The sequence below is a fragment of the Embleya scabrispora genome, assembly GCF_002024165.1.
Classification (GTDB): domain Bacteria; phylum Actinomycetota; class Actinomycetes; order Streptomycetales; family Streptomycetaceae; genus Embleya; species Embleya scabrispora_A.
The window spans coordinates 288,357-344,935 of record NZ_MWQN01000003.1 but is presented as its reverse complement, the minus strand read 5'-3'; the positions used below and the strand labels follow the sequence as shown (position 1 = coordinate 344,935).

Annotated in this window: 51 protein-coding genes and 2 pseudogenes (2 of these 53 cut by a window edge); 24 read left to right on the top strand and 29 right to left on the bottom strand. The window is 70.5% G+C overall.

Going from position 1 to position 56,579, the window contains the following annotated elements; genetic code table 11:
• The 7 genes from B4N89_RS37315 to B4N89_RS37285 form a co-directional block, all read right to left on the bottom strand.
• Positions 1–218, bottom strand: partial view of an LLM class flavin-dependent oxidoreductase gene (locus B4N89_RS37315; protein WP_078981000.1) — the start only. It extends 829 nt beyond the left edge of the window; only the first 218 of its 1,047 coding nucleotides appear in the window; the start codon lies at positions 216–218; its stop codon lies beyond the left edge, outside the window.
• A 318-nt stretch (positions 219–536) separates the two neighbouring features.
• Positions 537–3,269, bottom strand: a complete 2,733-nt coding sequence (locus tag B4N89_RS37310; protein WP_235619173.1) for a M28 family peptidase — start codon at positions 3,267–3,269, stop codon at positions 537–539.
• 294 nt (positions 3,270–3,563) lie between these two features.
• A complete protein-coding gene (locus tag B4N89_RS37305; protein WP_078980998.1) occupies positions 3,564–4,724 on the bottom strand; it encodes an epoxide hydrolase family protein in 1,161 nt (386 codons plus the stop codon).
• 137 nt (positions 4,725–4,861) lie between these two features.
• Entirely contained in the window at positions 4,862–5,923 is a 1,062-nt protein-coding gene (locus B4N89_RS37300) for a hypothetical protein (RefSeq protein WP_078980997.1), read from the bottom strand.
• Positions 5,924–6,095: 172 nt separating this feature from the next.
• The gene (locus B4N89_RS37295) at positions 6,096–6,512 is read right to left on the bottom strand and encodes an arsenate reductase ArsC (protein ID WP_078980996.1); all 417 of its coding nucleotides are present in this window, start codon (positions 6,510–6,512) and stop codon (positions 6,096–6,098) included.
• A complete protein-coding gene (arsB, locus tag B4N89_RS37290; RefSeq protein WP_078980995.1) occupies positions 6,505–7,608 on the bottom strand; it encodes an ACR3 family arsenite efflux transporter in 1,104 nt (367 codons plus the stop codon). Before arsB ends, B4N89_RS37295 begins: the two co-directional genes overlap by 8 nt.
• Positions 7,605–8,003 carry an ArsR/SmtB family transcription factor gene (locus B4N89_RS37285; protein WP_078980994.1) on the bottom strand — a complete coding sequence of 133 codons (399 nt, stop codon included), beginning with the start codon at positions 8,001–8,003 and terminating at the stop codon, positions 7,605–7,607. The genes arsB and B4N89_RS37285 overlap by 4 nt, the downstream gene beginning before the upstream one ends.
• Positions 8,004–8,085: 82 nt before the next feature.
• Between B4N89_RS37285 and B4N89_RS37280 the strand changes: the two genes are divergently transcribed.
• The gene (locus B4N89_RS37280) at positions 8,086–8,553 is read left to right on the top strand and encodes an ArsI/CadI family heavy metal resistance metalloenzyme (RefSeq protein WP_078980993.1); all 468 of its coding nucleotides are present in this window, start codon (positions 8,086–8,088) and stop codon (positions 8,551–8,553) included.
• A 37-nt stretch (positions 8,554–8,590) separates the two neighbouring features.
• Here the strand turns inward: B4N89_RS37280 and B4N89_RS37275 are convergent, their stop codons facing one another.
• Both B4N89_RS37275 and B4N89_RS37270 read right to left on the bottom strand, forming a co-directional pair.
• A complete protein-coding gene (locus B4N89_RS37275; RefSeq protein ID WP_078980992.1) occupies positions 8,591–8,932 on the bottom strand; it encodes an STAS domain-containing protein in 342 nt (113 codons plus the stop codon).
• A gap of 187 nt (positions 8,933–9,119) precedes the next feature.
• On the bottom strand, positions 9,120–10,064 hold the full coding sequence (locus B4N89_RS37270; protein WP_235619172.1) for a universal stress protein: 945 nt from the start codon (positions 10,062–10,064) through the stop codon (positions 9,120–9,122).
• Positions 10,065–10,557: 493 nt separating this feature from the next.
• Between B4N89_RS37270 and B4N89_RS37265 the strand changes: the two are divergent.
• Positions 10,558–11,825, top strand: a pseudogene (locus B4N89_RS37265) (APC family permease).
• A gap of 31 nt (positions 11,826–11,856) precedes the next feature.
• Here B4N89_RS37265 and B4N89_RS37260 read toward each other — a convergent pair.
• The gene (locus tag B4N89_RS37260; protein ID WP_078981562.1) at positions 11,857–12,327 is read right to left on the bottom strand and encodes a pyridoxamine 5'-phosphate oxidase family protein; all 471 of its coding nucleotides are present in this window, start codon (positions 12,325–12,327) and stop codon (positions 11,857–11,859) included.
• Between the two features lie 139 nt (positions 12,328–12,466).
• Complete coding sequence (locus B4N89_RS37255) at positions 12,467–14,137, bottom strand: GAF domain-containing protein (RefSeq protein WP_078981561.1); 1,671 nt, start codon at positions 14,135–14,137, stop codon at positions 12,467–12,469.
• 539 nt (positions 14,138–14,676) lie between these two features.
• Here B4N89_RS37255 and B4N89_RS37250 point away from each other — a divergent pair.
• Complete coding sequence (locus tag B4N89_RS37250) at positions 14,677–15,786, top strand: acetate/propionate family kinase (RefSeq protein ID WP_078980990.1); 1,110 nt, start codon at positions 14,677–14,679, stop codon at positions 15,784–15,786.
• Between the two features lie 71 nt (positions 15,787–15,857).
• Here the strand turns inward: B4N89_RS37250 and B4N89_RS37245 are convergent, their stop codons facing one another.
• The 3 genes from B4N89_RS37245 to B4N89_RS37235 all read right to left on the bottom strand — a co-directional run bounded on the left by B4N89_RS37245 (position 15,858) and on the right by B4N89_RS37235 (position 20,301).
• Complete coding sequence (locus B4N89_RS37245; RefSeq protein WP_078980989.1) at positions 15,858–18,227, bottom strand: phosphoketolase family protein; 2,370 nt, start codon at positions 18,225–18,227, stop codon at positions 15,858–15,860.
• Positions 18,228–18,343: 116 nt separating this feature from the next.
• Positions 18,344–18,898 carry a DUF4303 domain-containing protein gene (locus B4N89_RS37240; protein ID WP_078980988.1) on the bottom strand — a complete coding sequence of 185 codons (555 nt, stop codon included), beginning with the start codon at positions 18,896–18,898 and terminating at the stop codon, positions 18,344–18,346.
• A 149-nt stretch (positions 18,899–19,047) separates the two neighbouring features.
• Positions 19,048–20,301 (bottom strand): serine hydrolase domain-containing protein, encoded by a 1,254-nt coding sequence (locus tag B4N89_RS37235; protein ID WP_078981560.1) that lies wholly within the window; start codon positions 20,299–20,301, stop codon positions 19,048–19,050.
• Positions 20,302–20,755: 454 nt separating this feature from the next.
• Between B4N89_RS37235 and B4N89_RS37230 the strand changes: the two genes are divergently transcribed.
• Positions 20,756–21,124 carry a hypothetical protein gene (locus B4N89_RS37230; RefSeq protein ID WP_143658220.1) on the top strand — a complete coding sequence of 123 codons (369 nt, stop codon included), beginning with the start codon at positions 20,756–20,758 and terminating at the stop codon, positions 21,122–21,124.
• A 244-nt stretch (positions 21,125–21,368) separates the two neighbouring features.
• Here the strand turns inward: B4N89_RS37230 and B4N89_RS37225 are convergent, their stop codons facing one another.
• Entirely contained in the window at positions 21,369–22,556 is a 1,188-nt protein-coding gene (locus B4N89_RS37225) for a GyrI-like domain-containing protein (protein WP_078980986.1), read from the bottom strand.
• Between the two features lie 142 nt (positions 22,557–22,698).
• The gene (locus B4N89_RS37220; protein WP_078980985.1) at positions 22,699–23,643 is read right to left on the bottom strand and encodes an NADP-dependent oxidoreductase; all 945 of its coding nucleotides are present in this window, start codon (positions 23,641–23,643) and stop codon (positions 22,699–22,701) included.
• Between the two features lie 81 nt (positions 23,644–23,724).
• Between B4N89_RS37220 and B4N89_RS37215 the strand changes: the two genes are divergently transcribed.
• The 3 genes from B4N89_RS37215 (at position 23,725) to B4N89_RS37205 (ending at position 25,314) form a co-directional block, all read left to right on the top strand.
• On the top strand, positions 23,725–24,294 hold the full coding sequence (locus B4N89_RS37215) for a TetR/AcrR family transcriptional regulator (protein ID WP_078980984.1): 570 nt from the start codon (positions 23,725–23,727) through the stop codon (positions 24,292–24,294).
• Between the two features lie 87 nt (positions 24,295–24,381).
• Positions 24,382–24,720, top strand: coding sequence for an NIPSNAP family protein (locus tag B4N89_RS37210; protein WP_078980983.1), 339 nt, complete (start codon positions 24,382–24,384; stop codon positions 24,718–24,720).
• A 153-nt stretch (positions 24,721–24,873) separates the two neighbouring features.
• Positions 24,874–25,314 carry a hypothetical protein gene (locus B4N89_RS37205; protein ID WP_078980982.1) on the top strand — a complete coding sequence of 147 codons (441 nt, stop codon included), beginning with the start codon at positions 24,874–24,876 and terminating at the stop codon, positions 25,312–25,314.
• Between the two features lie 244 nt (positions 25,315–25,558).
• On the opposite strand, the gene B4N89_RS37200 is transcribed toward B4N89_RS37205, so the two are convergent.
• Positions 25,559–26,491 carry a TIGR04222 domain-containing membrane protein gene (locus tag B4N89_RS37200; protein ID WP_078980981.1) on the bottom strand — a complete coding sequence of 311 codons (933 nt, stop codon included), beginning with the start codon at positions 26,489–26,491 and terminating at the stop codon, positions 25,559–25,561.
• Positions 26,492–26,725: 234 nt separating this feature from the next.
• Positions 26,726–27,166, bottom strand: coding sequence for a VOC family protein (locus tag B4N89_RS37195; protein ID WP_078981559.1), 441 nt, complete (start codon positions 27,164–27,166; stop codon positions 26,726–26,728).
• Between the two features lie 238 nt (positions 27,167–27,404).
• On the opposite strand from B4N89_RS37195, the gene B4N89_RS37190 reads away from it, so the two are divergent.
• From B4N89_RS37190 to B4N89_RS37180, 3 genes are all read left to right on the top strand, one after another.
• On the top strand, positions 27,405–28,019 hold the full coding sequence (locus B4N89_RS37190) for a cysteine hydrolase family protein (protein WP_078980980.1): 615 nt from the start codon (positions 27,405–27,407) through the stop codon (positions 28,017–28,019).
• A gap of 193 nt (positions 28,020–28,212) precedes the next feature.
• Entirely contained in the window at positions 28,213–28,581 is a 369-nt protein-coding gene (locus tag B4N89_RS37185) for a peptidase inhibitor family I36 protein (RefSeq protein ID WP_078980979.1), read from the top strand.
• A 145-nt stretch (positions 28,582–28,726) separates the two neighbouring features.
• Entirely contained in the window at positions 28,727–30,046 is a 1,320-nt protein-coding gene (locus B4N89_RS37180) for an alpha/beta hydrolase (protein WP_201261099.1), read from the top strand.
• Between the two features lie 389 nt (positions 30,047–30,435).
• Here B4N89_RS37180 and B4N89_RS37175 read toward each other — a convergent pair whose 3' ends face one another.
• Positions 30,436–31,389 (bottom strand): phosphotransferase family protein, encoded by a 954-nt coding sequence (locus tag B4N89_RS37175; RefSeq protein ID WP_078980978.1) that lies wholly within the window; start codon positions 31,387–31,389, stop codon positions 30,436–30,438.
• A 17-nt stretch (positions 31,390–31,406) separates the two neighbouring features.
• Positions 31,407–31,936: pseudogene (locus tag B4N89_RS53140) on the bottom strand (hypothetical protein).
• Between the two features lie 150 nt (positions 31,937–32,086).
• Between B4N89_RS53140 and B4N89_RS53500 the strand changes: the two are divergent.
• Positions 32,087–32,434, top strand: a complete 348-nt coding sequence (locus B4N89_RS53500; RefSeq protein ID WP_078980977.1) for a hypothetical protein — start codon at positions 32,087–32,089, stop codon at positions 32,432–32,434.
• A 429-nt stretch (positions 32,435–32,863) separates the two neighbouring features.
• Positions 32,864–33,652 carry a hypothetical protein gene (locus B4N89_RS37160; protein WP_143658219.1) on the top strand — a complete coding sequence of 263 codons (789 nt, stop codon included), beginning with the start codon at positions 32,864–32,866 and terminating at the stop codon, positions 33,650–33,652.
• Positions 33,653–33,785: 133 nt separating this feature from the next.
• Here the strand turns inward: B4N89_RS37160 and B4N89_RS37155 are convergent, their stop codons facing one another.
• The 5 genes from B4N89_RS37155 to B4N89_RS37135 all read right to left on the bottom strand — a co-directional run bounded on the left by B4N89_RS37155 (position 33,786) and on the right by B4N89_RS37135 (position 38,133).
• Entirely contained in the window at positions 33,786–33,980 is a 195-nt protein-coding gene (locus B4N89_RS37155; RefSeq protein WP_078980975.1) for a hypothetical protein, read from the bottom strand.
• Positions 33,981–34,155: 175 nt separating this feature from the next.
• The gene (locus B4N89_RS37150) at positions 34,156–34,956 is read right to left on the bottom strand and encodes a hypothetical protein (RefSeq protein WP_235619170.1); all 801 of its coding nucleotides are present in this window, start codon (positions 34,954–34,956) and stop codon (positions 34,156–34,158) included.
• A gap of 47 nt (positions 34,957–35,003) precedes the next feature.
• Entirely contained in the window at positions 35,004–35,783 is a 780-nt protein-coding gene (locus B4N89_RS37145) for a class I SAM-dependent methyltransferase (protein WP_078980974.1), read from the bottom strand.
• A complete protein-coding gene (locus B4N89_RS37140) occupies positions 35,780–36,796 on the bottom strand; it encodes an aminotransferase class I/II-fold pyridoxal phosphate-dependent enzyme (RefSeq protein ID WP_078980973.1) in 1,017 nt (338 codons plus the stop codon). Before B4N89_RS37140 ends, B4N89_RS37145 begins: the two co-directional genes overlap by 4 nt.
• Complete coding sequence (locus B4N89_RS37135) at positions 36,793–38,133, bottom strand: radical SAM protein (RefSeq protein ID WP_235619169.1); 1,341 nt, start codon at positions 38,131–38,133, stop codon at positions 36,793–36,795. Before B4N89_RS37135 ends, B4N89_RS37140 begins: the two co-directional genes overlap by 4 nt.
• Positions 38,134–38,344: 211 nt before the next feature.
• On the opposite strand from B4N89_RS37135, the gene B4N89_RS37130 reads away from it, so the two are divergent.
• A complete protein-coding gene (locus B4N89_RS37130; RefSeq protein ID WP_078980972.1) occupies positions 38,345–39,385 on the top strand; it encodes a YihY/virulence factor BrkB family protein in 1,041 nt (346 codons plus the stop codon).
• 122 nt (positions 39,386–39,507) lie between these two features.
• Here the strand turns inward: B4N89_RS37130 and B4N89_RS37125 are convergent, their stop codons facing one another.
• Entirely contained in the window at positions 39,508–40,074 is a 567-nt protein-coding gene (locus B4N89_RS37125; protein ID WP_078980971.1) for a dihydrofolate reductase family protein, read from the bottom strand.
• Positions 40,075–41,022: 948 nt separating this feature from the next.
• Here B4N89_RS37125 and B4N89_RS37115 point away from each other — a divergent pair.
• The 5 genes from B4N89_RS37115 to B4N89_RS37100 all read left to right on the top strand — a co-directional run bounded on the left by B4N89_RS37115 (position 41,023) and on the right by B4N89_RS37100 (position 46,383).
• Positions 41,023–42,303, top strand: coding sequence for a M14 family metallopeptidase (locus B4N89_RS37115; RefSeq protein WP_101897471.1), 1,281 nt, complete (start codon positions 41,023–41,025; stop codon positions 42,301–42,303).
• Positions 42,304–42,628: 325 nt separating this feature from the next.
• Complete coding sequence (locus tag B4N89_RS37110) at positions 42,629–43,447, top strand: NADP-dependent oxidoreductase (RefSeq protein ID WP_235619168.1); 819 nt, start codon at positions 42,629–42,631, stop codon at positions 43,445–43,447.
• A complete protein-coding gene (locus B4N89_RS52025; RefSeq protein WP_235619250.1) occupies positions 43,378–43,548 on the top strand; it encodes a zinc-binding dehydrogenase in 171 nt (56 codons plus the stop codon). The genes B4N89_RS37110 and B4N89_RS52025 overlap by 70 nt, the downstream gene beginning before the upstream one ends.
• A gap of 626 nt (positions 43,549–44,174) precedes the next feature.
• Positions 44,175–45,419 (top strand): diaminobutyrate--2-oxoglutarate transaminase, encoded by a 1,245-nt coding sequence (ectB, locus tag B4N89_RS37105; RefSeq protein WP_078981555.1) that lies wholly within the window; start codon positions 44,175–44,177, stop codon positions 45,417–45,419.
• A gap of 34 nt (positions 45,420–45,453) precedes the next feature.
• A complete protein-coding gene (locus B4N89_RS37100; RefSeq protein ID WP_078980969.1) occupies positions 45,454–46,383 on the top strand; it encodes an ATP-grasp domain-containing protein in 930 nt (309 codons plus the stop codon).
• Here B4N89_RS37100 and B4N89_RS37095 read toward each other — a convergent pair.
• Positions 46,340–47,728, bottom strand: a complete 1,389-nt coding sequence (locus B4N89_RS37095; RefSeq protein ID WP_078980968.1) for a glutamine synthetase family protein — start codon at positions 47,726–47,728, stop codon at positions 46,340–46,342. The two genes, B4N89_RS37100 and B4N89_RS37095, sit on opposite strands and share 44 nt — an antisense overlap.
• A gap of 314 nt (positions 47,729–48,042) precedes the next feature.
• Here B4N89_RS37095 and B4N89_RS37090 point away from each other — a divergent pair, with 314 nt between their 5' ends.
• From B4N89_RS37090 to B4N89_RS37070, 6 genes are all read left to right on the top strand, one after another.
• Positions 48,043–49,299 carry an ROK family transcriptional regulator gene (locus tag B4N89_RS37090; protein WP_143658218.1) on the top strand — a complete coding sequence of 419 codons (1,257 nt, stop codon included), beginning with the start codon at positions 48,043–48,045 and terminating at the stop codon, positions 49,297–49,299.
• Between the two features lie 224 nt (positions 49,300–49,523).
• Complete coding sequence (locus tag B4N89_RS37085) at positions 49,524–49,742, top strand: hypothetical protein (protein ID WP_078980966.1); 219 nt, start codon at positions 49,524–49,526, stop codon at positions 49,740–49,742.
• Entirely contained in the window at positions 49,739–51,685 is a 1,947-nt protein-coding gene (locus tag B4N89_RS37080) for an albusnodin/ikarugamycin family macrolactam cyclase (protein ID WP_078980965.1), read from the top strand. The genes B4N89_RS37085 and B4N89_RS37080 overlap by 4 nt, the downstream gene beginning before the upstream one ends.
• Positions 51,682–52,563 carry a lasso peptide biosynthesis B2 protein gene (locus B4N89_RS52020; protein ID WP_235619167.1) on the top strand — a complete coding sequence of 294 codons (882 nt, stop codon included), beginning with the start codon at positions 51,682–51,684 and terminating at the stop codon, positions 52,561–52,563. The genes B4N89_RS37080 and B4N89_RS52020 overlap by 4 nt, the downstream gene beginning before the upstream one ends.
• A gap of 228 nt (positions 52,564–52,791) precedes the next feature.
• Positions 52,792–52,956: a hypothetical protein gene (locus B4N89_RS50250; RefSeq protein WP_161500952.1), complete on the top strand. Its 165-nt coding sequence runs from the start codon at positions 52,792–52,794 to the stop codon at positions 52,954–52,956.
• Positions 52,957–53,527: 571 nt separating this feature from the next.
• Positions 53,528–54,778 (top strand): phosphatase PAP2 family protein, encoded by a 1,251-nt coding sequence (locus tag B4N89_RS37070; RefSeq protein ID WP_235619249.1) that lies wholly within the window; start codon positions 53,528–53,530, stop codon positions 54,776–54,778.
• A gap of 202 nt (positions 54,779–54,980) precedes the next feature.
• Here the strand turns inward: B4N89_RS37070 and B4N89_RS37065 are convergent, their stop codons facing one another.
• Both B4N89_RS37065 and B4N89_RS50890 read right to left on the bottom strand, forming a co-directional pair.
• Positions 54,981–55,754 (bottom strand): S16 family serine protease, encoded by a 774-nt coding sequence (locus tag B4N89_RS37065; RefSeq protein ID WP_078980964.1) that lies wholly within the window; start codon positions 55,752–55,754, stop codon positions 54,981–54,983.
• A gap of 140 nt (positions 55,755–55,894) precedes the next feature.
• Positions 55,895–56,579, bottom strand: the 3' portion of a protein-coding gene (locus tag B4N89_RS50890; RefSeq protein WP_078980963.1) for a hypothetical protein. Its footprint extends 56 nt past the window's final position; 685 of the gene's 741 nt are visible here — the last part of the coding sequence; its start codon lies beyond the right edge, outside the window; its stop codon occupies positions 55,895–55,897.

Sequence of the window (56,579 nt, the reverse complement as noted above, 5' to 3'; positions counted from 1 at the left end):
GCCGCCGCGGCGGGCGCGGACCGCAGTGCCGGTGAGGTGACGCCGATGCCGAGTCTGATCCGGTCGGTGGACTTGGCGCAGAGCGCGAGGCCGACGAACGGATCACCATGGACCAACGGTGTGTCGTATACCCAGAAACTACTGAAACCGAGTTCCTCCGCACGGGCCGCCAGGAACTCCAGGCCCGGGCGTGCGGCCATGATGATGCCGATCCGCATGCCGATCCCTCTCGCCGTCGGGTTCCACGGCCGAACGACTCGGGCAGCGGCCTTCCCGGTGGTGGCTGGGATCGTTCCCTGTCGGCCGGTGGCTACACGCCGACCGACATCGCGTCACAGGCCGACACGCAAGGATCGCGGCGGTGATCACGAGGCGACGGTGGCCACGGGACGGCCGGATCGCGGCTTTGCGAGTCCGGAGCGCCGGCGCGACGCTGGAGATGGCAGGGGCCGCCGTCCCGCGGCCGCGCCGCGTGGGGGGTGGCGGCTGCCGGTACCGGCCTGCTTCGGCCGGCCGGTACCGGTAGTCGTCAAGGGCTACGTGGTGGGCGTGGTGACGCCGACCGCGGTCTTCCAGATCGCGTACGCCACGCCGTCGGCGCTGCGGTTGAGCACCGTGGCGTCGATGTTGCTCGTGGTGTCACACGCGGAGTGGTAGCACGAGTCGTAGGACGCGCCGGCCCTGCCGCCCCATTTGGCCGCCTGCGCCGAGGACTTGGTGGCACTGGCGCCGGCCGCGTAGCCGGAGGTGGGGATGCCGGCCCGTTGGAAGGAGTAGTCGTCGGAGCGGCCTTGGCCTTCGACGTTCTCCTCCGGGCGCAGGTTCAGCGTGTCCCAGTACGCCTTGAGGGGCGCGGCGGTGGCCGAGTTGATGTTGTTGACGAAGTAGCCCGCGTTGCGGGAGGCGACCATGTCGAAGTTGTAGTAGCCCCTGATCGCCGAGCGCTGTGTCGAGGTGAGTTGGCTGACGTAGAACTGCGAGCCCTGGAGGCCCTGTTCCTCGCCGGCCCACCAGCCGAAGCGTACGTGCTTGGTGAGGGTGGGGTTGGCTCGGGCGAGCGCGAGGGCGTTCTCCAGGAGGGTGGCCGAGCCGGAGCCGTTGTCGTTGATGCCGGGACCGGCACTGACGCTGTCCAGGTGGGCGCCGAACATGACGACCTGGTTGGCGGGGCCGCCGGGCCAGTCGGCGATCAGGTTGTTGGAACGGTATCGGCAGGAGGTGCAGACCTGCTCGGACACGGTGAAGCCGGCGGCCTGGAGCTTGCCCTTCACGTAGGCCACGGACGCGGTGTAACCGGCGCTGCCCGCTCGGCGGTTGCCGCCGTTCTGGTTCGCGATCGTGTTGAGCTGCGCCAGGTGCGCCTGGACGTTGGCCACGTTGATGTCGGGCGGCACCAGGCTCCGGTTGCCGGGACCCGTGACGGTCAGGGTGTACCGGGCGGTGTGGGTGGCGGTGGGGCCGCTACCGGTGACGGTCACGGGATAGGTGCCCGCCGGCGCGGCCGGGCTCGCCGACAGGGTCAGTGTCGAGCCGCCCGCTTCGGCGGACCCCGGGGTGAAGGTCGAGGTCACACCGGGGGGCAGACCGGTCGTGGACAGGGTGACGTCCTGCGCCGCCGCGCCCGCGGTCACGGTCGTGCTCACCGCGGTCGTGATCGAGTCGCCCGGTGTCACGATGCCCGAGGGCGAGGTGAAGGCGACGGCGAAGTCGTCCAGGCCGGAACCTGCGGTGCAGGTGGGGTCGCCGGACTGGGCGGGCACGCTGATGGCGTTCCACGCGGCCTTGGTCTTGTTGAACAGACCGCACGTGGGGTCGAGGGTCTTCGCCGATTTCAGGGTCGCGGTGCGGTAGCGCTTGTAGGTCATGCCGCTGGTCTTGAGCAGCATGCCGCCGTAGAAGACCTTGCCGGCCTTCTGGATACCCACGCCGGTGAGGGTGGTGTTGTTGCAGGTCGGGCTGGTCGGCTTGCCGCCGCCGGGGTTGGTGCCCTCGGCGAGCAGGTAGAACCAGTGGTTCAGCGGTCCGGCCGCCGCGTGCTCCTCGGTGTTGGGAATCGAGGAGCTGTAGCAGTTCGGGTCGCCGTTGGTGGACGGCTTGTACATGTAGCGGATGGGCCCCTGGCCGACCAGGTTGACCGTTTCGCCGACGGTGTAGTCGGGGGTGTCGTAGGGCGAGGATTCGTTGGTGTACGCCTCGGTCAGCGCGCCCATGATGTCGCCCGTGGCCTCGCCCAGACCCGGTTCGCTGCCGGCGCCGCCGGGGGTGAACTGGTCGATGCCGTGGCCGAATTCGTGGCCGACGACGTCCATCGAGCCGATCCACTTGTTCGCCTGGTTGTGTCCGATGGAGACGGAGGAGCCGTCCCAGTAGGCGTTGACGTCGTTCAGGCCGACCTTGACCGGCCAACTGCCGCCGTTGCCGTTGTGCCCGTTGCGACCGAGCCAGTCGCGGAGCATGTTCCACTCTTTTTGGGCCGCGAACATGACGTCGGCGCAGCCGGTCTCCTTGCTCGACGCCTGACCGTTGCCCCACGAGTCGGTGGACTTGGAGAACACCGTCCCGGTGGAGTAGTCCGCGCAGGACAGGCCGGGCCGGTTCGGGTCGCGCAGCGAGTATTTGGTACCGGACTTGGTGGTGTCGATCGGGATGTTCGGCCCGTTCCACTGGCTGTTGCCGGTGCCGGCCTTGACGTCGTCGACCTTGTCGAGCACTGTGCCCGTGCTCGCGTCGACGAAGACGTGCAGGCGGCTGGGCGCGGTCGCGGTGCGGCCGACGAGTACGGTCTCCCAGGCGAGATCGCTGCGATCGTCCCTGATCCGGACGACCAGGCGGGGCGACTCGACCCGGTCCACCGACGCGAGTTCGGCCCTGGAGGTGGTCTCGGCCGCCTCGGCCGGCACGATCGGGTGGACCGGGGCGGATATCTGCACGTCGCTCGCGGACTGGGTCGCGCGGACGCGGCCCTTGCCGTCGGCGAGGACGACGGCGTCACCGCCGACGACCGGCAGGCCGCGGTAGGTGCGCTCGTAGGCGACGGAGTACAGATCGTCGACCCACGGCGTCACCGCCTGCCGCTCGTACTGCTCGTCGGGTCCCTTGGCCAGGACGTCCAGGCCGCTTGCGGCCGCCCGATCGGCGGCGGCGACGGCAAGCGCCTGAGACCCGGACGGCGCGGGCGGATCGGCCGCGGCCGATTGGGTCGCCGCGCCGACGGTGAGGCCGGCGAGTAAGGCGAGAACGGTCCCGGTGGTGGTCACTCTTCGATTCATCGAGGCTCCTGGGGTGGAAGGCAGACCTCGACCACGACACCGACCTGCTGTCGCGGGCACCTCGTGGGGGCCGCGAACGACCGGGCAGGACGGGGTTCGTGCCCGAGCAAGCGAAACACTCACACAGGCGTCCACGCCGGGCGAAGGGATCCGGCCGAACCGGCAAATTCCGGGAAACGAGCCCTCTTCGGGCGCCGCGGCCACCACCGGGCGCCGGCCGACGACCCGCGCCTTCCTCTGCCTCGAACGGCTCGAAGGGCTCGAAGGGCTCGAAACCCGATCCGTTCGACGACCCTAGTCCCGGACCGGTTTCCGCAGCGGCCGGAAGAAGTCGCGCAGGTCGCGGGCCAGTTGCTCGGGTTCCTCGTGGGCCATGAAATGCCCGCCGCGTTCCGGCGTGTGCCACTGGCGCAGGTCGGTGAAGATCCGTTCGGCGAGGCCGCGTGGCATGCCGCGGAACGCCGGCTCGTTGCTCAACGTCACGGCGCCGGGCACGGTGATCGGCGGCACCGGCCGGTTGTGCGGCCAGTCGTGGTACTCGCCGAACGACGTGCCGATCGACCCGGTCGCCCAGTACAGCGTCGCCACCGTCAGCAGCGTGTCGCGGTCCCAGCGCGTCGTCACGTCGCCGCCGCAGTCGCTCCAGTCGCGGTACTTGTCCACGATCCACGCCAGCAGCCCCGCCGGGGAGTCGACCAGCGCGGCCGCGACGGTGTCCGGGCGGGTGGACATGATCGCGCTGTAGCCGCCGTCCCCGGCATCGTACACGGCCAGCGCATCGAGGAACCGCTGCTCCTCGGGCGTCGGCGGCGCCGCGCCGAAGTCGGTCGGGACCACCGACGAGGTGACCAGTACGCCGGCCACAACGTCCGGGAACAGCGCGCCGAGCCACTGCGTGACGCCGCTACCGATGTCGCCGCCCTCCGCGCCGAAGCGGGGGTAGCCGAGCACGTCGGTCATCAGCGCGTGCCACGTCTCGGCAACGGCGCGCCGCGTGAACGGGCCGCCCGGCGGCTCGGAGAAGGCGAACCCGGGCAGTGACGGGATCACCACGTCGAACGCGTCCGCCGGGTCCGCGCCGTGTGCGCCCGGGTCGGTCAGCAACTCGGCGATTCGCAACATCTCGACGAAGCTGCTCGGCCATCCGTGGCTGAGTACCAGCGGCAAGGATGCCGGTCCCCCGGCCGGACCCTTACCGCGCATGTGCACGAAGTGCACCTTGCGGCCGCCGACTTCGGCGCGGAAGTGCGGGTAGGCGTTCAGCCGGGCCTCGGCCGCCCGCCAGTCGAAACCGTCCGCCCAGTACGCCACGAGCTCGCGCAGGGCGTCGGGATCGACCCCGGCCGCCCAGTAGGCCGGGTTCGTCGCGGTGGTGAACCGGGTGCGTACCAGCCGTTCGCGCAGGTCGTCGAGCACGTGGCCGGGGACCGAGATGTGGTATCGCTCTGTGCTCATGTGTCCTTCGGTGGCTCATCCGCCGACAGGGCGCGGCCGGCGCGGGTTTCGTGTCGGTAGCTGCAAACGCCGACCGGCCCTCGCTGATTCCGGACAGCCGTATGCGGGCGCCGGCGTCGTTGCCCGCACGATCTTCGTCAGTCGCCGAGGGTGTAGAAGTGGACCCGCGTGTCGGATCCGAAGGTTTTGAACCAGTCCGTGACCGGGTTCCGTTCGTCGAACGGGTCTTCCTCGTAGAGCCACTCCGGGTCGAGGTCGCCCAGGAGTGCCTCCCTGAACGCGGCGTATGCGCTTTTGATGTCGTGGTCGTACAGGCCGTGGATGTCGAGGACGGGAATGGCCTCCTGGAGGAGCAGGTGCAGGGCGAGTGCTTCGGCCGTGGTGGCGGGTGGGTGCCACGTGGTCGAGGTGAGGCGTTGGGTCACACCGGCGGCGGCGATGATGAATCGGCGGACGAACAGCTCGGTGTACTGCTCGGCGAAGGCGGGCGGAAGTTCGTCCAGAATGAAGAAGTCCGCGTCGGAGTCCTCGACGTGGTCGGCCACTTCGTCCTCGGCCAGGCTCACCAGGTCGCCGAAGAGTTCGTCGATGAGCGGATCGATGGCGTAGACGAGGGCGCCTGCCGCCAGTTCGACGGTGGCGTGGGGGAGCGGGTTCGAGGTGTCGTGACCGAATCGGCCCGCGGGAAAACGGGTCAGGCGCGGGGCCAGGCTCCGAAGACGCCCGCAATACGTCTCGACCTCTTCGGCGGTCGGCGTTCCCGGGTTCGGGTGCGGGTCCGGCACCGGGCGGCGGTGGAGTCGGGCGCGCTCCGCCGGGTCCGCGGGCGGCGCGTCGGGGCCGTCGGCGGCGGCGAGGCTTTTCCGCGCGAGTGCGTCGTGCAGTTTGACCTCGCAGGAGGCAACTGCCCACTCCTCCAAGCCTTCGGTGTTGCCCAGGATCTCCTCGACCACCTCACGGGCGGCCGTCTCGGCGAACTCCAGAGCGGGGGCATCCAGTTCCAAGAGCACGAGGGCACCCTCGGGATGCGAGCCGATACGGAAGTCGTCCAGGTCGATGCTCATGTCGTCGGGGCCGTCGACGCCGTCCAGATGCTCCAGGGGTTCGGCGAGCAGGCGGGCTATGCCTGCCCGCTGCAGGTTGTCCAGGGGTGGATGCCCGCTCGGGGGGACGACATCGACGTGTACGAAGTAGGTCACCCCACCAGCGTGCCCGAGCCGGTCGTGGAAGATCGGCGATCCTGGAACGCGGCCTGCTTTCGCGCCGCGAATGTCCACAATCGGCAGACGGTCGTCGGTGTGCGGTACACGGCGCCGCCGGCGTGTGCGCGCCGCATCGCCGTGACGTGCCCACCCGTTGCGGCGGCGCCGGTCAGGCCGCCTCGATGCCGAGTTCGGCGAGCAGGGCGCGGACGCGTCGTTCGATCTCGTCGCGGATCGGCCGTACGGCCTCGACACCCTGCCCGGCCGGGTCGTCGAGCTTCCAGTCGAGGTATCGCCTGCCGGGGAAGACCGGGCAGGTGTCGCCGCAGCCCATGGTGATCACCACGTCGGACGCGCGTACCGCCGCCACGGTCAGGATTTTCGGCCTCTCGGTGGACATGTCGATGCCGACCTCCGTCATCGCCGCGACGGCGGCCGGGTTCACGGCGTCGGCGGGCGCGGATCCGGCGGAGCGGACCTCGACCCGGCCGTCGGCGAGGTGGGTGAGCCAGGCGGCGGCCATCTGGGACCGTCCGGCGTTGTGGACGCACACGAACAGCACGGATGGCGTGGTGGGTTCAGACACGGGCGGGGCCTTCCGGGGCTGCGGTGGCGGCGGGCTGCGGGAAGTAGCGGCGGGCGGCGAGGGCGACGTACACGAGGCCGATGAGCACCGGCACTTCGATGAGGGGTCCGACGACTCCGGCGAGGGCCTGTCCCGAGGTGGCGCCGAAGGTGGCGATGGCGACCGCGATGGCCAGCTCGAAGTTGTTGCCCGCGGCGGTGAACGCAAGTGTCGTGGCCCGCGCATGGTTCAGGCCGACCGCGCGTCCGACGGCCATGGACCCGCCCCACATCAGCGCGAAGTAGGCGAGCAGGGGCAGCGCGATCCGGGCGACGTCGAGCGGCTTGGCGGTGACGGCGTCGCCTTGGAGGGCGAAGAGCACGACGATGGTGAACAGGAGCCCGTACAGGGCGAACGGGCCGATCCTGGGGATCACCCTCGTCTCGTACCAGGTCCTGCCCCCGACCTTCTCGCCGAGGCGGCGGGTGAGGAACCCGGCCAGGAGCGGGATGCCGAGGAAGATCAGCACGCTCCGGGCGATTTCCCATACGGACACGTCCAGGGCGGTGCGTTCCAGGCCGAGCCATCCGGGCAGCACGTCGAGGTAGAACCAGCCGAGCGCGGCGAAGGCGATCACCTGGAACACCGAGTTGAGGGCGACCAGGACGGCGGCGGCCTCACGGTCGCCGCAGGCGAGGTCGTTCCAGATGATCACCATGGCGATGCAGCGGGCCAGGCCGACGACGATCAGGCCGGTGCGGTACTCGGGCAGATCGGGCAGCATCAGCCACGCGAGGGCGAACATCAGTGCCGGGCCCACGATCCAGTTCAGGACCAGGGACGGCAGGAGCAGCCGCCGGTCGCGGGTGACGGTGTCGAGCCGGTCCCAGCGGACCTTCGCGAGCACCGGGTACATCATCACCAGCAGGCCGAGCGCGATCGGCAAGGAGACGCCGGTGACCGTCACCTTCGCGAGCGCGTCGCCCAGGCCGGGGACGAGCCGGCCCAGGCCGAGGCCGGCGGCCATCGCGATCAGGATCCACACCGCGAGGAAGCGGTCGAGGAACGACAGTCGTCCGGCGACCGGTCCCGCCGGAGTCCCGACCGGGGCGCTCACGCGCCGACCGGCGCGGGGGCGGGTTCGGGACGGGGCTCGCCGGCGGGGCGGGTGAGGATCGCGGCGAGGCGATCGGTCATGGCGGGCAGGAGCCGGTAGTACACCCAGGTCCCGCGCCGCTCGGAGGCGATCAGCCCGGCCTGCTTCAGCAGCTTGAGGTGGTGGGAGATGGTCGGCTGGGACAGGTCGAACGCCGGGGTGAGATCGCAGACGCAGATCTCCCCGCCCGCCCGGGAGGCGATCATCGACAGCAGTCGCAGTCGCACCGGGTCGCCCAACGCCTTGAACACCCGCGCCAGGTCGGCGGCCCGATCCTCGTCCAGTGGGGCGGTCAGCAGCGTGGGGCAACAACCTTCGGTGTCCTGACCGAGTACCACGAATTCCTGTTTCGACATTCCTCTATGTTGACGTTCTTCGATCCAACGCGCAAGCTTGTATCGATCGACATCGATACAAGCCGATGGGGAGACCACTGTCATGTCCCGTGTGCAACTCGCGCTCAACGTCGCCGACCTCGAGGCCTCGGTGACCTTCTACTCCAAGCTGCTCGGCGTGGAGCCCGCCAAGCGCCGACCCGGCTACGCGAACTTCTCCGTCGCCGACCCGCCCCTGAAGCTCGTCCTCATCGAGGGCGAGGCCGGCCAGGACACCCGCCTGGACCACCTCGGCGTCGAGGTCGGCTCCACCGACGACGTCAACGCCGCCACCACCCGCCTCAAGGACGCCGGACTCGCCACGTTCGAGGAAAACGACACCTCGTGCTGCTATGCCCTCCAGGACAAGGTGTGGGTCCACGGCCCGGGCAAGGAGCCGTGGGAGGTCTACGTCGTCAAGGCCGACGCCGACCGGCTGGGCAAGAGCGGGGCGCCCGGCGCCGACGCCTGCTGTACGGGTGAGGCTTCGGACGCTCCGGCACCCGCCGCGGCCTGTGCGTGCGGCGGCTGACGCCCGGCGCGGAACGCCGGCGAGGAGGGTGCCTTCTTCAGGAGGCGGCCAGGGTCAGGTCGGGGCGGTTGGAATCGACGGTGGGCGCCAGCCCCGCCTCGGTCGCGACATCGCGGGTGTGGGCGTCGGCCGCCTCGTAGGAGACGTGCATATGCAACAGCCCCGCGCCTCGACGTACGGCGGACAGGATCCATGGGCCGCTTTCGTCGAGAAAGGCGGTCTCCCGCAGGTCCAACACCACTTCGCGGCAGTCCCGGCCGGTCGGCACGTTGAGAACCCGCATCAGGTTGTCCAGGACGGCGGACGCGTTTCGGCGGTCGACGCGGGCCGGCAACGTGACGACGAGCCGATCGGTGCCGTGGCGGACGGTGAGCCCCATGAGACGTTCCTGACGTTGAGCCGTTGTTTCGTTACCGGATCGGCCGGTGTCACGGCATCAGTCGCCGTGAACGCCGGTCTCCGCTTCCGATAGCGAGCGCTACCTACCCGGAAACGACGGGTCCACGCGTGCGGGGGCGATGCGTCGAGTCGATGGGTGTGCGTCGGGTTCGGGGTGCGGTGTGGTTTCAGTGACGGTCTCCGGGGTGTGGAGTCCTGTCGGGCTCGGGGTGGTTTCGGGTGGGGATGAGGAGGATGGGGGAGTGGGCGTGGTGTAGGGCCGTGTGGATGGCCCGGCCCAGGTTGGGGCCGAAGCGGCCGGTGTCGCGGTGGGCGGCGAGGACCAGGAGGTCGGCGTCGGCGCTTGCGGTGACCAGTGCGTGGGCGGTGGTGTCGAGGACGGCGTCCTCGGTGACGGGGACGTCCGGGTGCTTCTCGCGGAAGGGCTTGACGGCGGTGGCCAGGGTGGTCTCCGCCATCGTGCGCCAGTCGTCGATGATCGACACGGCCGGGGCGTACGCCAGGCCGCCGGCGAGCGACGCGGGGTAGCGCCACGCGTGGACGGCGTGTACGGGCAGGTTCCGGGCCGCCGCCTGGGCGAAGGCGGCTTCGAGGGCGGGGCCGCAGTCGTCGGCGGAGACGCCGACCACGATCGGCTTCGCGGGACGGTCGGCGGCGGTGTCGTGGTCGGGGTGGACGACCAGGATCGGACAGCGGGCCGCCGCCGAGACGGGGAGGCTGACCGACCCCATCAACAGGCCGGCGAAGCCGCCCATCCCTCGGCTGCCGACGACGAGCAGGGCGGCGCGGTCGCTCGCGGCCTCCAACGTGTCGATGGCGTTGGCGAGTTCGACCGTGGCGAGCACCGGCAGGTCGTGGTGTCGGGCATGTGCGCGGTCGGCGCCTCGGTCGACGATGGCGCGGGCGTTCTCGCGCAGTTGTTGTCCGAAGCGGTCGTCGCCGCCGGCGACTTCGACCCATTCCAGGGCATGCAGCACCTCGAGGGTGGTGTGTCTGCGGGCGGCCTCGTCGGCGGCCAGGTCCACGGCTCGTTCGGCGCCGGGGGAGCCGTCGAAGCCGACGACGACGTGTCCGCGGAGCGGAGCCGGACGGGGGGTCGATGCCTGGGTCACGGTGGGATTCCTTCGCGGAGGTGGGATGCGGTAGGCAGGGGGCGGGACGTCGGGGCCGACCGTGCGCAGATGCCCGTTCGGTGCGGGCTCAGTCGTGGCCGGCGGGTGCTTCGAACATTGCCCGTCCCGCCCGGATCCGAGCAGGGCCATCGGACCCGAGTCCCCGGACCGGACGGCCCTGCCTCGCACGTGGGATCGGCGCGCGGTCGGCGGCGAGCGGCGCGAAGCGCGCCCGGCCCGAAGACAACCGGACCGGGCACGGGTCGGTGTACCGCACGCGGCCGGTGTTCACCGTGGACGCGGGGCGCTCCGCCATTGCCTGTCCCGGCTCGCGGACGACGGCCGCAGTGGCGGTACCGCGAGCCCCCGCGCGCCCGGCTCCCGAGGTTCCCCTCGTCGTCATCCGTACGACATCCCCTTCCGATATCGTGCAGCGCTGTCGAAGTGCCCGCCCCATCGGCTCCCTGCGGCCGTCGTCGTCGAGGAGTGCGCGATGAGTACGCCCGTGGTGCCCGCCGGCGGGGGTGAGCTGAAGCGGCATCTGGGCGTGTCCGACGCCGTGGTGATCGGATTGGGCTCGATGATCGGGGCCGGGATCTTCGCGTCCCTGGCCCCGGCCGCGTCGGCGGCCGGCTCCGGGCTGTTGCTCGGGCTGGCCGTGGCGGCGGTGGTGGCGTATTGCAATGCGACGTCCTCGGCGCGGTTGGCGGCCCGCTACCCGCGGTCGGGTGGCACGTACGTGTACGGGCGCGAGCGGCTCGGCGACTTCTGGGGATACCTGGCCGGGTGGGGTTTCGTGGTCGGCAAGACCGCCTCGTGCGCGGCGATGGCCCTGACGGTCGGCTCGTACGTGTGGCCCGCACGGGCGCACGCGGTCGCCGTCGCCGCGGTGGTGGTGCTGACGGCGGTGAACTACGCGGGCGTACACAAGTCCGCGCTGCTGACCCGGGCGGTGGTCGTGGTCGTCCTGACGGTGCTCGCCACGGTGGTCGTGGTGTGCCTGACGTCGGGATCCGTGGTCGCGGCGCGGCTGGACGTCGGCGCGGACGCCTCTGCCGGCGGGGTGTTGCGGGCCGCCGGGCTGTTGTTCTTCGCGTTCGCCGGATACGCGCGCATCGCCACGCTGGGCGAGGAGGTCCGGGATCCGAAGCGGACCATCCCCCGCGCCATCCCGCTCGCCCTCGGCATCACCCTCGTGGTGTACGCCGCGGTCGCCGTCGCCGTTCTTCTCGTGCTGGGCCCGGATCGGCTCTCCGACGCCGCCGCGCCGCTGGTCGACGCGGTCCGCGCGGCGGGTGTTCCGGGCCTGGCCCCCGTGGTTCGGGTCGCCGCCGCCGTCGCCGCCCTCGGCTCGCTGCTCGCGCTGATCCTGGGCGTCTCGCGCACCACCCTGGCGATGGCCCGCGACCGGCATCTGCCGCATGCCCTGGCCGCCGTCCATCCGCGCTTCCACGTTCCGCACCGGGCGGAGCTCGCCGTCGGCTGCGTGGTCGCGGTCCTGGCCGCCACGACGGACGTGCGCGGCGCCATCGGCTTCTCGTCCTTCGGCGTGTTGGCCTACTACGCGATCGCCAACGCCGCGGCCTGGACCCTCGCCCCGAGGAGGGCCGCCCGGCCCGGATCGTACCCGTCGTCGGCACGTCGGGCTGTCTGGTCCTGGCCTTCGCCCTGCCGCTCGCCTCGGTACTCGCCGGAGCCGCCGTGATCGCGGCCGGCGCCGCGGCCTACGGCGTCCGCAGAACGATCGGCCGCGACACCTGACGGATCGCGGCGTCGGGCGGACGGTGCGACCTCACGCGCCCGAAGAGGGCGCCGAGCCGGCCCCCGTCGCCTGTCCCGACGGCGCACCGGAGCCCGTGGTGTGCCGCACCAGCAGGCCGGTGACGAGCTCGGACGTGATCGAGAACCACGCCTGGTTCTGCCCGTGTCCGGCTTCGGACAGCGGGTGTTCCGGACGTACGACGGCCGCGGGGGCCCGGACGCGGGAGGCGTGGCCGGTGATGGTGCCCGTCCAGCCGGTGAGCGTCGTCGGGTCGATGTGATCGGCCTGGAACGCGACCACCGCGTCCCCCGCGGCCTTCGCGAGCGTGGAGTCGGCGGGCGCGCGGAAGACCACCGACTCCCCGTCGAAGGCGAACGTCACCAAGTGCACGGCCGGAAGAGCGCCCTCGCTGACGACGACACGTCCGACCCGGGCGCCGGCCATCAACTCCAGCGTCTCCCGGCGCGCGAGGGGACGAGTCGTCACGAGGTCTTCGCTCATCCCACCACTCTCGACCACGATCGGGCCCTCCACCAGGGCCGAACGGCCCTGTGCCCGCGCCGAGGGGACCGGGGCGCCCACGTGGCTCGGCTGGCCCGTTCCGCGGACGGTGTCCGGCCGAACGGCGTCGCGAACACGGTCACCTCAGCGGGACGCGCCACTCCACCAGCGCGCCGCCGTCGGGCGCCGGGCCGAACGCGCAGGTACCACCCAGGGATTCGGCGCGTTCCCGCATGTTCCCCAACCCGCTGTCGCGGGTGGGTGCCGCGGGCGGACCGACCCCGTCGTCGCGCACCCGAAGTCGCACATGCTTGTCGTCGGTCTCCACGTGGACCTCCACCCGGCGCGCGTGCGCATGGCGCGCGGCGTTGGCCAGAGCCTCGCGCAGGACGGCGATCAGGTGGACGGCGATGGTCTCGGGGACGGAGGTGTCGAGGAGGCCGTCGACGCGCAGGGTGGGGGCGTAGCCGAGGGCTTCGGTGGAGGCGTCGACTTCGCGCAGGCAGCGTGAGCGCAGTCCGGTGCCGGTGTTCCGGTCGCGGGCCTTGAGGGAGAAGATCGTGGATCGGATGACCTTGATGGTGTCATCGAGGGCGTCCACGGCGGATTCGACGCGCTCCAGGGCTTCGGGGTGGTCGATGAAGCGGGTCGCGCTTTGCAGGGTCATGCCGGTGGCGAACAGTCGCTGGATGGCGAGGTCGTGCAGGTCGCGGGCGATACGGTCGCGGTCCTGGAGCACGGTGAGCAGTTCGGCGTCGCGGCGCCGTTCGGCGATCTCCAGGGCCAGTGCGGCGTGGTCGGCGAAGCCGGTGACCATGCGTACCACCGCGTCCGAGAGCTGGGGCCGTTCCGCCCGGTTGGCGACCTGGAGCACACCGCGAATGCTCTCGCGGGTGCCGAGCGGCAGCAGGAACGCCGAGCCCAGATCGAGCCCGACGGCCTTGGCCACCACCGCGCCCGGGTCGTGACTGAGATCACCGGTGACGATCGTCTCGCCGGAGCCGAACACCTTGCCCATCAGGGTGCTTTCCCCCGACAGGACCAGCCCGTGGACGCCGTCCGCGAGTGGTCCCGACGCGGCCTCCACCACCAGGTCGTCGGTGCCCGCCACCGGCACCGCGAGCGTCACCAGGTCGGCGTCGGCCATCTCCCGGATGGTGGCGGTGAACGAGCGGAGCACGTCGGCGGGAGGTTGGCCGGAGAGCAGGCTGCGGGTGAGATCGGAACTGGCCGTGAGCCATCGTTCGCGGCGGCGGACGTCGTCGTACAGGCGTGCGTTGTCGATGGCGACGCCCGCGGCGGCGGCGAGGGTGCGCAGGACGGCCTCGTCGTCCTCGTCGAAGTCGGCGCCGCCGCGTTTCTCGGTGAGGTACAGGTTTCCGAAGACGGTGTCGCGGATGCGGATCGGCACTCCCGCGAAGGTGTTCATGGGCGGGTGGCCGGCGGGGAAGCCGAACGAGTCCGGGTGTTCGGTGAGGTCGTGCAGGCGCAGCGGGTGCGGGTCGCGGATGATCAGCCCGAGGATGCCGCGTCCGGTGGGGAAGGGGCCGATGCGCAGGATCGTCTCGGGGTCCATGCCCACGGGCAGGAACCGGGCCAGTCGTTCCTCGTCGCCGATCACCCCGAGCGCGCCGTATTCGGCGTCGACCAGGGACACCGCCGACTCCACGATGCGGCGGAGCACGGTCTCCAGGTCGAGATCGCTGCCCACCGACAGCACGGCCTCCAGCAGTCCGTTGACCCGGTCCCGGGTCGAACGCACCACCTCCACGTGCGCCTGGAGCTCGTCCAACAACTCGTCCAGACGCATCCGCGGCAGTGCCGGTCGCTGGTCCGACGCCACATCCCCTCCACAGGAATCGAAGACCGTCGACACGGCTCTCGCGTCCATCGTGTCAAACCACGCCGCACGCGTCTCCTCTTCGTCGAACGGAGCAGAGGATCCGTGACTTCGGTCGACGACCGACGCCGTACCGCCCGATACGGTGGCGGTGTGACAGGCACGGGCGTTCACGACGTCCGACGCCGTCGAAGCGGCCCGGCGCATCCCGGCGTCGCGCCCCGACGTCGCCCTTCTCGTCCGACCGCACGAGGGCACCCTGCAGGTCGCAGCGGCCGACGATACCCACCGGCCGCCCGGACCGCTCCACCACTGGTAGGCGCTCGACGTGGTGGCGGCCCATCCGGGCCCGGCGATTTTCCGTGTGGGTGGGTCCAATGGCCCTGCCGGTCTTCCTCCGGAGGCGGAACCGTCGGTGTAGCGGCATACATGGGCGACGAAACGGCGGGCACACACCGCCCCATGTCCGCGTATCGAATCCGGATCGATCACGAGGGAGTACCGACATCATGAGCACGGAACGAGTCCTTGTCGTCAACGCCGGGTCGTCGACGGTGAAGCTGTCGGTTCTCGATTCGCACGACGCCATCGTGTGCGCGTCGACCCTCGAGTGCCCCGACGAGATTCCGGACGGGGCGGTTTCCGGGTTCCTGCGCGATGCCGGGCCCGTCGACGCCGTGGGGCATCGGGTGGTGCACGGGGCGGCGGAGTTCACCGGTGCGACGCGGCTCGACCCGTCGGTGATCGCGCGGATCGCCGGCCTCGCGCCGTTGGCGCCGCTGCACCAGGGGCGGGCGCTCGCGGGGATCGACGCAGTTCGCCGGGCGCTGCCGGGCGTGCCGGCGGTTGCCTGCTTCGACACCGCGTTCCACCGCACGCTGCCGGCGGAGGCGAGCACGTACGCCCTGCCGGAGGGCTGGCGCACGAAGTGGGGACTGCGCCGGTACGGCTTCCACGGCCTGTCCCACGCGTACGCCGCCCGGCGGGCCTGCGAACTGGCGGGCGTGGAGGCGGCGTCGGCGCGGGTGGTGAGCTGCCACCTGGGCGCGGGAGCCTCCCTGGCGGCCGTACGCGCAGGCGAATCGGTCGACACGACCATGGGGTTCACCCCGGCCGAGGGCCTGGTCATGGCGACCCGGGCGGGCGATGTCGATCCGGGTCTGATCCTGTGGCTCCAGCGCCGCGGCGTCACCGTCGACGACCTCGAACAGGCGCTGGAGCACGGCGCAGGCATGGCGGCGCTGGCCGGCCACGGCGGGGACATGCGGGCCATCCGCGCCGCGGCCGAGGCGGGCGATCGGCGCGCCGCGATCGCCCGCCGGATCTACGCCTACCGACTCCGGACGAGGATCGCCGCCATGGCCGCCGCGATGGGCGGCCTGGACGTACTCGCCTTCACCGGCGGAGTCGGCGAACACGACGACGCCGTCCGGGCCGACGCCGTGCGCGAACTCGCCTTCCTGGGCGTGCGCCTGGACCCGCGCGCCAACGCCGAGGCGTGCGGCGACGCCGACGTGAGCGCCGGCGACGACCCGGTCCGCACGGTCGTCGTCACCGCCCGCGAGGACATCGAGATCGCCCACGAGACGCGTTCACTCGTCACCTCCGGCCGCATGTGACCCCGCCCCTCGGCCGTCGGCCTCGCCGAGGGTGATCGCCCGCCCGGCCCGGCCGGAGGTCCCGGTTCGGCTCAGGGTTGCGGCTCGCGGATGTCCGTCGACCAGGTCCAGTCGCGTACTTCCGGCATGTCCTCGCCGTGTTCGAGGATCCAGGCGCGGTGTCGGGTGCGGGCGTCGACCATGGTTTGGCGTACCGTCGCGGCGTGGGTGGCCAGGCCGGGGACGCGGTCGATGACGTCGATGACGCGTTGGTAGCGGTCCATGTCGTTGAGGACGACCATGTCGAACGGGGTCGTCGTGGTGCCGTACTCCTTGTAGCCGCGTACGTGCAGGTGGGCGTGATTGTGGCGGCGGTAGGCGAGGCGGTGGATCAGCCACGGGTAGCCGTGGTAGGCGAAGATCACCGGGACGTCGGTGCCGAAGAGGGCGTCGTATTCCCGATCGGGCATGCCGTGCGGGTGTTCGGTCTCGGGAACCAGTCGCATCAGGTCGACGACGTTGACCACGCGTACGCGCAGTTCGGGGAGCCGGCAGCGGATCAGGTCGGCGGCGGCGAGGGTCTCCAGGGTGGGTACGTCGCCGGCGCAGGCCAGGACGACCTGCGGGTCGCCGTCGTCGTTGGAGGCCCACTCCCAGATGCCGGCGCCGCGGGTGCAGTGCAGGACCGCCTCGTCCATGGTGAGCCAGTCGGGAGTGGGGGTCTTGCCGGCGACGATGACGTTGACCAGGCCGCGGCTGCGCAGGGTGTGGTCGCCCACCGACAGGAGGGTGTTGGTGTCCGGGGGGAGGTAGACGCGGACGACTTCGGGGCGCTTGTTGATGACGTTGTCGACGAAGCCGGGGTCCTGGTGGGAGAAGCCGTTCTGGTCCTGGCGCCAGACGTGGGAGGTGAGCAGGTAGTTGAGCGAGGCGATCGGTGGGCGCCAGTCGATCTCGCGGCAGGCGTGCAGCCACTTGGCGTGCTGGTTGAACATCGAGGACACGATGTGGGTGAACGCCTCGTAGCAGGAGAACACGCCGTGTCGGCCGGTGAGGAGGTAGCCCTCCAGCATGCCCTGGCAGGTGTGTTCGGACAGGATCTCCACCACGCGACCGTCGGGGGCCAGGTGGGCGTCGAGGTCGGTGACGGGTTCCTGCCAGGCCTTGGCGGTGGCGCGGTAGACGGCGCCGAGGCGGTTGGACTCGGTCTCGTCCGGGCCGAACAGGCGGAAGTCGCGGCGGTTCGCGGTGCGGGCGAAGACCTCGCGCAGGTATTCGCCGAGCGCGCGGGTGGGTTCGGAGGAGGACGCGCCGGGTTCGGTGACCTCGACCGCGAAGTCGTGCAGGTCCGGCAGCGGCAACTCCCGCACCAGGGCGCCGCCGTTGGCCTCGGGGACCGCGCCGAGTCGGGTGTCGCCGGCGGGGACGTTGGCGAGCACGATCGGGGTGGGGTGCCCGTCGGCGTCGAAGAGTTCGTCGGGGCGGTAGGAGCGCATCCACGCGTCGAGCAGGGCCAGGTGCTCCGGGTTTTCGCGCACGCCGGCGAGGGGGACCTGGTGGGAGCGCCAGGTGCCCTCGACGGGGGTGCCGTCGACGGTGCGCGGGCCGGTCCAGCCCTTGGGGGCGCGCAGCACGAGCATCGGCCACCGGGGGCGGCGCTGGGCGGTGGCCTTGTACGCGGCGATCTCGTCCAGCGCCTCGTCCAGCGCGGCGGCGAAGTCGGCGTGTACGCGGGCGGGTTCGTCGCCCTCGATGTGGATGGGGCGCCAGCCGTACCCGGTCAGCAGCGCGTCCAGCTCCTCGCGCGGCATGCGGGCGAGCAGGGTGGGGTTGGCGATCTTCCAGCCGTTGAGGTGCAGGATCGGCAGGACGGCGCCGTCGGTGCGGGGGCTGAGGAACTTGTTCCCGTGCCACGACGCGGCCAGTGGCCCGGTCTCGGCCTCTCCGTCGCCGATCACGCACGCGACGACCAGGTTCGGGTTGTCGAAGGCGGCGCCGAAGGCGTGCGAGAGGCTGTAGCCGAGTTCGCCGCCCTCGTGGATCGAGCCGGGCACGCCCGGGGCGATGTGGCTGGGTACGCCGCCGGGCTGGGAGAACTGCCGGAACAGGGTGGCCATGCCGGCCGCGTCCCGGGGGACGTTCGGGTGGCGCTCGCTGTAGGTGCCGTCCAGCCACGACGCGGCGAGCGCGGAGGGGCCGCCGTGTCCGGGACCGGTCACGTGCAGGGCGTGGGTGCCGCGTTCGCGGATCACCCGGTTCAGGTGGGCGTAGATCAGGTTCAGGCCGGGGGAGGTACCCCAGTGCCCGAGCAGTCGCGGCTTGATGTGCCCGGGCCGCAACGGCTCGGCGAGCAGCGGATTCTCCCGGAGGTAGATCTGCCCCACCGCGAGATAGTTCGCCGCCCGCCACCAGGCATCGACCATCGCCAGATCCGGTGCCGCGGGAGTCGTGGCCATCGTCATCGCTCGTCCTCTCGTCCGTCGCCGTGGTTCCGCTCATGCCCACGCTCGCGCTTCACCACATGTGGGGTGAAGGGCCGAACGGCCCTACGGGCAGGGGCCACACGGGCGACCTCGGGCTACCGGGGGTTTCGGAGTGGGGTTGTGGGCGAGTTCGCGGCCACGTATGTCGCGGCGGCTGTCGGAGGATTCAGGGCGGAGGCGCGGGCGGCGTTCTCGGCATCGTCACCGGGGACCTCGACGACGGCGACGATGGACAGGCGTTGCTCGCCGTGGCCGAAGAGCCCTTCCGCGTCGAGGCGGGCCATTGCCGCGACCATCGCGCGCAGCCGGAGTTCGAACTCGGCCTCCGCCTCGTCGTCGGGGAGTTCGAAGACTTGCGGTCGGGCGTCGAAGAGGCTTCTGATCGGGGCGAGGTGACGCTCCCCGTAGGTGCAGAAGGGCGAGTCCGCGTAGGACCACCGCAACATGTCGGCCTCGGTCGCGGATCCGCCCGCCGCGGTGGCCAGGGCCTGGCTCGACCAGGCCGACAGCGACGGGCCGAAGGCCTCGCCCGGCGTGACCAACGCGCAGTAGTAGAAGTCGTGTTCCGGGAATTCCCGGAACAGGTCCGAGACGGCGGCACCGGCGGCCCGGTACACGGCTTCGGTGAGATCCGCCTCGGTCGGTATCACGTCGACTCCCTCGCGCGCATGAGTGCGGAATCCCGGCGGGCGCCGTCCGCAGGTAGCCAACTCTCGCAGACGGATACGAGCGGACGCGGGAGTCGATGTCGTGAGTGGAACGTTTCGCGGTGTCGCCGTGCCGTCGGTGGGGGCGTGTGTCACCGTCTGCCGGTGACGGCCTGGATCTCCCGTTCGATGATCTCCTGGAAAGGCACGTCGTCGTGATTGCCGAGGATGACGCCGACCCAGCCGGTGTAGGGGTAGATGTTCCAACTGGCGACGCTGCCGGGATTGACTCCGGCGCGCCCGATCACCCACTGACCGTTGATGAGGCTGACCGGCAACGTGTACGCCCCGAATGACGCGTCGGCGGGCGTTGCCCGGCTGCCCCGCCCGTTCACCTGGGGGCCATGGGGGATCTTGGCACCGGTGAACAGCTCGGCGTAGGGCCGGTCCAGCACCGTGCCGTCGCCCAGTGCGTGCGCGAACCGGATCAGGTCCGGCGCGGTGGCGAAGCCCCCGTCCCCGGGCGGATCGATGAAGCCGCGGGCCGGGTTCTTGCCGAGCTGGTACGGGTCGGGGCTGCCCTTGTCGAGGTTGCGGACGGCGTCCACCCGGCTGCCGTCGCTCTGGCGCATGTACGAGTGTGCGATGTGCTCGTCGGTGAGCCACTGCGGCCTGGTGTAGAAGGCCGTGCCGGTCATGCCGCAGCGCCCGAAGAGGTGTTCCTCGACGTAGTCCCAGTACGTCGTGCCGGTCACGGCCTCCACGATCATCGCGGGGATGGCGACCTCTGCACCGGCGTGCTCGGTGGGAGTGCCGGGGGCCGACACCAGCTTCGCCTGCCGGGCCCACCGCTCGCAGTATTCGTGCATCTCCTCCCGGCTTTGGAAGACGCGCTCCAGGTCCTCATCGGGGGAGTTCAACCCGGACGTACCGGAGAGCAGATGGTGGATGGTCACCTGCCCGGCGATCTCCGGGGCGAAGCCCTTCAGGTAGGTGCCAACCGTGTCCCACAAGTTCACCTTGCCCCGCTGCGCCAGTTGCAGGATGGCCACCGCGCCGAACGGCTTGCCGGCCGAGCTGAGGTTGAACGCGGTGCCCTCGTGGTTGCGGATCCGCTTCTCCCGGTCGGCCATGCCGTAGCTGCGCGAGAGCACCGTCCGGCCCCGGTGCGACAACATCACGACGCCGGAGAACTTGTCGTCGGCGGCCAGGTTCGCCACGTACCGGTCGTAGGCTCCGCCGGGTCGGGTGTCCGGCGGGATGTCGGCACCGGCCGGGGCGGGGTCGGCGTGGCCGGGTGCGGCGCCCACGAGCGGCACACCGATCGCCGCCGCGCCGGCCGCCGCCACCCCGCCCCATCCGAGGAGCCGCCGTCGGTCGACGCCACGTACGGAATCCGGATCCATGATCACGGTCCTTCCCGATCGATCCACCTGCTTTGGATGTGCTGTGCGCCGTGCCGTCTCCACGAAACTCGGAGACCTGTCGTGGTGGCGTATGCGTTTTTCGATACATCCGCGATACGCCGCGGATTCACCCAATCCGGATCGGTGGGAACCGCCGCACGTCCTGTGACATCGGCGCGCGTCGGTAGGCGAGAACCGGCCGGCAACGGGGGAGCGGGATGGTGGTGGGGTCGGGTCCTCCGGGGAGCCTTACCGAGTGGGCCGGGTGCTTGGGATCCGGTTTCGGCGCCCGTGGTCCCGTTCTCGTCGGCCGGCACGACGGTGGTATGCCGACGCTCGCGTGTAGAACGACCGTGGTGGGGATGGATCCACCCCACGTTTGACGTGTCCGGCCGGCCCCGTGGATAGCGTCGTCCTGCCATTGCACAACCGGTGACAGACGGGAGACAGGACCATGAAACGACGCATGACCATGGGGCTCGTCGCGGCGGCAGCCTTCGCGGCATGCTCCGGGACGGCCGTTGCCTCGGCGGCGCCCGCCGCGCCGTCCGGGCAGGTGAGTGTGCTGGGGCGATGCCCGGAGACGAAGGACGTCCACGTCAACGGCGGCGAGGCGCACTGGACCGTTTGGTGTTCGGGCGGCCGGGTCTACGTCGACGGCTACGTGAAGGACACCAAGGCCGACGGAAAGTGCGCCGAGGTCTACGGCAGCGTCGGCTCGGTGGCGGTCAACAGCGCCAACGCCTGCCCCAAGAACAACAAGAAGACGTTCGCCTGGAACGCGCCCGGCAACAGCGTCGCCCTGTACCTGCGCCTGATCTGATCCGCAGCGCCGGGCGTTCGGCCGTGATCCGCAAACGGGTCACCGGTCGTCGCGGCCCTGAACCGCGGCGGGCCCGACATGCCGTCCGCTTCGGACATGCGTCGAACGCGTTCCGCCCCCGGTCTCGACGCCGGGGGTGGAACACGTTCGAGCGCATCCGCGCCGGCGACGTCCTTCGGTTCCGCGTGCCGCTCGGCTCGGCGAAGGTCGCCGTGGCTTTTCGAAGTACCGGCAACGGCATCCGTTACCGGTCGACGGGCTGGACCGGCTGGCGCAGGACGGTCTTCATCTTCTCGGGGGCGGTCTTGCGGGGGTCGCTGAGGTAGATCTCGTGGTGCAGGCCCCCGTGCCGTAGGGAGTTGGCCTCGAAGTAGGTGTGGTGGAGCTCGTGCAGGACCGGCGCCTCGTCGTCGTAGGGGCCGATGTGCAGTACTTGGGCGCTGGGCCCTTCGTGGAGCGTCAGGTGGCGTATCTCGGAGATCGCGGGCAGCTTCTTCTTGGCGAGCGCCGTGTCCTTGGCCTCCTCGATCATCTTCTTCGTGATCCAGGGGGGCATGGCGATGAGCATCGTCCAGTTCCAGCTGTCCTTGGCGCGGGTGGTGAAGACTTCCGGCCGGTCCGCCCACCACAGCCCCTCCAGCGGAGCGACGACGAAGTCGCCGGCGTCCGTCCGCTTGGCGGCGAACTTCAGGGTGTAGGCGACCGAGTACAGGGCCGCGACCGCGTCGGCGTATGCGGATGAGGTGTTCGGATCCCCGGTGCCGTCGATGGCGATGAACCGCTGCTCGGGGACGTCGACGATGGCCCAGGTGGTGTTCTTGGGTGCGTACAGATCCTTGTGCTCACGCTTCACGTCGTACGGAGTCACGGGTGCCGCACCTTTCCGGTCGTGGGGTGGTGTGTCGAGCGAGGCTCGGTAGTCGGACAGCCACTCGGCCTCGGCCGACAACTGGCCGAGGGCGTGGTCGAAGATGGCGCGGACGAAATCCGGGGCCTGCCGGTCCGCGCCGGCGGTTCGGCCGACCTGTTCGATGCGTTCGGCGAGTGCGCGGGAACGCCGATCGAGGGCGGCGAGCAAGCGCTCCCGGTCGATGGCCGGGGCGTTGGCCAGGCCCACCAGAATGCGTGGGAACACCGGATGCAGTTCCGCGATGGCCTCCTCGGCCGCGGCGGCGCATGCCCGGTGCCCTTCGGGGGTCGCGGTGTAGACCTTGCGCGTCTTGCCGCCCGCGGATCGGGTCGGATCGGTCGGGGTGATCAGGCCCCGTTCTCGAAGTCGGGTCAGCAGGTAGTAGATGGAGCTGAAGCCGATCTCCGTCCATTCGCGCATGCCGCGCTCGGAGATCACCTCCTCCAGTTCGTAGCCGTGCCTGGGTTGCTCCACCAGCAGGCCGAGCAACGTGAGCTCGGCGGCGGTCATGCCTCGGTCCATGTCTTTATTCTAGTACTGGAATAAAGGTCCCGGGGTCGCGCCGGTCGCCGGCTCCGCCACCCGCCTCCAACCGGCCCCGTTTGCCGCCCCGGAGGGTTGGATCCGAGCCCGGCGACGCGACGAACGGAGCGTCGTGCGTCGTTCAACGGAGACGAGGCTCCAGCGTGATCACGACCTTGCCGTGGACGTGGCGTCCGGCCTGCAGGGTCACCGCGTCGCGGATCCGCTCGATCGGGAACGTCGCGGCGATCGGCACGGTGATCCCGCCGTCGAGGATTGCGTCGGTGATCCGCTTCATCGCGTTCGGGTCCGCGTCGTAACCGCCGGTCGCGCGGACGCCGCCGGGGGGATTGGGCCCTGCGGCGATCGTGGAGATCCGCTCGGGCGGTACACCGAGCGCGAGCGCGGTCTCGGCCGTTTCGACGCCGAACAGATCGGTCGCCGCGGTCACGCCCTCCGGGGCCAGGGCCCGTACCCGCTCCGCCAGTCCGGAGCCGTAGGCCACGGGCTCGACACCGAACCGGCGCAGGAACTCGAATGTGCCCTCCGCGGCGGTCCCGATCACCCTGGCACCGGTGAGCTTCGCGAGCTGTACGGCGAACACACCCACGCCGCCCGCGGCGCCGCCGACCAGGACGGTGTCGCCGGAACGCGGTTCCATCACCGCCAACGCGGCGGCGGCGGTCATGCCGGCGACCGGGAGCGTGGCCGCCACCTCGCTGCTGATTCCCTCCGGCGTATGCCACAGCGGCTCGGTCGCCCCGGTGGGCGTCGTGACCACCACGAAATCGGCAACGGCCCGGCCCGGCGCGCCGCCGTGGACACGGTCGCCCACGGCGAAACCCGTGGCGCCGGCGTCGACCTCGTCGACGACCCCGGCGAAGTCGAACCCGAAGCCGGCCGGGGCGGTGATGCCGAACCGGGCCGCCACCTCGGGCTGCGCGGCGATACCCCAGTCCATGGGATTCAGACCGGCCGCCGTGACACGAACACGGATCTCGCCCGGTCCGGCATGCGGTTCCGCGACCTCTCGTACCTCCAGCACCTCGGGGCCTCCGAACGTCTCATAGCGAACGGCTCGGCTCATGCGTATCTCCAGGGAAACGTGACGGGACTTGGTCTCATCACCGTACACCGATGACGGGACCAAGTCCCGTACGATGTCCTCATGGCCCGATGGCAACCCAACGCATCCGAGCGACTCGTCGTCGCCGCCCTCGAACTGTTCGAGGAACGGGGCTACGAGAACACGACGGTGATCGAGATCGCGGAGCGTGCCGGGCTCACGAAGAGCACGTTCTTCCGGCACTTTCCGGACAAGCGCGAGGTGCTCTTCGGCGGGGGCGCGATGACCGGACTGCTCGTCGACGGGATCGACGCGGCGCCGACCGGGGCCGGTCCGCTCGAAGCGGTGGCGCATGCGCTGGACATGATCGGCGCGGAGGTCTTCACGTGCGATCGTCGCGAGTTCGGCGCCCGGAGGTCGGCAGTGATCGCCGCCAACCCGGAACTGCGGGAACGCGAAGCGTTGAAGGGACTCGGCCTCACCGCATCGATGATCGACGCACTCGAGCGTCGCGGCGTGCCCGACCCGACCTCGCGCGTGGCCGCCGAACTGGGCGCACTCGCCTGGAAGATCGCCTACGAGCGCTGGACGGACACGGCCAACGACGACACGTTCGGCGAACTCGCACGACGAACACTCGCCGAGGTGCGGGCGGCCGGCGCCATGTGCTGACGGCGGCCGCCCGGCCTGCGACGCATCGGGTCCGGAATGATCCGGCAAAGCCGTGCTGGAAACCGCACGGCGGGGAAGAGTACGCAGATGATCACTTGCGTCGTCCACTACACGATCGATCCCGGCAAGATCGAGGCGTTCGAACGATTCGGGCGTTGTTGGATGGAACTGGTGGGTCGTCACGGCGGGACCCATCACGGCTACTTCCTGCCCGCCGAGGGGGCGAGCGACCTGGCCTTGGCCCTGTTCAGCTTCCCCGGCCTGGCCGCCTACGAGCGTTATCGCGAACTGTTCGGCGTGGACGCCGACTTCGTGGCGGCGGACCGCATTCGCGACGAGAGCGGTTGTGTCGTGCGCTACGAGCGCACATTCATGCGGCCGCTGCTGCCGGAGGACGTCGCGCCCGAAACCGGGCCGAAGCAATGACCGACATCGGCGCCGATGGGCGCCGCGGCCGGCCGACGGCCGGGCCGGCGCGTGGCGCGCGGCACGCACGGGCGGACGACCCAGCCCGCTGCCGAGGCTCTACCGAGGTCCTGGTGTGCCGGGAGGGTCGCTGGGCAGGCTAGTTTTGCTCGAATGAGTCTTCTTGACGACGTGGCCGAACGCGACGGCCGGCGATGCTGGGTCTGCGACGAACCGGTCGACCTCGACAAATCGGTGAACGACCCCCAGGGGCCCAGCGTCGACAGTCGGACCGCCGACCGGAAGGCCAAGGTCGCCGAGCGGCTCGCGCACCGCGGGTGCAACAGCCGCAAGGGCGCGGTCAAGGTGGCCATCGCCTGGCCGGAGCGGCTGTACGTGGTCGAACCCGCGCCGTTGATCGCCGTTGCCGCGAGGCTGGAGCGCAAAGGTGGCCGTGAGATCGTGGGCCGCTGTCCGACCGCGCGGGACGCCCGGGAGGCGGCGGATTGGCTGGTGGACCGGTTCTCCCGACTGGTGCCGGGCCTGCCGGTGACCGCCGACGTCGAGGCGGGAGGCGGCCAGTTCCTGCTCGTCCTGACCACCGGCCGCCGCTGACCGTGCGCCGTCGAGGCCGCCCGGGTGCTGTCCGGGCGGTCGCCCGCGAAAGGGTGGGCCGCCGGCGACGTCCGGGCTCGGGCGTCGAGGGGACGGGCCCGGGCTGCCGGTTGCGATCCTCGGCCCGCTGCCCGGGTCAACCGGTGTCGGCCCGGCGCAACGGCGCTGACCCGGTGCGGTATCGCATCGGCCGCGCCGCCGACCGGCCCGGCCGTCCTCGCCCGACACGGGCGGCCCTGTCCACTCAATCGCATCCGCACCCGCAACCCCCGCAACCGTCGCAATCGCCGCAGCCATCGGTGGCACAGCCGCCGCCGGAATTCCATACGTCGTAGGCGAACTCGGCGTCGTGACCGCCCGCCCCTCGAGCCGACTTCAGCAGTGCCGTACGCGCCTCGGAGGGCTCCAGAGCGGCGAGACCGAGACAGGCGACCGCCATGGCCGACGCCGCCTGCGAGGCCGTTCCACCGCCGACCGGGCGGGTGGCCCGAAGTGCCTCCACCTCGGCGCGCATCGCCTTCACGACCCGGCGCCCCGTGGCACTCGCCCGAACCGGTGTGTCCCCCAGCGTGACCGCGATGGCGCACGCGCCCAAGGCGGACAACCCGAGCAGGAACGCGGACGCCCCTTCGAGATCGTCCCCGAACATCGAGGGCAGCCAGACCGAAACGATCCCGCCGATCGCGACGGCGAGCATCACATGGGCCGGGATTCGAGCCCGCCGCCGACGCCCGGGTGGGACGACGAGACCACGCTCGACCAGACTCCCCTCCATCGCGACGAGCGGTGCGTCGGGCCGGCGCAGTGCCTCGACGGCGCTGCTCCGCGTATTGCCGCGCCGTAGTGCGTCGAGCACGCAGTGCACGACGGGATCGTTGTCGTGCACGTCGTTCCCATCGACGTCCGGGCGGTGCAGGACCGTGACGTGCCCGTCGGACCCGACCTTGATCCGGCCCCGTTCGAGCAGCGCCGCGAGCGCCGTGTCCGCCACCCGGGCCGCGCCTCCCGCCAGGAACGCCATGTCGTGGTCGCCGATCGAGTGCGGGTCGGTGTCGCGGTCGGCCCGACCGCGGGCCAGACGACGCCACACGAGCGCCAGGACCCATACGAAGCCGGTGACGGCGAGGTGCAGGACCGGATATTGCAGATCCCACCGACTCAACGTCGCGAAAGACATGCCGACCCCCTGGTGAACGGCTGTCACGCACCCTGCGAACGGAACATAGCCACGTCCGTACGCCGTCCGACAGAGGCAGTTCCCTCTCCTCGCGGTGACGGCCCATGGACGCGGTTTCCGCAGGAGCCCCCGCGGCGGGGCGTGCGGCCCGGTGCGACGACATGTCGGCGGACAGGGTCCTGCGCGGCGCGATCGCGGCACGGCATCCAGGATCGAACGCACCGGGATTCGTGCTCAGCGCAGTTGCTCGGCCAGACCGACGATGATGCCCTCCGGGCCGCGGACGTAACAGAGCAGATAGCTGTCCTCGAACCGGGCCATCTCGCCGACGAGTTCGGCGCCGTGGGGGCGCAGGCGGGCAACGGTGTCCTCGAGGTCGTCGACGGCGAACATGACGCGGTGCGTACCCAGGATGTTGTGCGGCCGGTTGCGCGGCCCGGCGCTGATCGGCGCGGGGCTGCGGTACTTGGCCAGTTCGAGCCGGCTGTGCCCGTCCGGGGTCCGGACCATCGCGATGTCACAGCGGACGCCGTCGAGTCCGGTGCACCGGTCGGCGACCGGGCCCTCGATCTCGGCCCTGCCCTCCAGTTCCATACCGAGTTCCACGAAGAACGCGATGGCGGCGTCCATGTTCTCGACGACGATGCCGACATTGTCCATCCGCTGAATCGCCATGCCGATTCCTCCTTCTTCCTCGTGCGGCCGATGTCGGCTGCTGATGTTCCCGGGACGGAGCCGGTGACACGTTCTCGACATCCGCGGACCGCCGAACCGGCCGACATCGCGATCGGCGAGTCGTTCGAACACCACCCGGCCGGCCCACGGCCCGAGGTTGTCGTTGTGCCGGTGTCCCGCGTCCGCGTCCGGCAGACTGGCCGGTGCCGTTGACGGTCCAGGCCACCAAGGAGCCGCCATGTCCGAGACCCTCCGCCTCGATCCGGCGAAGACCGCGCTCGTCCTGATCGAGTACCAGAACGACTTCACCAGCGAGGGCGGGGCCCTCAACGGTGCCGTCGCCGCGGTGATGGCCAAGACCGGCATGCTCGCGAACACCGTGGCCCTGGTCGAGGCCGCCCGTGCCGCGGGCGTCACCGTCATGCACGCGCCGATCACCTTCGCCGCCGGCTACGGCGAACTCTCCCGACACCCGTACGGCATCCTCAAGGGCGTCGTGGACGGCTCGGCCTTCGTCAAGAACACGTGGGGGGCCGCGATCGCGGACGAACTCGCGCCGGCCGACGGCGACATCGTGATCGAGGGCAAACGCGGCCTCGACACCTTCGCGAGCACGAACCTCGACTTCATCCTGCGCGGCAAGGGGATCGAGACGATCATCCTCGGCGGCTTCCTCACCAACTGCTGTGTCGAGTCGACGATGCGCACCGGGTACGAGAACGGCTTCCGCGTCATCACCCTGACGGACTGCGTCGCCGCCACGTCCCAGGAGGAGCACGAGAACGCGATCACCTACGACTACCCCATGTTCTCGCTGCCCATGACCTCGGCCGAGGTCATCGCCCGCCTCTGACGACACATCGCACCCGTCACACATCGCACTCGGACGTGCGAGGGCGTACCCGTCGCGTCGGCGAGCATCCTTTCGGGTGATCGTGGGCTCGGCCTCGCTCGGAAGGGGACGCGGATGCGTACGATCCTCACGTCGGCCGCCCCGGGTCACCGATGTCGCGGGTGGGCGATCGGGACCGAAAGGAAGTGGCACCATGACCTCCAGGACGCGCGCCGTCGCAACGGCCGCCGCATTGCTGGTCGGAGCCGTCACGATCGCCGCCTCCCCGGCGACGGCGACGCCGAGCATGGCGTGGCCGTGCGGTGACGGGAAGTTCTGCATCTACCACGGCGCGAACGGAACCGGCGCGCACTACGAACTCGAGGACGGCGCCTCCGACCTGAGCGTTCTGGCCGGCGGGCTCAACGACCACGTGTGGTCGGTCCGGAACAACACCAGGGACGACTGGTGCCTGTTCCGCGACGCCGGACACAGGAACAAGATCCTCAACATCCTCGACGGCCAGACCATCAACCTCCAGTCGCCGCAGCGGGACCAGGTGAGCTCCACGCGCCGCTGCTGACACACGCCGCTGCGTCCGCGCCGACCCGGAGGCGGAATCGGATCCCGGGCGTCGCCCGCTGCAACCCTTCGGTGCCCATCCACGTATGCCTTTGAGATCACCGGCGTCGTCGAGACGCCCGGTGCGCGAAGACATGGAGGCATACATGAGGATTCGGGGCTTGCGGCGGGCAACGATCGAAAGGGGTTGGGCCCGAACATGCCTGGCCGCAGCGGCCGTTGCGGCGCTGCTCGTGGTGCCGGCGCCGGCCGGGGCGGCGGAGGCGTCGGGCGCGGTCCAAGCCGGGTCGCACCGGGTCGCGTCGGTGCGGTACGACCTCGGCGACCGGGCCTTCGTGCCGCCGCCGGTCGAGGCGGGCCAGTACCAGGGGGCGAACGAGCTTGCCGGGGTGGTCCATTACCCGGCCGACCTGGCGCGCGGGCGCTTCCCGCTGGTGGTGATCCAGCACGGCCTGTGGGACACCTGCGCCGATCGCCCGGCCTCCGTCGATCTCGCGGCGGCGCTCGAGGCCAGGGACGCGGCCATGGCGGCCGGCGACACCGTCGAGGCCGAGCGGCAGCAGAAGTTGGCCGACGTCGCCGGCGAGAAGCTGCGCGGTTGGCCGTGTGCGCCCGGGACCGAACAAATCTCCAGCAAGAACGGATACGACTACCTCGCCCGGGACTTGGCCGCCCAGGGCTTCGTGGTGGTGTCGATCGGTACCAACGGCATCAACGCGACGTCGTTCGGGCAGGCGCCCACGGTCTACCACGCCCGAGCCGCCCTGTTCAATCGGCATCTGGCCATGTGGCAGCGGTTGTCCGCGACCGGCGGCGGCGAACTCGCGCACCACTTCACCGATCCGCGTGATGGCAGGCCTCGACGGGTCGACTTCCGCGGACGCGTGGACATGACGAACGTCGGAACGGTGGGCCACTCGATGGGCGGCGGCGGGGCCATGCAGCAGGCCGCCGACCTGCGCCGGGGCGACTGGCCGGCGGGTGTGACGGTGAAGGGGGTGTTCGCCCTGGCGCCGACCAGCAACTGGGACAACGAGCCGGTCACCCGCGTTCCGTTCGCGGTGATGTGGGGCACGTGCGACGCGGTGCGCGGCGGCAACTACTTCGAGTGGAACGCCGGACGGAATACCGTTCCGATCCACAAATTCACCGTACACGGCGCCAATCACGCCTTCTTCAACACCCAGTGGTCACCGAGCAGCGGGCAGGTCAGCGCGCAAGACGACGCGGTGCCGGGCAGCAAGCCCGGTACCTGCCTCTCCCAGGACGACAGCCACCTCGACCAGGTGTCGCTGACCGAGCCCACTCAACGCACCCTCACGTCCGCGTACGCCTCGGCGTTCTTCCGCCGCTACCTCCACGGCGAGACCGGGTTCGACCCGATCCTGTCGGGCACGCGGCGCCCGCCGGGCGTACCGGCCGACGTCGTCGACACCCGAGTCGGCCACCCGCTACCGACCGGCTGAGCACAAGCCCCTGACGGGCCGCCCGAACCGGCCCGTCAGGTCCCCGCCGCTTCCGCCCCGCGGCCTCGCTCGAACCGGTCCACCACCTCGACGGCGGACTCGTCGACGTGGGCACCGGTTTCGACCACCTCGCGATCCGGATCGACACACCGGCCGCCACCCTGGAGCGGCTGACGGCCGCGAGCCTGGAGCCGGGCGAGGTCCTGTACCCGGCCATCCCGCCGGCAGCACCGCTGCGGACTTCCCCTGATCCACGGTGCCATCGCCAAGGACTGGGGAGGTTCGCGGGCTGCGGCCCAGCGGTTCTGCCACCCTTGGCCACCGGACCACTTGTAGCCCCACAAACCGCCAACCGCCGCGACGCAGGACCCGCTTGGGCCCGCCTCGGCTCAGCCCGGAGCGCCCATCAGCGCGGTGACGTAGGCATCCAGCCGCTTCTCCACGGCTCGCGTGGTCAGATCCGGCCTCCCTGCGGCTCGCCATGTCCGCGCCACCGACCGCACCTCTTCCGAGGACGCCAGTCCGTCCCGGATCAGCCAGTACAGCCGCTCGCTCGCGTCCGCGGCTCGCACCCCGCCGGCCCGCTCGTACGCCGCGGGAAACCGTAGACCCCACGCCGGGCCGTGCAGCAGCGCGAGATTGACGGAGCAGTGCGCCACATCGAGATCCGTCGGGCCCCAGGAGGTCGCCGCCCAGTCGACGACTCCGGTGATCCGGGCGTCTGCCGGTCTTGCCGGCGGCACGTCGAACAGTACGTTGCCCGGCTGGAAGTCCCGTTGCAGGAACCGCCCTTCACGGGCCGGCGGTGGCTTGCGGATGACATCGACAGCGGCGCGCCAGGCCGCCGCGTCGGCACCCTTCGGGATCACGACAGTGTCCGGGGTCGTCAACGCCACGTACTCCCGGGGCCGCTCGGCGGGTCGCAACGCGTGAATCGCCACGAGTTGACGGGCCAGCAGGGGGACGCGCCTCTCCAAGCCCTCGTCGTCGAGGACCGTGCGGCCCGCCAGGTGTGTCATGAGCAGCGACGGATACTCGCAGTGCGCGGCGGTCGGATCGACCGCGACCAACCCGGGAGCCGGCACACCGGTTCCCGGGAGCAGGGACAGGGCACCGGCCTCCCGGCCCAACCAGTCCTCGGCGTGGTCCACATCGACGTAGGTGCGCAGCACCAGGTCGCGGGTGCCTCCGCCGCGTGTGCCGATGGTCAGCTTGCGCATCTCGGCGGACAGGCCGCCGTGCAGCACCTCGGTTGCGACGACGTGTTCACCGGCGTCCAGGTGCCGGCTCACCCAGGCCAGGGTCGACGGTCGCACAGTCGCCGCCTCGTTGTGGTTGGTCATCGTGCCGAGTCCTTACGTCAACCCGCAGCGTCCAGGGCGGCGGCGACGAAGGAGGCGACCAGGGGGCGGCGGTCGTCCTGCGACCAGCCGAGGACGAGTTCGCTGTCGGGCGCATCGGTCACCAACCGGTAGACCAGGTCGGGGTGCATGGGCTGGGCCGACGAGCGGGGCAGGATCGCGATGGTGTGTCCCAATCGGCGCGATCGGTGGCTCCGCCGAAGAGGATGTCCACCCGGCGGGCGTCGGGCCGGCGGGCGTAGGCGGCCAGGATGCCGGACAGGAGGTTCGCGTCACCGCCGGGTTTGATCACCAGGCGCAGGTGGGCTTGCCGATCGCCGGCTCGGCGGGCCCTATCGGCCGCCGCGCCGACAGCGTGGAGGGCGTGCCGGCCATGGTGCAAAAGTGCTTCGCCGGCGGGGGTGAGGGCGACGTGCCCGCTGGTGCGCTCCAGCTGCGCGATCGCCAGGCGGGTCGCGGCGCGACCGAAGTGCAGTTCCTCGGCGACGGCGACGAAGTACTCCAACTCGCGGGTCTCCAGTTCGGCCATGCCGGGAGACTACCGATCGATCCATTCCTCCGAGGCATCGAACGAGAACGGATGGGTCTTGGACGGGCGCGAGACATGCCTGTTCGCTGGGGGCATGATTTCCGACGCGGCCGGTTTGGTCGGGGATGAGGTCGGCGGTCCACCGCCGACGTGGTGCTTCCGAAGGCATGCGGCGCACACGGCCTGGCCGCCGAACCGGCCCGCAGGCGGGGCCTGGACGCCGACACCGCGTTGTATCCCCGGCTTGCCGCGGGTGCGGCGTTCACCGCGTTCGACACCGTGCTGTACCGCTGGAACAGCGGCGACGGCACCGCCGATCCCGGCGAACCGACCGCGCGCGCCTTCGCGGTCATCGCCCCCGCGCTGGACACGGTCGAGGTCCGGGACTTCGGGCGGTCGCGCCCGCCCCTCGCCCGTTCACCCGGGCGCGTCGGAGCCCTCGTCCGACTCCCTGGCCCGTTGCCTAGGGGACGAGCCGTGGCCGCGGTCGTGCGGTGATCGGCAACGTTAGGGTTTGCGTACGGGGGAGGTGTTCGTTTCCCTACGCTCTCCGGCATGAAGACGTGGTTATCGTGCGCGAGGATGTCTTTGGCCGTGGCCGTGTTGGGCATGGCGGTGTCGGTCGGAGGTTGCAGCGACGACTCGGACTCGGGTGGGAAGCCGGCGATCCCCGGCGAACGGACGGGCCCCCCACCGGGCGGGACGCCCGAGGACGGCGGCGTGGACGGCACGAAACTGGCCACCGCCGATGCGTTGATCGTGTTCGAGTGCGGTCTCGGTGAGCCGGCTTCGAGAACCGGATTCAAACTGTCGGCGTGGTCCGTACGAGACGGTCGCCGAGTGGCCGCAGTCCAGGTGCCTCTGCCCGACAGGGCGGATCTGGCGTGGGGGTGCGGGTCGGGCGGGACCGCCTCGTCGGTGCGGCAGATGTTCGATCGCGATCTGACGACCGTCGCCGTCGCACTGCCCGTGGGCGATGACGCCGGCGCGCGTGCCACCGCGGTGAACCTGATCACCGGCGCGGTGGTCGGCCCCACACCCGCCGAAGAGGGCTTCGGCCGCACGCCGAAGGAGGGCGATGCGGTCATCCATCCCCGGACCGGGGACCTCTGGTACACCGACGCGGTCGCCCACAAGGTGATGTCGCGGCCGCTGACGGCTGCGGCGCCCATCACGGATCACGGGCCGGACCGGGGCTCCGGTCTGGTCCTGACCAAGGACACCCACTGGATGCCGTCCCTCGTCGGCTCGTCCGGCTTTGCGGCCAACCCTTCGGGGACGTACGGTGCGTTCACGACCTTCAACGAGACCCTTCTGCAACCCGCGCAGGCCCCCGAGTCGTCCTGGCGTGCCTTCGACCGGAGCAATGTTCCGGGGACGACGTATCTGCCCGGGGACAAGCCCGCCCCGATGTGCGGGCCGCAACTGTGGCTCGACGACCATCGGTTGATCTGTCGCACCGCCGACAACCTGGCCCTGGTGACCTTCGCCGACGACTACTCCGCCGTCGCGTCCACGCGTGACCTGCTTCCGGCGAACGACCGCCGCCCCGATCACCCGGTGGTCTCGCGCGACGGCGCCTCCATCGCGTTCCTCGCGACACAGGGCGATCGGCAATCGCTGTACACACAAGACCTCGCTGCGGGAGCGACCCCTCGCAAGGTCGTCGACCTGCCGCCCGGATCGCCCAACCGCTACCTGATCGAATGGCGTTGAGGCCACCGCACCCGCCGACGGCCGACGGATGCGCCGGCCCGGCGGCGAGCCGCCTTCCGCCGGTCGCGGGCGGTGTCGGTGTCCTGCCGACCTGCTCCGCCCGCGACCGAGGCGTCCCGGGAGTGTTGCTCGGCTAGCCCGCGAAGCCGAAGGCGCGGTCGGCGTCGCCGACCAGGAAGAACTCGCCGTGACCGTGATCGCTGTCCCCGAACGCGACGACGCTCGCGGACTCTTGGCCGCCGAAGGCGTCGGCCTGGGCGGTGCCGGCCCCGACGATCGCGGTGATCCCGGTGAGGACGACGGCCGCGACGACAGTACGAATACGCATGATCTCTCCCTTGGTTCGTGCTCGAATCTCGCACCACGATCACATCAGACAAAACCCTATGAATCGTGACATTGACCCAATCGGGGGCGATGTCGTGTCGCTGCGATCCTCGCCGCCGGTCAGCCCTCCGGATGCGACGCCCGGCTCGTCGGTGAACGGTCTGTGCCGCGGCGGATCACCGGCCGCGCGGTCGCGTGTCCTGTTGCGCGGCCCAGGATCGCAGCCGGGTCGCGGCCTCTTCCCGTGACAGCGGGCCGTGTTCGAGATGCAGATCCTGGAGATGGCGAGTGGCCGCGCCGATCAGTGGGCCCGGAGGTGCGCCGAGAAGCCGCATGATCGCCGTGCCGTCCAGAGCCGCCGGAACGTTCGGAAGCCTCCGGTATTTCTCGAACTCCGCTGCGGCACGCGCCTTTCTCTCGTGCTCCGCCGACTGCTCCCGACACCACTGGTCGTAGGTCGCCGCCCATCGCGCGGCCCGTCCGGCCGACCGCCAACCGTGCATGTCCTGCTCCCGACCGAGCCCCACGTCCAGGAACAGGTCACGGTGCTCCGCGCCCTCGGTGCCGCCCGGAGCGACATCGAGCAGGGCGAGCGCGGCGTTGATCGGCCAGTCCTCCCGTGGACCATCGAAGTCTCGGGTATGGACCGGTCCCCACACCATCGCGCCGTTCCGCCACACCGCGGCTACCTGGTAACCCTCTCCTCCATGGAAGTCCGCCTCCACGCAGGCGATCGGCCCGCCCAGCGACCAGTGGCCCAAGGTCCGCTCGAGAGCCGTGGACATCACCGTGCGTGGTCGACCGGTTCCGGCGTCGTCCCGACCGGTGGGCCCGGCCGGCTCCTCGAAGAGCCGTTCGGTGACCGGCACCAGCCCCAGTCGCCGTCGGAGCGGAGCGACAACTGCTTCCCCGACCCCGATGGTCCGGCTCCTGAGCAGGTCGAAACTCCCGACGACGGCGCTGAGTTCGTACGGCATTCCCGCAGGGTAGCCGCAGCCGTACCACCGCCCCGCGCAGGTCCGGCTCAGCTCGGATGCGTGACCGGTAGCGCCCCGGCGCGGCAGAACAGGAGTTGCTTCGGCGAGGTGCCCGTGAACGGGGATTGGTCGTAGTCTCCGTACCGCCGCACCACGTCCAGACCGGTCAGTCGGCAGAGCGCCGCGAGTTCCTCGGGAAAGAAGCAGCGCATGCCGACTCGCTTGGTGCGCACGCACACACCGTCGCGCAGGTAGTCCAGCGTGAAGCGCAGCACTTGCGCAGCGGCGTCGTAGCCGGTAGTCGCCCGCACGTCGAGCCTTGCCCCGTCCCGGTCCACGACCGACTTGTGGTGGTAGGGCGAATCGGGGAGCCGGCACAGCTTGGCCATGTCGGGGTTGAACACGTCCAGGATCAGCATCCCGCCCGGCCGCAGCACGTTCCGTGCCGAGGTGAGGAACGCGACCACGGAATCCAGGTCGTGCAGGTGCTGCATCGCGTTGGTCGCCGAGAACACCAGGGCGAAGCGCCGGTCGGAGCGGATGTCTCGGCAGTCCTGTTCCAGCCACTCGACCGGCAGTCGCTCGTCCTCGGCACGCCGACGGGCACGGGCAAGCATCGACGGCATGACGTCGAGGCCGGTGACCTCGACACCCGCCCGCGCGATCGGCAGGGTGATGCGCCCGGTACCGCAGGCCACCTCCAGGACCGGACCGCCCGCCCGGACCGCCTCGTCGACGAAGAAGGGGATGTCGTGGATCCGCGCGGCGAACTCCCGGTCGTAGAAATCCGCATCCTCGTATACGGCCAGGTCCTCCAACGGTTTCATCGTGTCACCGCCGGAGTCGGGCCGAAAGCGTCCGCGAGGCTGGTCAGGACGGAGCCGGACCAACCGCTCTCCCCGAACACGCCGACCGGCACGGCGAGCACGCCGCACTCGCGCCGAAGCGTCTCCGCCGGCATCTCGACCGGGAAGAAGTAGTTCCCGGGACAGCTCCGGCTCGCCGTGGGAATCGCCGCGAGCACGTCGTCCGGCAGCCGTTCGAACAATCGCTCGGCGCGTGCGGCCAGTTCGTCGACGACCTGCCGGGGCACGTCGCCGTGCTCGGTCAGCAGCCGGTCGGCGAGCCTCAGCTGTGCCGACGTCGGCGGATCCGCCCGGAACGCCTCGGCCAAGGCGGCGTGCGTCGGATCCAGCAGGACCACGCCGAACGTCCGCGGCCACAACCACCCCTTGGTGACCGAATGCAGCAGCACCGCACGACCGGTGTCCAGCAAACGCCGGGTGCCGGCGGCGAACGGGCCTCCCAGGTCGTAGACGCTGTCGATCAGCAGGTGGCGGCGTGGTGATACCCGCAACCACGAGATCACCGCGGCGCACTCGGCGTCGGACAGGTATCGGCCGAGCGGCTTGCTGGGGTTGGCCAGCAGCAGGTATTCCGGCCGGTCGTCCGCCGGCGACCTCGGCAGAACCGGAGCCGGCAGCGTCGGATAGGACTCGGGCGCCAGCCCCGCGGCGCGAGCCAGCTCGAAGTAGACCGGATACACGTCGCCGGGCAGCCACAACCGCGCCTGCGCGGCACGCAACTGGTGGAACACCACGCCGAGCCCATGACGGACCCCTCGACAGACCATGGCCCGGCGGGACCACTCCTCCGGCAGCTCGAAGCGCCGCAGCCAGGCACGGGCGAGATCGCACCGGTGCACCGTACGCGGGTCGGTTGGCGGCTCCGGTCGCAGCGGGGCGAGCGCCCGGTACACGTTGGTCTCGGCGGCGTCCAACAGCGAGGACGAAGCCCGCAGTTGCCGCTGCCGGAATTCCTGGAACCCGTCGAACCTCATGCCGCTGCGCCTTCCGCCACGATCTCGCTGGCCCGGTCCTCGAGGGAGGCGTAGCAGCGTCCGTCGGCCATGACGTTCCAACTGCGTGCGATGCCGTTGGTGCGTTCCCACAGCAGGCTGGGTTCGGTGTACGCGGCGATCCGCATCGGCCGGCCGTCCCAGCTGCCGTGGTAGACCGGCGCGCCCCAGGGCAGGCGGCTCGCCGGTTCGAGGCCGTGCCGCTCGGCGAACCGGGTGACGACGGACAGCGAAACCTGGTGCTCTCGGCTCCAGATGTTGGCGGCGCGGTCGAAGTAGAGCGACTCGGTGCTGGTGGATACGTAGAGCTCCTTGAAGCAGACTTCGTCGACACCGGAAGCCGCGGCCCACGACAAGTAGGCGGCGACGTCGGCCGCGTCGGCGACGCCGCCGTGCTGGAGTACGCAGATCAGTCTCATCCGCAGGCCCGGCAGGCGGTCACGTCCGGTGCGCCACGTGTCGATCACGGCGCCCACCGGCGTACGCAGCATCATCAGCCGCTCGTTGACGGCGTCGTCCTGGTGGTGCCGGGAGACCGCCAGCACGCTCAGGCCCGCCGCGCTCAGCGCCTCGAGACGGCCGGCCCGGTCGGCGTGTGTGCCCTTCGCCAGGGTGTGTGCGTTGGTGATCAGGACCACCTTCGGGAAAGCCGCCGAGCAGGCGGACACCAGTCGCAGCTGCTGTTCGAACGGTATGAGCGTGGGCTCGCCGCCGCCGGTGATCACCGCACGCTCGGCACCCGCCGCACGGGCGCGCTCCAGCCAGTGCCCGACCGCGTCCCACGGGACCCGTGCCGGCGCCTGATCGCTGGAGATCGAAGCCGAGGAGAAGCAGAACGAACACCGGGCCTGGCAGGCGGAGGCGACCGGCAGAAGCGAAACCGAGCGCGGTCGCGTTTCGGCGTAGCCGTGCAGTGCCGATTCGTGCAGGTGCAGGGAGGCCGCCATCGCGTCCTCGACGGTCGTCGGGCTCAGGGTGAACTCGCCGCCCGCTTGGCGGAGTTCGTGGACCGCCGACAACCGGATACGAGCCTCGTGCAGTTCCATGCCCAGACCGGTCGACACGTTGGGTATCAACGCGTCGGGGTCCACCGTGGTTTCCAGCACCAACAGCCGATCGCCCGGAATGGCCAGACGGTCCAACAGGCGTCGAGCCTTGCCGATGCCGATCCCCAACTCCGCACGGGTCAGCAGGTGGAACCGGTCGGGATGGGTACTCTCCGGAATCCCCGCCTTGCCGTAGGTGAAGGCGTACTTGTCGAAGCCCTTCGCGAAGTTCGACAACACGATGACGTGGAAGCGCTGGTCGCTGTGGTTCATCCCGTCATCATGCATGAACGGGCCCACACGACCTGGGCGGATTTACCGCGCGCGACGTGTCGGCGAGTCCGGCTGCCGCGGGGCATCACCGTCTCCGGGAGGCGACATTGCCCCCGAGGACGCGAGCGGGGAAACACGTCGGGTCGCCGGGGCGTACAGGATGGGCCGTCGAACCCGGCATGAGGCGGGCCGGAGCGGAAATCCGTCGGATATGACACGCGCACCGCGACACGGACGCCAAGGGGACGACGCCGATCATGCGATCGAGGTGGGGCCCTCCGAGCAGGTCGAGGAACGAGAGCCCGCCGAGCCCACCCAGTTGTCCAAACGCGCCTGGTGGGCGGTGCTGCGCGGTACGGTCAAGGAATTCAGGGACGACGAACTCTCGGACCGGGCTGCGGCCCTGACCTACTACAGCGTCATGGCGCTGTTCCCGGGTCTGCTGGTGCTGGTCTCCCTCCTGGGTGTCGCCGGTGAGTCCGCCACCGAGCAGGTGCTGGACAATCTGCACACCTGGGCGCCGAGTTCGGTCCGTGACGTGATCAGCGACGCGGTGCGGCAGTTGCGCAACGACGGCAGTCTGGGCTCGGTGCTGGCGGTCGTGGGTCTGGCGGTCGCCGTGTGGTCCGCGTCCGGCTATGTCGCCGCGTTCATCCGGGCCTCCAACGCCGTCTACGACATGCCCGAGGGCCGGCCGGTGTGGAAGATCCTTCCGCTGCGGCTCGGTCTGACCGTCGTCCTGATGCTGTTGGCGTGCGCGAGCGCGCTGATCGTGGTCTTCACCGGTGCTCTGGCTCGGCACGTGGGTACCGCGCTGGGTGTCGCCGACGGCGCGCTGACGGTGTGGTCGATCGTGAAGTGGCCGATCCTGGTCGTGGTCGTGACGATGATGATCGCGATCCTGTACTGGGCGGCGCCGAACGCCGCCGGTCGCGGCTTCGCGTGGGTGACCCCGGGCAGCCTCGTGGCCCTGGTGATCTGGATGCTCGCCTCCGCCGGGTTCGCCTTCTACGTCGCGAACTTCGCCTCCTACAACAAGACGTACGGAACGCTCGCGGGCGTGATCATCTTTTTGGTGTGGTTGTGGATCACCAATCTCGCGGTCCTGCTCGGGCTGGAGTTCGACGCCGAGCTCGCCCGGCGACGCGCGATCGCCGGTGGGCTTCCCGAGGGCCGGGAACCGTATGTCCGCCCGAGGGACACCCGTAAGTGGACCGCCGAGGAACGCCGCCGCCTGGAGGAGACGCCCTGAGTCCGGTGGTGCCCAACCCCCCCGTGTTCGTTGCGACGGCGGTACATCCGGACACGGGCGAACGATCGCCGCGAACCGGTCCGCGCCGGCTTACCGCAGGGCCGGCGCGTCGGCGGTGGTGCTCAGCGCCTCGTCTCGTACCTGGTCAGAACCACGCCGCCGGGAACCGTCCTCGTCTCCACCAGCTTCAGGTTCACCCAGTTGTCCAGCGCGGTGAACAGCGGCGTGCCGCCGCCCACCAGAACCGGATGGGTGGCGATCACGTACTCGTCGATCAGCCCGGCGCGCATGGCCGTCCCGGCGAGCGTTGCGCCGCCGATGGTCATCGGGCCACCGTCCTCTGCCTTGAGCCCGGTGATCTCCGTGATCGCGTCGCCGGTGACCAGGCGGGTGTTCCAGTCGACGTGTTCGATCGTCGAGGAGAACACCACTTTCGGCGTGTCGCGCCAGTTCCGCGCGAACTCGATCTCCGCCGGGGTGGCGTTGGGCTGTTGGTCGCCGGTCGGCCAGTAGGAACTCATCGTCTCCCACAGTTTGCGCCCGTACAGCGACAAGCCACTCGCCTGTTCGTGGTCGAGCCACCACTGGAACAACTCGTCGTTCCGCGGCCCGCCCCAGCCGATGTCGTCGCCGGCCGCGGCGATGTAGCCGTCCAGGGTCGAGTTCATGCCATAGATCAGTTTCCGCATGGCGCGGCCTTCCGTCCGGGGGTGTCCGGGGTATGGACCGGCGCGACGCGGGAAACTCATCGATGCGCGATCCGGGCTCGCAGTCGGCCCACGTGCCCGAGGCCCAGCGTGCTGTACTTGGCCGACTCGGGCAAGCCGGCCGATCGCGACTCCCGCGGGAGGGCAACGCCGCGCCGGAGGACGGGATTCGCGTTCGGCCGGTGGGAAACGGACACGTGGTTTCGCCGCGCGGGGGTGTGGCGCGAGAGTGCGCGTGCGGTGTGGAGGTGGCGGTGTGTGACGTCGGTCGGTGTCGACGCCGGCATCACCGCAGGGCACGGTGCGCCGGGTGGATTCCGGTGGCCGGTCCGCACCCGTTTCGCCGCCGCAGGGTAAGCGGGGCGGTCGGTCCGGCCGCCGGTGATTCCGGCCGTGGGTTCGGCTCGATTTATGGCTGTCCACGTGTCGCGTATCGGACACAATGCGACGTGACCGTCCGACGGTCGATCTCACAGCACCCTCTTTTCCTCCGGCTTCCGCCGCCCGCGTCGGACGACGAGTCCGGAACTCCACCCCGGCAACGACGGCTTCCCGCGTCGACCGGGTCCGCGACCCGCGAAACGCTTTCGTGAGGGACCGGGGCCGGGAGCGGGAAGTGGTTTCCCGTACAGCGCGCGTTCGTCCCCTCCGACCTTCGGTCGCGCGTTCGTGTTCGGCTTCCGGCCGTGCCGCCGGCAACCGATGTCACCGGGTCCTCGTCCCCACGTCGATTCGGCTGTGCCCTCGGGCCGTGACGCCCCACCGTTGTTCGGAGACGCAATCTCGACTGCCGCCCGGCCCTCACCGCGGAGGCGGTCGTCCGCACGCGAGGAAACCCCCTCCGGCGTCGGGGAATGCCGACGCCGCCCTCATCAGGAGGCATGCGTGAAGAGAACACGAACACGGACATCGGTCGGCGGGAGAAGGCGTATGTCGGCAGTGGCCGGCGCGCTCGCCGGCGCGGTCGTGCTGTTGACCGCCACATCCAACTCGGCTGTAGGACAGGGTAGTTCGAGCACGGACAAGGTCGAGTCCGGGGCCGAATACCAGGTTGCCGGGGTGCGCACGGCAGAGCAGCGCACCGCCGTCGCCGGCACCGGCGCCTCGATCGACGGCGTCGACGACAGTCGACTCGTGATCACCGCGACGCCGTCCGAGGTCCGTCGGATCAGGGCACTCGGATTCCGCGTCGACGCGTCGTCGGCGCGCACGCCGGAGACGGACGCGCACGCGTTCGACTTCCCGCCGTCCGATTCGAATTACCACAACTACGCCGAGATGGTCACCGAGCTGGACAAGGCCGTCGCGAACCATCCGGACATCATCACCAAACAGGTGATCGGCCGCACCTATCAGGGGCGCGACCTGTATCTGCTGAAGATCTCCGACAATCCCACCGTGGACGAGAACGAGCCGGAAGTGCTGTTCACCGCCCACCAGCACGCCCGTGAGCACCTGACCGTCGAGATGGCGCTCTACCTGATCAAGCTGCTCGGCGACGGCTACGCGAACGACGCCCGGATCAAGTCGCTCGTGGACAGCCGCGAGATCTGGATCATGCCCGACGTCAACCCCGACGGCGGCGAGTTCGACATCGCCACCGGCGCGTACCGCAGTTGGCGCAAGAACCGTCAGCCCAACGCCGGTTCGAGCAACGTCGGCACCGACCTGAACCGGAACTGGAACTACAAGTTCGGCTGCTGCAACGGTTCCTCGCCCGTCCCGTCGAGTGAGACCTATCGAGGTCCGCGAGCCGAGTCGTCGCCCGAGGTCAAGGCGATGGCCGACTGGGTGCGCGGACGCAGGATCGGCGGCAAGCAGCAGATCACGGCCGCGATCGACTTCCACACCTACAGCGAACTGGTGCTGTGGCCGTTCGGCTGGACCTACACCAACGTCGTACCGGGCATGACGCTCGACGAGTACAACACGTTCGCCACGATCGGCCGGGCGATGGCCGCGACCAACGGCTACACCCCCGAGCAGTCGTCCGACCTCTACATCACGGACGGCACGATCGACGACTGGCTCTGGGGCGACCAGCGAATCTACGCCTACACCTTCGAGATGTACCCCCGTTCCGGCGGTGGCGGTTTCTATCCGCCCGACGAGGTGATCCCGCGCGAGACCACTCGGAACAAGAACGCGGTGCTGCACCTGCTCGACTACGCCGACTGTCCGCCGCGCGCCATCGGCAAGACGTGCAGCTAGCTCGGCCGGCGCCGTCGGGTACGTCGTCGCCTCGGTGACGCGGTACGTCGCCCGGAGTCCGGAGTCCCGTCGAACGACCCGACGGGCACGGGCTCCGGGCGGTCTTTCCCACCGCCCGGGTCGATCCGCCTCACGCGCGGATCATGAACCTCACACCCGATCGACCGGCTCGGCGGGCTCGCCGACCGAGTGAATCCGCCACGCGAGCAAGCGTGGGGCGATTGGGTGGGCGAGGACCCGGGTAAGCGCGGGCGATTCGAGCGGGTGGTGTCCACCGTCACGACCGGCGGCGCCCCCGCGACGTCCGACAGGGAGGGCCCTTCGCATGCGAGCGGTGGCGTACGACGCCTATGGCACCGACAACTCCGGCTTGTCGGTGCGGGAGGTGTCCGATCCGAAGTGCGGGCCGGGGCAAGTCCTGATCGCGGTGCGGGCGGCCGGGGTCAATCCGGTGGACTGGAAACTGATGACCGGCGGGCTCGACGGCATGCTCGACGCCGTGTTCCCGGTGATCCCGGGATGGGACGTCGCCGGGGTCGTCGTGGCGCGCGGGCCCGACACGCCGGAGTTCGAGATCGGCGACGAGGTCATGGCGTATGCCCGCAAGGACATGGTGCACGGCGGCACGTACGCCGAACTCGTGGCCGTGCCGGCCGGCTCCGTGGCGCGCAAGTCGGCGGCACTGGACTGGGCGGGGGCGGCAGGCTTGCCGCTGGCCGGTCTGACCGCGCTGCGCACACTGGAGCGACTCGACATCGGCGGCGGACAGACGCTGCTGATCCACGCGGCGGCAGGAGGGGTCGGGAGTCTCGCGGTTCAGATCGCGCGCGAGCGCGGAGCGCGAGTCATCGGGACGGCGTCCGAGCGCAACCACGACTTCGTGCGTGGGCTGGGGGGCGAACCCGTCGTGTACGGGGACGGCTTGGCCGAGAGGGTCCGGGAATTGGCGCCGGAGGGCGTCACGGCCGTCGCCGACTTCGTCGGCGGGCAGTTGCACACGACGTTGGCGGTGCTGGCGCCCGGCGGGCGGCATGCGTCCACCGCCGACAACAGCGTGGACGAGCACGGCGGCCACTGGATCTGGGTGCGCCCGGACGGCGCGAAGCTCGCCGAACTGGGGGGCTGGTCGACCGGGGGAGATTGACCGTGGAGATCGCTGCCACGTACCCCTTGGAGGAGGTCGGCACGGCCTGGGACGCCAGCCGTTCGGGCCACACCCGCGGCAAGATCGTGCTGACGCCGTGACGCCGTGACGCCGTGACGCCGTGACGCCGTGCGGGTCAGGGCGGCGGTGTGCTCGCGCAGCGTGGCGGCGAAGTCGTGGGCGTACTCGCGTTGAACGCACAACACCTCGCAGCGTTCACGGGTGGTCGTCTCGAAGCCGCGCAGCACGTCGACCGGCGCGGACCGCTCGGCCGGGTCGGTACTCGCCGCGTCGCCCACCTCGCCGACGTCAACGCCGTGCTCGACCCCGATCGCAAGAGCGTGGTCTCCCACGCCACCGGACGGCGGCCGACCCAGCCGGCGGGCAACGGGCCCTCGGCTGCGGGGAGTTGGGGCGGCGTTTCGTCCTCGTCGTCGGCCGCTCCCCGGACCGGGGTGGGAATCTCGTTCGCCGGTACGGCCCTGGCGGGGCTTCGGCACGCCGGCCCGCGCGGTTTACGGGCAGGCTCGCTCACCCGCAGCCCTTGGGCGGTCAGGGGCCTCACTCGAATGGGGTAGTGCGGCGAGCGGGGGCAACCGGTTGGTACCAGTCTGGGAGGTGCCCCTGCGTGTTGATCGCCGCCGCGGCCTTTCGCCGGTTCGTTCCGGCCGGCCGGCGGACGGACCCCCGGCTCCGCCCGGTGTGGGTAGACGAAAGGTGGCCCATCATGAGCGTTTTCGAGAGGCTGGAGTCGAACGTGCGGAGTTATTGCCGCACCTGGCCCGCCGTATTCGATTGCGCACAGGGCGCTCGGCTCACGGACGAGAACGGTCGGTCGTACCTCGACTTCTTCGCCGGTGCCGGTTCTCTCAACTACGGCCACAACAACCCGGTGCTCAAACGCGCGCTGATCGAGTACATCGAGCGCGACGGCATCACGCACGGCCTGGACATGGCCACCACCGCCAAACGCGCCTTCCTGGAGACCTTCGAAGACGTGGTCCTGCGGCCCCGCGACCTCCCGTACAAGGTGATGTTCCCCGGCCCGACCGGCACCAACGCCGTCGAGGCGGCGCTGAAGCTCGCCCGCAAGGTCAAGGGACGCGAGTGTGTCGTCTCCTTCACCAACTCCTTCCACGGCATGTCGCTCGGAGCACTCGCCGTGACCGGCAACGCGTTCAAACGCGCCGGGGCCGGTATCCCGCTGGTGCACGGTGCGCCGATGCCGTTCGACCACTACTTCGACGACACGATTCCCGACTTCCTGTGGTTCGAGCGCCTTCTGGAGGACCGCGGATCGGGGCTGGACGTGCCGGCGGCGGTGATCGTGGAGACCGTGCAGGGCGAGGGCGGCGTCAACGTGGCCCGCGCCGAGTGGCTGCGCGCGCTCCGGGACCTGTGTCGGCGGTACGACATACTGCTCATCGTCGACGACATCCAGATGGGCTGCGGTCGCACGGGCGGGTTCTTCTCCTTCGAGGCGGCCGGTATCGTCCCGGACATCGTCACCGTGTCGAAGTCCATCAGCGGTTACGGTCTGCCGATGTCGCTCTGCCTGTTCAGGACCGGGTTGGACATCTGGCAGCCGGGCGAGCACAACGGGACCTTCCGGGGCAACAACCCGGCCTTCGTCACCGCCACCGCCGCCCTGTCCGCGTACTGGACGGACGATCGCATGGAGAAGCAGACGCGGACGCACGGCGAGCGGGTCGAGGAGTTCCTGACCGGCCTCGACGAAACGGCCGCCGGCAACGCGAAGGCCCGCGGCCGCGGCCTCGTCTGGGGGCTGGAATTCGCCGACGACACCCGGGCCGCCAAGGTCTGCTCCCGGGCCTTCGCACTCGGTCTGCTGCTGGAGACGTCGGGCACCCGGAGCGAGGTCGTCAAACTGCTGCCGCCGCTCACGATCTCTCCCGACGAACTGGGTGAGGGCCTGGACATCCTCGGCCGCGCGGTCGACGAAACCCGGTGACCGGAGGCTCCCGAGCGCATCAAGAAGGAGAATCATGCTGCGCGTTGCCCTCGCGACATGCGATCTCGACGAGCCGGACAAGGATCTCCCGCACACCGCGGCCGCGTTGGAGCGGCTGGGCGTGCAGGTGGTGCCCGTGGCGTGGGATGCCTGGGTGATCTGGAGACGATTCGACGCGGTCGTGCTGCACTCGACCTGGGACTACCCCCTGCGCTACGAGGAGTTCCTCGCCTGGGCCGCCAGGACGACCGGCGCCGTGCGGCTGTTCAATCCACTGGCCATGGTCGGATGGAACAGCGACAAGCGCTACATGAGCGACCTGGGCAGGGACGGTGTGCCCATCGTGCCCGGCACGTGGACGTACCCCGGGCACCCGTGGGCGCCACCCGACGCGGAGGAGTACGTGGTCAAGCCGTCCATCTCGTGCAGCGCCCGGGACACCGCCCGCTACGGCCCCGGACCGACCGAACAGGCACGAGCCCGCGCCCATGTGGAGGCACTCCATCGGCAGGGCCGCACCGTGCTCACCCAGCCCTATCTGCGCTCCGTCGACGCGCACGGTGAGACCTCGCTGATGTTCCTGGACGGCGCGTACAGCCATACCGTTCGACGCGGCGCCGTGCTGCGCGTCGGTGCCGAGATCGCCGAGGAAGGGCTGTTCACCACGGCCGCGGTGGAACCTCGTACACCCGATCCGGCCGAACTCGCCTGTGCCGAGTCGGTGGTGCGGTCCGTCTCGCGACGCTTCGGCACCCCCTTGTACGTGCGGGTGGACCTGGTTCGCGGGCCGGACGATCTGCCGTTGCTGCTGGAGTGCGAACTCATCGAACCGTCCCTGTTCCTGGAGCACAGCCGGCCGGCCGCCGACCGCCTCGCGAGCGCCCTGGTCGGGCGCCTGGAGGCGGATGCGCGGACCTGCTTCAGCAGCCCTCCTCGCCGTACATGGCGTGCTCCCAGTCGGTGACCGCGCAGCAGAAGCGCTCCCACTCCAGTGTCTTCAGGCGCAGGAACAGGTGGGCCAGGTCCGCGCCCAGGCCCCGGGACGGGACCGGGTCGTCGGCGAACCGGTCCAGTGCCTCCTTCAGGGTCGTGGGAAGCGCCCCGAAGGGCGTCGGGCCGGTCGTATCGCGATCGCGGGGCGGGCCGGGGTCGATGCCGTTCTTCAAGCCGTCCTCGATCGCGGCGATCAGCACGGCGTGGGAAAGGTAGGGGTTGACCATGGCGTCGGGCGTCTTGATCTCGAGCCGTCCGTTGTCGGGCAGGCGCACCGCGCAGGTCTTGTTGTCGAAACCCCAGTCGACCCGCGCGGGAGCGAATCCGCCGTCGTCGCACAGCCGTTTGTAGGAGTTCACCGTCGGTGCGAACACCGCGGTGCTCGCCGCCGTGTGGGCGAGGATGCCACCGAGTACGTGCCGCCCTCTCGGTGTGAGGTGCAAGCCGGCGACGGCCGGGTCGACCAGGATGTTCCGCTCCCCCTCCCACAGGCTGACGTTGTGGTGGCAGCCGTTGCCCAGCTCGCCGTTCGCCGGTTTGGGCATGAAGCTCACCGTGACGCCCAGCTCGCGCGCGACCTGGCGGCAGACCTGCCGGTGCAGCATCAGCCGGTCCGCGGTGTGCTCGGCGAGGTCGAACATCCAGTTGAGTTCGAGTTGCCCCGGTCCCTCGCAGTTGCCCTCGCTCATGTCGAGCCCGAGCGCGCGCCCGTACGCGATCACCTTCTGGTACACCGGCCGCAAGCGCTCCATCTGCTCGATCTGCAACAGCGGATGCGCCATACCGGATCGGTGCGATGTCGCGACGCCGGGAACCGACCAGGTGACCTCGGGCTCGCAACCGGTGCGCATCCGCAGCCCCGTGCGGTCGCGGAACCCTTCGTGGACGCGGCGAAGATTGCCGCGCGCGTCCAACGGCACCGGCCGGCCGCCCGTTTCCCCCGGAGCGTGCGCCGGCTCGTACATCCGGCAGAAGAGGAAGCCGGTGCGCGTGTCCCAGGGCAGCACGCCGAAGCTGTCCAGGTCCGGAAGCATGACGACCTCGCCGCGCTCGGCGTCACCCGACAGGATGCCGCCGCCCCGGTCGACCTGGAGATCCGCGATGAACCCGGGGTGGGCCCGGACACCGTGCTCCGCGACGCGCGCCAGATGTCCGGCCGAAACCACCTTGCCGACCACGCGCCCGGTCAGCGTGACGACCTGGCAGTAGACGAACTCCACCCCGGCGTCGGCGATCCGCGCCCGCACGTCCGCCAAGACGGCCGTATCGGCGTTGGCCTCACGGTGTCTGTCCAACTCGGTATCGGCCGATGACATCAGGGCAACCCCACTTCATGACAATTCATGGCGAAATCGACGATTCGAACGCTAGCGCAGACACGACGACGGAACGCGAAGCAAGGTTCGGCGCGTCGGAACGTCCGGCGGGCGGGCTGTGCCGGCGGATGCTCGGGTATGACCCGTGACACATTGCTCCAGGAGTGACGTCGCTCATTTCGCAGGATTCGACGGTTCGGTCCGAACTCCCTCGGGATACGAAATGAAGCATTAACCTGATTCCCGGGCGCAAGTGTCTTTACTGTGAACGGTCGCCGACGCCTCGCCCGTTCGCCGACCCACCGGGGGGATTCGTGGCAGATCTCCGTACCCTGCTCAGGGCGGGCGACGCCGGCAATCGTCGCCGGGTCCTGCAAGCCCTGATGATCCGCGGCGGGAACCAGACCGACGTGGCGAAATACGCCGGTATCGCGGCGGCGACGGCGGGCAACATCCTCAACGCCCTCGAGGGCGAGCAGGTGGTGCGGCGCCAGGCTTCCGGGCGCGAGCAGCAGGTGAGCCTGCACCCGCTGACCGGTGTCGCGGTGGGTATCGAACTCGGGTTCCAGCGCACGTCGGTGGTGGCACGGCGCGTCGACAGTCCGTACCTGGCGCCGGTCGGCAGGCAGGACGACGTGGGCGCCAGGCACGGGGTCCAGGCGTGGTCGAACGCGGTGTTCGCGGCGGTGACCGGACTCGCGGAGGAACTGGGGGAATCGCTGGACGACGTGGCGACCGTCGGGCTGGCCGTGCCCGGCGCGGTCGACCCGCGCTCCGGGCTCCTGACACCTCCGGTCTTTCCGCTGTGGCGCGATCAGCCCGAGCCGCGCGCGGAGTTGGAGCGGCTGCTGCGCGACAAAGCACGTCCCGGTACGCTGCGCGGCGAGTTGCGCGTCGCCATGGACAACGACGGGACGCTGGGCGCTCTCGCGGAGAGTGTGCACCGCCATCCCGACGCGGAGATCCTGCTGTGGATCAAGGGGTCGACGGGCGTGGGCGGCGGGTTGGTCGTCGGCGGTCAGGTGATCCGTGGCGGCAGCGGGTCGGCGGCGGAGATCGGGCACATCGTCGTCGATCCGGACGGCGACTACTGCCAGTGCGGCGGACGCGGCTGCCTGGAAACCCTGATCGGGGCGAACACGCTTGTCCGCAACGTGCGTGCGGGGCTCGGACAGTTGCCGGTCGCCGCGCAGCCGACCGACCTCTACCAGATCGCCGACAAGGCCCGCGCCGGCAACCAGGTGTGCCTGCGGGTCCTGCGTGAGGCGGCGTTCCACCTCGGCCTCGTGCTCGGCAACGTGTGCAATGTGCTCAACCCGAATCTCGTCCTGCTCGGCGGAGCGCTGGGTTCCGCGCACGACCTGATCCTGGCGGACTGCCGGTCCGCGATCGACCGCACCGCACTGGCCGCGGTCCGCCTCGACGCGTCCCGTCCCGAACTGGTGGGACCCCGCGAGCCGGAGGCGAAACACCCGCGCTTTCGTCTGGAGCCGAGTCGGCTCCCGGAAGCCATTGCCCGCGGCGCACTCATCCTGGGGATTCAGGGCGCGGGTTTTGCCGAGAAGCGTTGATTCTGCGGCGGAATACGTTTCAGGCTGGGCGTTGACGCCTGTCCGTGGGGTTCGATTCATTCATTCCGGAAGGTTCCTGTCGGGGCCGGCCGTCCGGGATTTCCCGGTCCCACCGACGTGGGGTCGAAAGTCGACCGCCGCTTGTATGGTGGACAAAACGTTTCGCGGCCCCCGAGCGGACGAGTCGAAGGCTGGGCAGAATGCGCAGGGTTGACGACGCTCTCATGCCGGAACCACCGGAACCACCGGAGCCTTCCGCGCCGGAATTCGCCGACGACGCGGCGGCGAACGACGGGCCCGTGGAGTCCGCACCATGCTCCGGTGACCCGCAGACCGGTGCATACCGGGATCCGATGGTCGTCGCCGTCGGCTCGGTGCGCCGGGCCACCAAGGGCAGCGCCGCCAGCGGCAGGGCGGACGCGAATTCGCAGTTCTACTGGTGAACCCGTCTCCCGCGACGGCGTACGGCGACGCCGCGCCCCCCGAGGTCGGCGCGGCGCCGGGATTCGTCGTCGCGATCCGAGAGCGGGCCGCCCGGTCGCCTGCCGAACCCTCGACCGCCCCCGAATCGTTGGGGCTGCCCGGTGCCCCCGTGTGGTCGGCCCTGCCGGGGCTGCGCGTGTACGGGGCGTGGCGGCCGGGGCAGGTGCGCTCGGCGGCGTACCGCAACGTGCGCATGGTGGTGTTGGGGCAGTGCCTGGTGTCCGACGACGGGCTGGCGCGCGACCTGCGCGACATGGTCGAACACGAGGGGATCCGGGGTGACGGGGTCGAAGGCCGCGTGGATCGCGGGCTGGATCGGCCCGGCGCCTACGTATGCATCGTGGCCACCCACGGCGGCGTGAGCATTCGCTCCGATCTTGCCGGACAGTACCCGGTGTTCGTCTCGCGCGCCGGGGGATGGGCGGTCGCCGCGTCGCACGCACACCTCCTGGCCCGGTTGCACGGCCGCGAACCCGACGCCACCACCGCCGCCGCGCGGATCGCCTGCGCGCACGTACCCCCGTTGTGGGCACACCGATCATCCTTCCACGACGTCGAGCGTGTACCGGGCGGGGCGGTTCTTCGCCTGCGGCCGGGCCTGCCGCCCGCGGTACAGGGCACCGACAGCCCCTTCGGTACCGACCCCCTCGTACGCGGCGCGCGAACGCTGCGCGACGCGCTGACCGAGGCCGTGGCCGCCCGCCGCGCCGCCGGCGCCGTGGCAAGCGACTTCAGCGGCGGACTCGACTCGACCACACTGGCGTTCCTGGCGGCGCGCTCGGGGGACGGGACGGTGACGGGCGTGACGTACCACCACCCGGCCGCTCCGGCGGGCGACCTGGCACATGCCCGGCGGTTCGCCGGACTGGACGACCGGCTGCGCCACATCGTGGTCGAGGGCCGCCACGACACACTTCCGTTCGACCGGGACGCCGACCCGGAGCGGCGGACGCACACACCCGCCACGTGGTGGACCGACGACGAACCGGTGCCGGGGATGCTCGCGCGCAGACGGTCGTTGCTGCGCCTGGCCGCCGTCGGCGCGGTCGACTGTCATCTGACCGGCGAGGGCGGAGACGCCGTGCTGGGCGCGCCTCCCGCGTATCTGGCACACATCGCGAGCCGCGGGCACGCGCGCACGCTTGCCCGGCACTGCCTGGCACAGGCCCGACGCCACGACACCTCCGCCGCGGCCTTGGCGGCGCAGGCGCTGCGCACGGCCGGAACATCGGCCGCGGAAGCGCTCTTACGCCTGGCCGTCGCACTGCGGTCGGGGACGATCGCCGAGGGCCCCGCCTCGTGGATCGACGGCGTGACGTGGTGGCCGCCGGCCGGCGAGGCCGTGTCGTGGCTGACACCGGCGGCGCGGGGCGCGCTCGCGGATCGGGCGGAACGGGCGGCGTCCGAGGACAAGCGCCACCTCGACGGCGGTGGGCCGGCCGTGTACCTGGCCACCGCCGTCGAACTGCGCCATTCCGCGGACGCGCAACGGCACTTGCGCGAACTCGGCCATCGGCACGGCGTCGACGTCCACGCGCCGTTCCTGGACGACAGGGTGGTACGCGCCTGTCTGGCGGTCGCGCCGCAGGAGCGCGTCGACCCCGCGGGCGGCAAGCCGTTACTCGCGGCGGCGTTGCGCGGCACGGTGTCGTCCACCGTGCTCGGCCGCCGTACGAAAGGCGACTACACGCGCGAGGAATATCTGGGCGTGCGGCGGGCCGAGCCGTGGCTACGGGGCCTGTGGGCGGACTCGGCACTCGCGGACTCCGGCGTCGTCGAACCGGCGGCGGTGCTGCGGAGTCTGGCGCGGTTCACCGCGGGCGTCGCGGTACCGCTCGGCGCGTTCCGCCAACTCGTCGCCACGGAAGTGTGGTTGCGCGCCCGGCGGGAGGAGCGATCGTGAGGATTCCCGCGCACGTGCACCACGAGACGATGCCCGGGGGCAGCGTGGTCGTGCTCAACCGCGCCGACGGCCAGTGGTATGTGCTCAACTCCGGTGCCGGAGGCTTCTGGCACTGCTGGTCGTCCGGACGAAGCCTCGCATGGAGCGTTGACGCCGTCGCGCAGCGGCACCCGGACCGACCGCGCGAGCACATCGCCGCGGACGGCGCCGCGCTGCTACGACAGTTGACCGCCTTCGGTCTGGTGGAGACCGATGCCGAGGGGCCCAGCGGGTCGGCCGCGGCCTCCCCGTCGACGACCCGCGGGTGGGCCGCCCGCTTCGGGTCCGCCGAGCATCCCCCGTGGGCGGAGCGGCTCCGGCCCGACGGGGGGCGCCGGCGACGCGCGGAACCGCTCGCGGGGCCCGGCCGGGCAGGGAATCCCCCGCGAAGCGCGGCTGCGACGCCCGTCCCGGACGCCGCGATCCCCGCCCGGCCCATGACCTCAAGGCGCCCGGTCCTCGGTCCACCGGTCGCCCTGCTCGGCGCCGTGCTCGCCGTGCGGCTGCCCTTCGCCGTCGTACACCGCGCGGTGCACGCGACCCGGGCTCGATGGGCCTCGATCCCGGAGGACCCGCGCCGGGCCGAGGAATTCCTCGCCGCCCTGCGCCACACCGCGCGTTGGTTCCCCGGGCGCGCCGCATGCCTGGAGATCTCCCTGGCCGCCGTCCTGTTGTCCGCCGCACACCGACGACGCCTCGACTGGTGTCTGGGAGCCGCCCCCGATCCGTTCCGATTCCACGCATGGGTGGCCTGCGACGGCGCCGCGGTCGCCGCCTCGCTCTCCGCGCCGGGGGAGGACGGCGAGCCCCCGCCCTACCGCGCGGTCGTGACGATCTGACCGCCCCACGGTTCGGATTGGCGGTTTCGCGGCCCGATCGAGGGCACCGAACGTCGAATCCGTATTCCCGCCGTATCTCGCACATCGCGTCCGATCATCCGGAATTCGACGTCGCTCGCCCCGATTTCTCCTGCGCCATCATGCCTACCTCGCGCCGGAACGACGTACCTACGCTCCCCACACGGGTCGGTACGGCACCGGTCCGGGTGTTCGAAGGAGCGAGGACACATGAGCGAGAACAAGCGGGGGCGACGAAAGCCCTGGATCACGATCGCCGTCGAAGCCGACTTCACCATCGGCAGGCGCCAGATCGTCCGCGCCGCGAAAATCCTCTGCGGCCTGCTCGTCGCGGCCCTGCCGATCCTGCTGCGGGGGCTCGGCCTGCTGCCCTGAAGCCCGTGTTCGGGTCCGAGCGGGGTGGGCGGCCCGGTAGGCGGCGAGTTCCGGGGTCGGCCCCGGCCCGGTCCGGTCTCGCTGCGCATGGGTCCTCGTTCGCCGGCTCGGGCACATCGGCCGCGGCACACGGTGCTCCGTCACCGCCCGCCGGTAGCCGCCCCGCTCGGTGAACACCACCTTGCCCACGTGGGAGGGCCTGGCCGACTTCACCGAAGCCCGAAGTCCGCGACCACCCCGCCGGGATCCGGTTACGAACCCCAACCGCCCCTCAAACGCGCCAGAAACGCCCCGGCCCGCTCGGGAAGGCTCCTCGGACGGCGCACGGCGACCGGGGCCCGCAACCGATGTGCGCACCGCGTTGAACGCCCCCGAGAGCCCCGGGGCCGGGGCGGCCGCGATACTGGAGCACGGCTTCAGTGCGCTGGTGGACTTTGATCCGTTATTCAACTCTCATAAATTGGCCAAGTAATTGACACACATAATATCGCGAATATCCTCGCGAATAAGTCGCAGAATCAGGGTCGCCGTGCAGCGCAGGCCGCAGGCGGTTCCGTTGATCGCAGTGGGCGTGGCGGTCCTCGGATTTCTCGTCACCATGGAGATGTTCGCACGTCACTACGGTCTACCGGGGCCGATCACCGCTCAAGCGCGCGAGGTGGTATTCGCCCCCCGTTCGGGGCAGCTGCTGTATGCCGGTTTGACGCTGATGATGGTGGTGCTCACCTGGCGGCAACGGCTTGTCGCGGTGAGCGCGGCAATCGGCATCGACATCGTCTTCTGGCTGGTGCGGTGGGCCGTCGACGCCAGAATGAACTACGGCAACGGCGCGTTGTGGGTGATTTTCGGCTGTGCGATTCTTGCTCTCACGCGCCGCACCGGTCGGGAACGCGTCCTGATGCTGAAGGGCGCCGGACTGGGGCTGCTGCTGGTGGCAGGCCACAAGACGGGCGCCACCTGGCTGCTCATCACGTCGGAGACCCGCCCGACCGTGCTCGACCAGTACGTGGCGACCGCCGATCACGCGCTGGGTGACCCGTCGTGGCTGGCCGGCCGGATGGTTGCGGCCACCGACCCGATCAGCTCCCATGTCCTCGGCACCGTCTACGGCCAACTTCCCCTGGCGGCGGCCGTCGTCGCGCTGTACCAACTGCGGAACGTGGTGGTCGAGCGCCGCTTCCCGGGCCATCATCTGGTGCGCACCTTCCTGGCCATCGGCCTGCTCGGGCCGAGCATCTACATGATCTTCCCGGTGGTCGGACCGGTCTTCGCCTACGGCCCCGACGGCGGGCTCTGGGCGATGGCCGACCTGTGGCCGAACACGCCGCCGTCGATGAGTACCCCGCTCCCGATGCAGTTCGACGAGATAACACCTCGCAACTGCATGCCCAGCCTGCACACGGCGTGGGCCACCATCATCTTCGTTCACTCTCGCAAGGGCTCGCGGTTTATCCGATTCGCAGGAACGTTTTGGCTGATTGCCACACTCGCGGCGACCCTGGGCTTCGGCTACCACTACGGCGTGGACCTTGTGGCCGGTGTGGTCTTTGCGCTCACGATCGAAATCGCAACGCGCTCGCTCGACCGCGGCTGGGACTGGCAGGGAATTCGTCTGATCATCCACGGCGCGACGGTTTTCGCCGCGCTCCTGGTGTCGTACCGCTATCTGCCGATGGAAATGGCGAGATACCCGTGGTTGTTCGGACCACTGCTCATTCTGGCGATGGCCTCGGTCATCTACGCCTATGTGCGGACCACCAATGTGTGGGACCCGAAGGCCGCGCCGCCGGAGCAACTGGGACCGCAACTCCAACCGGCGTGATCGCCGTTCGCCCGGTCACGTCACCACCGATCGTGTGTCAGGTGGTTGCCGCACGGCTCCTGGACCATCGATTCCAGGGGCCCGCGCGGACATGAGCGAGGGTGCCCGGTCTCGGTGTGCGACGCGGAGACCGGACACCCTCTCCGGGGGCGCGGCAGCGTTCGCGGCCGTCACCGACGAGTGAGCCCGCCCGGAGGCGAAGTCAGCACGACGGCACTTCGGCGCCTCCCTTGGTGAGCGCGTTCAATGCGTCCACCGCGCCGGAGAGGGATTCGACCGGGACCAGTCGCAGGCCGCCGCTCCCGGCTCGATCGGCTTCGGCGCATTCGCCGCGTGGCAGGACGAACACCGTTGCCCCGTCTCGCTTCGCGGCCAAAAGCTTCATCGGGAGGCCGCCGATCCTGCCGACCCGGCCCTCGTCGTCGATCGTCCCGGTCCCGGCGATGGTGCGTCCGCCGGTGAGATCGCCCTCGGTCAGCTTGTCCACGATTCCCAGCGCGAGGAACAGCCCCGCGCTGGGGCCGCCGACCTTCCCGGTATGGAAGGTCACCTCGATCCGATCGGGCGAAGCACCCAGGTACTTCAGGGCCGCGACGGTCGCGCTGTCCTGCGCCTTGGTCATGTCCCGAAGATTTGTTTCGACGACCTTCTCGACCGATTTTCCGTCCGGGTACACCGACGCCTTCGGCACCACCGCCTCCTCCGTGTTCCACCACGCGTGCAACAGAGAGCCGAGGTAGTGCTTTTCGCCGCGTGCGCCGACCCCGATCGTGGTCAACAGAAGGTGTCCGGTGGTCGGGTACACGGGGGAGGGGCCGGAGATCCGGATCGTGGGACCGTCCGTGCTCTCGCCGAGCGTGTCGAGCGTCGCGGACGGACGGATCACGACGTAGGGCATCGGCACCAGGAACGCGAAGCCGAGCGCCACCAGGACGAGGAGCGACGAGATGGGACGGACGAGTTTGCCACGGGTCATGTCGGGCCATTGAACACGCCGCGATCATGCTTCGTTCATCCGGCCCCGGCGAGGACCGTCACATCCCCGCCGCCAGGGCGCGGACCCGCCGTGACGGGCACCTCGCGCCAGGGTCGGTCGCCGAGGGCCCCGACGATCGGCTACAGGCGGGAACGTGGGCTTCGATTGGTTCGCCGGGGTGGCCGGGTGAGGGTGATCTGGCGGACGAGTTGGTGCAGGCAGGCGGTCATGGCGATGGCGGGGAGAGTGGCGGTGACGATGCCATGGGGGTTCTTGGGCGCGTCGGTGACGGCGAGCGCCATGGACAGGCCGGCGAAGGTGATGGCCACGATCCAGGCGTGCACCGCTCGGTGATAGTGGAGGCTGGAGCGCACGATCGACAGGCAGGCCACGATCCATGGGCCGTGGACGAGCACGGGCCACCAGCGGGCGGTGCCGCGTTCGGTGGCGGCGGCGTGGCGCAAGGGTTCCAGGGTAACTGCCGCGCCGAGGAGGCTGATCGTGGTGACCAGGACGATGGTGGCCGCGACCATGGTGTGGCTGAGCCGGTCCAACGCCGTCGCACCGGTGGCCGGTTGCCGGGCCGGCTTGCCGGTCGTCGAGGTACGGCGGCGGTGACCGACCGGGGTTCCGATCCCGACTGTGGGAAGCGCGTCGGAGGCGGCTGTGGGCGCGCTCGAAGCGGGTCGTTCCAGGAGTCGGGCGAGCTCTGCCTCGAACCGCCGTTCCTCCTCCGCCGCTTCGGACCCGGAAGAGGCGGCGGAGGGCGCGCCCGTTTCGAGCGTCGGCCAGTCCTCGGGGCCGAGAAGCGGGGGAACGGCGTCG

What these genes read in the sequence shown, in the direction of transcription:
- B4N89_RS37310 (WP_235619173.1), bottom strand. Translation starts at nt 3,269, where the DNA reads ATGAATCGAAGAGTGACCACCACCGGGACCGTTCTCGCCTTACTCGCC.
- B4N89_RS37305 (WP_078980998.1), bottom strand. Translation starts at nt 4,724, where the DNA reads ATGAGCACAGAGCGATACCACATCTCGGTCCCCGGCCACGTGCTCGAC.
- B4N89_RS37285 (WP_078980994.1), bottom strand. Translation starts at nt 8,003, where the DNA reads ATGTCGAAACAGGAATTCGTGGTACTCGGTCAGGACACCGAAGGTTGT.
- B4N89_RS37280 (WP_078980993.1), top strand. Translation starts at nt 8,086, where the DNA reads ATGTCCCGTGTGCAACTCGCGCTCAACGTCGCCGACCTCGAGGCCTCG.
- B4N89_RS37275 (WP_078980992.1), bottom strand. Translation starts at nt 8,932, where the DNA reads ATGGGGCTCACCGTCCGCCACGGCACCGATCGGCTCGTCGTCACGTTG.
- B4N89_RS37260 (WP_078981562.1), bottom strand. Translation starts at nt 12,327, where the DNA reads ATGAGCGAAGACCTCGTGACGACTCGTCCCCTCGCGCGCCGGGAGACG.
- B4N89_RS37255 (WP_078981561.1), bottom strand. Translation starts at nt 14,137, where the DNA reads ATGCGTCTGGACGAGTTGTTGGACGAGCTCCAGGCGCACGTGGAGGTG.
- B4N89_RS37250 (WP_078980990.1), top strand. Translation starts at nt 14,677, where the DNA reads ATGAGCACGGAACGAGTCCTTGTCGTCAACGCCGGGTCGTCGACGGTG.
- B4N89_RS37245 (WP_078980989.1), bottom strand. Translation starts at nt 18,227, where the DNA reads ATGACGATGGCCACGACTCCCGCGGCACCGGATCTGGCGATGGTCGAT.
- B4N89_RS37235 (WP_078981560.1), bottom strand. Translation starts at nt 20,301, where the DNA reads ATGGATCCGGATTCCGTACGTGGCGTCGACCGACGGCGGCTCCTCGGA.
- B4N89_RS37230 (WP_143658220.1), top strand. Translation starts at nt 20,756, where the DNA reads ATGAAACGACGCATGACCATGGGGCTCGTCGCGGCGGCAGCCTTCGCG.
- B4N89_RS37225 (WP_078980986.1), bottom strand. Translation starts at nt 22,556, where the DNA reads ATGGACCGAGGCATGACCGCCGCCGAGCTCACGTTGCTCGGCCTGCTG.
- B4N89_RS37220 (WP_078980985.1), bottom strand. Translation starts at nt 23,643, where the DNA reads ATGAGCCGAGCCGTTCGCTATGAGACGTTCGGAGGCCCCGAGGTGCTG.
- B4N89_RS37215 (WP_078980984.1), top strand. Translation starts at nt 23,725, where the DNA reads ATGGCCCGATGGCAACCCAACGCATCCGAGCGACTCGTCGTCGCCGCC.
- B4N89_RS37210 (WP_078980983.1), top strand. Translation starts at nt 24,382, where the DNA reads ATGATCACTTGCGTCGTCCACTACACGATCGATCCCGGCAAGATCGAG.
- B4N89_RS37205 (WP_078980982.1), top strand. Translation starts at nt 24,874, where the DNA reads ATGAGTCTTCTTGACGACGTGGCCGAACGCGACGGCCGGCGATGCTGG.
- B4N89_RS37200 (WP_078980981.1), bottom strand. Translation starts at nt 26,491, where the DNA reads ATGTCTTTCGCGACGTTGAGTCGGTGGGATCTGCAATATCCGGTCCTG.
- B4N89_RS37195 (WP_078981559.1), bottom strand. Translation starts at nt 27,166, where the DNA reads ATGGCGATTCAGCGGATGGACAATGTCGGCATCGTCGTCGAGAACATG.
- B4N89_RS37190 (WP_078980980.1), top strand. Translation starts at nt 27,405, where the DNA reads ATGTCCGAGACCCTCCGCCTCGATCCGGCGAAGACCGCGCTCGTCCTG.
- B4N89_RS37185 (WP_078980979.1), top strand. Translation starts at nt 28,213, where the DNA reads ATGACCTCCAGGACGCGCGCCGTCGCAACGGCCGCCGCATTGCTGGTC.
- B4N89_RS37180 (WP_201261099.1), top strand. Translation starts at nt 28,727, where the DNA reads ATGAGGATTCGGGGCTTGCGGCGGGCAACGATCGAAAGGGGTTGGGCC.
- B4N89_RS37175 (WP_078980978.1), bottom strand. Translation starts at nt 31,389, where the DNA reads ATGACCAACCACAACGAGGCGGCGACTGTGCGACCGTCGACCCTGGCC.
- B4N89_RS37160 (WP_143658219.1), top strand. Translation starts at nt 32,864, where the DNA reads ATGTTCGATCGCGATCTGACGACCGTCGCCGTCGCACTGCCCGTGGGC.
- B4N89_RS37155 (WP_078980975.1), bottom strand. Translation starts at nt 33,980, where the DNA reads ATGCGTATTCGTACTGTCGTCGCGGCCGTCGTCCTCACCGGGATCACC.
- B4N89_RS37150 (WP_235619170.1), bottom strand. Translation starts at nt 34,956, where the DNA reads ATGCCGTACGAACTCAGCGCCGTCGTCGGGAGTTTCGACCTGCTCAGG.
- B4N89_RS37145 (WP_078980974.1), bottom strand. Translation starts at nt 35,783, where the DNA reads ATGAAACCGTTGGAGGACCTGGCCGTATACGAGGATGCGGATTTCTAC.
- B4N89_RS37140 (WP_078980973.1), bottom strand. Translation starts at nt 36,796, where the DNA reads ATGAGGTTCGACGGGTTCCAGGAATTCCGGCAGCGGCAACTGCGGGCT.
- B4N89_RS37135 (WP_235619169.1), bottom strand. Translation starts at nt 38,133, where the DNA reads ATGAACCACAGCGACCAGCGCTTCCACGTCATCGTGTTGTCGAACTTC.
- B4N89_RS37130 (WP_078980972.1), top strand. Translation starts at nt 38,345, where the DNA reads ATGACACGCGCACCGCGACACGGACGCCAAGGGGACGACGCCGATCAT.
- B4N89_RS37125 (WP_078980971.1), bottom strand. Translation starts at nt 40,074, where the DNA reads ATGCGGAAACTGATCTATGGCATGAACTCGACCCTGGACGGCTACATC.
- B4N89_RS37115 (WP_101897471.1), top strand. Translation starts at nt 41,023, where the DNA reads ATGTCGGCAGTGGCCGGCGCGCTCGCCGGCGCGGTCGTGCTGTTGACC.
- B4N89_RS37110 (WP_235619168.1), top strand. Translation starts at nt 42,629, where the DNA reads ATGCGAGCGGTGGCGTACGACGCCTATGGCACCGACAACTCCGGCTTG.
- ectB (WP_078981555.1), top strand. Translation starts at nt 44,175, where the DNA reads ATGAGCGTTTTCGAGAGGCTGGAGTCGAACGTGCGGAGTTATTGCCGC.
- B4N89_RS37100 (WP_078980969.1), top strand. Translation starts at nt 45,454, where the DNA reads ATGCTGCGCGTTGCCCTCGCGACATGCGATCTCGACGAGCCGGACAAG.
- B4N89_RS37095 (WP_078980968.1), bottom strand. Translation starts at nt 47,728, where the DNA reads ATGTCATCGGCCGATACCGAGTTGGACAGACACCGTGAGGCCAACGCC.
- B4N89_RS37085 (WP_078980966.1), top strand. Translation starts at nt 49,524, where the DNA reads ATGCCGGAACCACCGGAACCACCGGAGCCTTCCGCGCCGGAATTCGCC.
- B4N89_RS50250 (WP_161500952.1), top strand. Translation starts at nt 52,792, where the DNA reads ATGAGCGAGAACAAGCGGGGGCGACGAAAGCCCTGGATCACGATCGCC.
- B4N89_RS37065 (WP_078980964.1), bottom strand. Translation starts at nt 55,754, where the DNA reads ATGACCCGTGGCAAACTCGTCCGTCCCATCTCGTCGCTCCTCGTCCTG.